Here is a 56,744-nt window from a genome sequence, read left to right on the forward strand (position 1 = left end):
CCCTAACTGTTTGCGCCGACCAGCGCGGGGCGCATGGGGCGGCCCCGACATTTTTTTTATCATGTGTTTTGGTTTTATCAACAGGCCCCCCCCCCCCCGCCGCGCTGCCCGCGACACCTCTCCCCCGATCGACGGGGTCGTCTGTGAAACCATCCTTGCTGCGCTTGATGGCAGGCTGGCCGAAACCATTGCTGTATCCGATCTCCGCTTTGTTTTCGCGCCCCGCTCACTCGATTCAACCTCTTCAAAAACGGACCTATCCTTATGAAATCTCACGCAAAAGCGGTTGTTATCGGCGGCGGCGTCGTCGGCTGCTCGGTGCTCTATCATCTGGCCAAGGCCGGCTGGACCGACATCATGCTGATCGAGCGTTCGGAGCTCACCTCCGGCTCGTCCTGGCATGCGGCAGGGGGCTTCCATACGCTGAACGGCGATCCCAACGTCGCCAAGCTGCAGGCCTATACGGTGCAGCTCTACAAGGAGATCGAGGAGATTTCCGGCCAGTCCTGCTCGCTGCACCTGACCGGCGGCGTCATGATGGCCGACACGCGCGAGCGCATGGACTTCTTGCGGCTCGCCCACGCCAAGGGCCGCTATCTCGGCATGGACACCGAACTGATCACGCCGTCCGAGGCCAAGGCGATGTTCCCGCTGATGGACGAGACGAATTTCGTCGGCGCGATGTGGGATCCAGTCGAGGGCCATCTCGACCCCTCCGGCACCACCCACGCCTATGCCAAGGCCGCCAGGAAACTCGGCGCCGAGATCGTGCTGCGCAACCGCGTCGTCGAACTGACGCAGGAGGTCGACGGCACTTGGAACGTCGTCACCGAGCAAGGCACGGTCAAAGCCGAGCATGTGGTCAACTGCGGCGGCCTGTGGGCGCGCGAGATCGGCCGCATGGTCGGTGTCGAACTGCCGGTGCTGGCGATGGAGCACATGTATCTTCTGACCGAGCCGATGCCGGAGGTCGAGGAATTCAACAAGTCGACTGGCCGCGAGATGATCGGCGTGATGGATTTCAAGGGCGAGATCTACACCCGCCAAGAGCGCAACGGCATCCTGCTCGGCACCTATGAAAAGGCCTGCAAGCCGTGGTCGCCGGTCAACACGCCGTGGGATTTCGGCCACGAGCTGCTGCAGCCCGACATCGACCGCATCGCGCCGTCGCTCGAGATCGGCTTCAAGCATTTTCCCGGCATCGAAAAGGCCGGCATCAAGCAGATCATCAACGGCCCCTTCACCTTCGCGCTGGACGGCAATCCGCTGGTCGGCCCGGTGCAGGGCCTGACCAATTTCTGGTGCGCCTGTGCCGTCATGGCCGGCTTCAGCCAGGGCGGCGGCGTCGGCCTGGCGCTGTCGAACTGGATGGTCCATGGCGACCCCGGCTTCGACGTCTGGGGCATGGACGTTGCGCGCTTCGGCGAATGGGCAACGCTGCGCTATACCAACGCCAAGGTGCGCGAAAACTATTCGCGCCGCTTTTCCATCCGCTTTCCCAATGAGGAATTGCCGGCAGCCAGACCGGCGCAGACGACCCCGGTTTACGACACAATGCTCGCCAACAATGCGGTCATGGGCGATAGCTGGGGCCTCGAAACTCCGCTCTGGTTCGCGCCGAAAGGCTCCGAGCCGAAGGACATCGTGTCCTTCCACCGCTCCAATGATTTCGGCCCGATCGGCGAGGAGGTACGCGCTACCCGCGAGAAGGTCGGCGTCACCGAGATCGCCAACTTCGCCAAATATGAAGTCTCCGGACCAGGGGCCGAAGACTTTCTCAATCGGCTGATGACCAACCGCATGCCGAAGACCGGCCGCATCGTGCTGACTCCGATGCTGAACGAGTTCGGCAGGCTGATCGGCGACTTCACCATCGCTAAGGCCGGAGACGACCGCTTCATGATCTGGGGCTCGTCAGCTGCGCAGAAATACCATATGCGCTGGTTCGAAAAGCACCTGCCGAAGGACGGCCCAAGGGGGTCGCAGGTCCGCATCCACCGCTTCGACCAGACGCTGGTCGGCCTCTCCATCGCCGGGCCGAAATCCCGCGACCTGCTGCAGAAACTGGTCGATGTCGATATCTCGACCAAGGCCTTCCGCTTCATGGATTTCCGCGAAATGGCGGTCGGCGGCGCGCCCTGCATGGTCAACCGCATCACCTACACCGGCGACCTCGGCTATGAGATCTGGATGGCGCCGGCCTACCAGCGCCTTGTCTACAAGGCGATCAAGGAGGCCGGCGAAGAATTCGGCCTTGTCGATTTCGGCATGCGCGCTCTGCTGTCGATGCGGCTTGAAAAGAACTTTCCGACCTGGTTCCGCGAGCTTCGTCCGATCTACGGACCGTTCGAGGGCTCGATGGACCGCTTCATCAAGCTCGAGAAGAACGACTTCATCGGCCGGGAGGCAGCGGCCAAGGAACAGGCGGCAGGGCCGAAGCTGCGCCGCGTCTCTTTCATCGTCGATGCAGCGGACGCCGACGTGATGGGCGACGAGCCGATCTGGGCCAAGGTCGGCGGCAAGGATTACGGCACGGTGGAAAGGCCGCATGGCTACGGCGCGCCGCGCTTCGACGCTGGCGGCAAGGAAGTGCGCGGCTCGAAGGCCGCGGAAGGCGCGTCCGCCGTGCGCGGCATCGTCGATGGCGACTGGCGCGTGGTCGGCTGGGTCACCTCCGGCGGCTATGCGCATTACGTCGAGAAGTCGATGGCGCAAGGCTATGTGCCGGCGGCCCTTGCCGAAAACGAGAGCGCCGGACTGTTCGAGATCGAAATCCTTGGCCACCGGCGGCCGGCGCGCATCAATGTTGAGCCGCCTTTCGACCCAAGTGGCGAGAAGATGCGGACGTAAGCCCACACAACGCGGTCGCATTGTGCGGAGCATACTCTTCATGCTAGCGCAGCCGGCAACACTATGCCGGCAAGGGCGATGAGATTTTCATTGAAGTACAATCTGAAATGGGCCAAGTGGCTTGCCGAGGGGCGGATCGGCCCCTTCCCGGCGGCGATCGTCATGGTCGCGGCTTACTTCGCCTTGCAGACCATCATACTGTCCCTGTTGAGCTCTTGGGCGGGAACCGGTGTCGGCATCGATGATGCGGAGCAGCTGATCTATGTTCCGTATCTCTGGGCCGGATATGGCGGCTCGCAACCACCCCTCTATACCTGGATCAATTGGCTGGCCGCGCATGTTTTCGGCACCAGTATCTTCACGCTGAAGCTCGTCAAATACTCCGTGCTGTTCCTCGCCGCCTGCAGCGTGTTCGCCGCCATGCGGCGGTTCGGCTACACCAAGGCGACAGCCGCGGCGGCCATGTTCGGCCTGTTTACGATCCCGCAGGTCGTCTGGGAATCGCAGCGCGCTTTGTCGCATTCCGTCGCCGTCGTCGGCTTCTGCTCGCTGCTCCTGCTCGCCATGGCCTATCTTCTCGAGCGGCGAAGCATGATCGCCTATGCGGCGTTTGGCCTGGCCACGGCGGCGGCAATTCTTGCCAAATACAACGATGTCTTCCTTGTGGTGGCCCTTGTTGCGGCAATGCTGTCGCTGCGCGAATTGCGCAGCGCGATCCTTGATCCGAAGTTCGCAATCAGCATAGCGGTCGCGATATTGGTGCTGGCGCCAACCACCTATTGGAGCCTCATGCATCCCGCCGATTTATTGTCGAGAGGCGAGAAGTTCGGAATAGACTCGCAACAAGGGCGCATGGCGGCGGCCTTTGTCGGCGCCGGCAAGTTTATCATGGGGACCTTCAATTTCGCGGTCTTGCCGGTGTTCGTTTCCGCGCTGGCTTTCGGGCTGGCCGGGTTCCGTTTCTCCGAGCGGCACCCGAAAGGTCCGGCTAGGGAAATTCTGTTGTGGCGTACCTTGGCGCTCGGTTTGGCCATGCTGGCAATACTTGTACTGGCCACCGGCGTGACGGTGGTCAAGGACCGCTGGCTGCTGCCGGTCCTGTTCATGTTGCCGCTGGCCATCGTCGCCACTATGGAACGGCTGGCGCCGCGCGGCAGGAATGCGCAGCTCCTGGTGATCGCTGCTGGAGCGATCATCGCCGTGCTGCTCGCGCCCGCTACCTGGTACGTCCAGATAAACGGGACCAGTGGCCTCTCGCGCATGATCCGCGTGGATTACCCGGCTCTCTATCGCCAACTGACTGCGGACGGACCGGTGAAAACCGCAATATCCGACGGTGCATGGGTCGGAAACCTGCGGCTGGTCGACGAAAAGCTGGTCGCGCTTGACCAGGAAGTGCCTAATTTCGAAACGCTGATGCAGGAGCCGGCCGTACTCGTCTGGCTTGACCGTGACGATCCGAGGCCGGTCATTTTGGACCAGCTCAAAGCGGCCGGCTATGAGCCGGACGGCCAACCGCGGCAAATCATGGTTCCGCTGTTGCGTGGCACCGGCAAATCTGCCCGGCCCGGCGCGTATGTAAGATTGAAGAGAATGGTGGTGGGAGGAGCCACGGCGCCCAAGGCTAGCGGAGGAGCCGAGGGTGGACAAGAACCCGACTGATCGGCCCCGTCATCGCAAGATCATGCCGTTCGAGCCGGACAGCTCGATCGATGCGCTGCGCAAAAAATCGCGCCTGAAGGCCGCCAAACTCAACCAGCATGTGCTGGGCTATGGAGCGCTGGCGGAAGCCGAGTGGCAAGCGGCGGGTATTGCCGCGCCCGACCTGCCCGCCATGCGCCGATACCGGCTAGACCGCATCCGCGCCGAGTTGAAGCGCCGCGACTATGCTGGAGCCCTACTCTACGATCCGGTCAACATCCGCTACGCTACCGATGCCACCAACATGCAGCTCTGGGTCGCGCACAATCCGACCAGGCATTGTTTCGTCGCCACCGATGGCCCGGTGGTGCTGTTCGACTATTTCTCATGCGAGCACCTTTCCGACCATTCCGGCGTCGTCGACGAGGTGCGGCCGGCTGTATCGTGGGCATATCTCTATAGCGGCGAGCTGACCGGTCAAAAAGTGCGCCGCTGGGCATCCGGCATTGCCGAGCTCGTATCGGAACATGGCGGCGGCAATCGCCGTATCGCCGTCGATCACATCAATCCCGAGGGCATCGAAGAGCTCGCCCGTCTCGGCATTTCGACCGGCAATGGCGAGGCGGTGATGGAAAATGCGCGGCTGATCAAATCGCCCGACGAGATCCTTGCCATGCGCCGGGCGATCGTCGCTTGCGAGGCGGCGATGGACGAGATGGAGCAGGCGCTGAGGCCCGGCATCGCTGAGAACGAATTGTGGGCCGAACTCCATCGCGGCAACATCGCGCGCGGCGGCGAATGGATCGAAACCCGGCTCCTGTCGTCGGGCCCACGCACCAATCCATGGTTCCAGGAATGTTCTTCGCGGACGATCGAGGCTGGCGATCTCGTCGCTTTCGACACCGACCTGATCGGTCCTTACGGCTTCTGCGCCGACCTTTCGCGCACCTGGCTTTGCGGTGACGCGCCGCCGTCGCAGGAGCAGCGCGGCCTGTTCCGCATCGCCGCCGACCAGATCGCCCATAACACAGAGCTGATGCGGCCGGGCGTATCGTTCCGCGACCTCGTCGAGCGCTCGTCAGTGCCGCCGGGAGACTGCTTCCCAGCCCGTTACGGGGTGCTCTATCACGGCGTCGGCCTTGCCGACGAATACCCGACATTGCCGCATGCCAGCGACTGGACCGACGACACACCCGACGGCGTGCTCGTGTCAGGCATGGTGCTGTGCGTCGAGAGCTATATCGGCCGGCTTGGCGGCTACGAAGGCGTCAAGATCGAGGAACAGATTCTGATCACCGAGACCGGCAACGAGAAGCTTTCGACCTACCCGCTCGATAATCGGCTGCTTGGCGGCTGAGCGAATCTACGTCAGCGCCGCGATCGCCTCGCGCATCGTGGCGACGATCGCTTCTGGCGTCGTCCTGGCGGTGATGAACGGCAAGCCTTTGCGCCGCCTTGTCCAGCCGACGACCGTCACCTTCTGCGCCGCAGGCTCGAAACGCTGCGCCAGCGCCCAGCTCTTGCAGTCGATCGCCGCGACGTCGGCCCTGCCCTCGGCAACAGCAACGATCGAAGCGCGGTGCCCACAGCTTTCGCTCAGCGCGGAAAAGATATCCAAACTCTCGCCGAATGCTTGCAGGTCGCGTGTTGGCGCGATGATGCCCGACATGGAATCGAGGCTGTTGAAGGTGAAATGCTTGCTGCGCAGCAGATCGAGCGGAATGACGGCGCCGCCGTCGTCCGGCGACCTTGCCGGCGGTGCCTCACCCGCCCTCATGACGATGGCGCTCGAATAGAGTTCGCCCTGTCCGCCCTCGAATGCGTCGTAGCGCGGCTGGCCGACGAGGTGGACACGCTGCGACAGGCCGAGTTCCATCGGTCCCCAGCAGGTTTGCGCAAAGAGCAGCGCCGGATGCAGCCAGAGCCGGTGAAAATCCAGCACGTCCGGCGGCAATGTCGCCGGATCGGGCGCGATGAGTTTTCCCTGATCATCGCGGATACCGCCAGGCACCGGCGGCAAATCGCCGTTGCGGCGGATGATCGTCTCCGGCGCATCGATGCCTTTTTGTCTGAAAACATCGCGCAGCCGCGCCCATTCTGCGTCGACCTCGTCCCGCGCTTCCGGCCAGTCATACATCGGCAAAGCCGCAATGAATTCGCTCATGCCGAGATTTGACCGTTATGCGGGGAAATTGACAAGTTCAGGAAAGCGTCGCTCCGCGGCGCCGCTTGCAATGCCGCAAAAATCATTCCTTCGGCGGCTCGGCAGGTACCGGTGCGCTGCCAAGCCCATTGAGGCTGCGCGCCCTGACGCGCGGCTTGAACGCGCGTCCCAGATCCGGCGTACGCCGCAGCACGGGATGGACGATCGGCTCCTTCGCCTTGAAGGCATAGGCCTTGAGCAGCGCGAAATAGTTCGGATAGGCGTAGCCATTGTTCATCCGCAGCCACTCGTCGCGGCGGTCGGCAAACAGCTTCGGCAGCCTGTACCAGGCCACCGTCGGGCTCTTGTGATGGACGAAATGCAAATTGTTGTTGAGGAACAGCAAGGATAGCGGCGAGCGCTCGACGATGATCGTGCGGCCTTCCGGATGTTCCGACCATTGGTGCTCGGCGTAGGTGCGGATCGAAATCAGCGACTGCCCAAGCCATACCGGCACCAGTATGTAGAGCCATAACGGCATGCCGAAGCCGAACTGCACGACAGGCAACACCACGGCGAGGCCGATCGCGTGCAGCAGCCACGCCTTGCGGATGGTCTTGTCGCCCGCGGCAACCTGCTTGGCATCGTCGATGAAGAAGCCGATGCAGGAAAGCCACGGGCCGAGCACCAAGCGCCCGAGCATCGTGTTGTTGATCTTCAGCAGGAACTTCATCGCCGACGGCAGCTCCTCGTGCTGCCAGAGCGCCTTGTAATAGCTTTCGGGATCGTCGAGCGGATCGGTCAGCCGTTCGTCTGCATGGTGGCGCAAATGAATGGTCTTGAACCGGCGAAACGGCCAGACAAGACCGATCGGCAAGAACGCGAAGGCTTCGTTGAGCCGCGCATTCCGGGTTGGGTGGCCGTGCAGCACTTCGTGCATCAGCGAGGATTGCAGCGCCGCAATCAGGGTCAGAAGGGCGAGCGCCAGCAGCGGGTAGGATGGCCAGAGCAGGAAACCGGTGGCGAGCCAGCCGCCGTAGCAGAAAAATGCAAGAAGCACGGTCGGCCATTCGATGGCCGCTGCACCGCGTCGCCTATTGCCCGTACTCGTCATGCTATCGACCACTGCCTTCCAGTCGCCGGAACCCGTTTGATTCCTGACAGCATTGTGTCAGGAGCGTTGCCTTACTGCAACGCGATAAAGCGCACAAACTGTTGCGATTGCGCATTTTCAGCCGCAGATGTTATCTATTGTGAACAAGCTTCCGGATTCATTTGCGCCCACAAGGCACTATTGACGGCTTCGGCGCAAATTTTTCCTCCTATCGAGTGGAGTGGCAATTTGGACAAGCGCGACCTGTCGACGATCTTTCGCGAACGCCTGAAAATGCTCTTGACAAGGTCCGATTTGAACCAGTCGGCCTTCGCCGCAGCGGTTGGCATCGACCGTTCGGCGCTGTCGCAGTTGCTCTCCGGCGCCTCGACCCGCCTTCCCCGAGCCGAAACGCTGCTCAACATCGCCGCCGAATTCAAAGTCTCGCTCGACTGGCTGCTCGGTCTCAGCCAGGACGAAGGCGTCACCGGCGAAATCCGCGAGAGCCTCGAGATCGAGGAGGCGCCGGACGGCTTCGACCGCACGCTGCTGGCTCGCTGGCATGCCGAGGCGGCCGGAACGAAAATCCGCTACGTGCCGGCCGGCATTCCCGATCTTCTGCGCACCGAGGCGCTTGTCGACTACGAAGCCGTCATCGCCAACAAGAGCCGCGAGGCACAGGCCGGCGAAACGCAGTACCGCATCGACTACAACCGACGGCCCGAAACCGACATGGAAGTCTGTATGCCGCGCCATACGCTGGAGATCTTCGCGCGCGGGCTGGGCGTGTGGGACCGTTTCCCGGAGGCCGACCGTCACCAGCAGCTCCTCCACATGGCGACGCTGCTCGACGACCTTTATCCCACCTTCCGCCTGTTTCTCTATGACGGGCGGATGCGCTATTCGATCCCCTACACCATCTTCGGACCCTATCGCGCCGCCATTTATGTCGGCGACATGTATCTGGTGCTGAACGCCACCCAGCCAATCCGCACCCTGACCAGCCATTTCGACAATCTGATCCGCGCCGCAGACGTCAACGCTCATGAGGCGGCCAGCTTCACACGAAAGCTCGCGGAGATGCGATTTTGACCGGTTGTTTCTCGCGCCGACATTGACGCCACATAAAGAATTCTTTATATCTTTATCTCAGTTATTCTCCGGGAAGGCGTATTTCATCATGACCAATCCGATCGACGCGCTGCTTGCCAAAAAGGGCGTCCTGCTCGCCGATGGCGCCACCGGCACCAATCTGTTCGCCATGGGACTTGAAGCCGGCGAGGCCCCCGAGCTCTTGAACGAGACCGCGCCCGACACCATCACCAGCCTGCATCAGAACTTTGTCGATGCCGGCGCCGACATCATCCTGACCAACTCTTTTGGCGGCACCCGCCATCGGCTCAAGCTGCACCATGCACAGGACCGGGTCTACGCGCTGAACAAGCGCGCCGCCGAGATCGCAAGCGCCGTTGCAAAAAAGGCCGGCCGCAAGGTGATCGTGGCCGGCTCCGTCGGTCCGACCGGCGAGCTGCTGGTGCCGCTCGGCGCCATGACCTACGACGAGGCGGTCGAGGCCTTTGCCGAACAGATCGAGGGCCTGAAGGCTGGCGGCGCCGAAGTCGCCTGGATCGAGACCATGTCGGCGCCGGACGAGATCCGCGCCGCCGCCGAAGCCGCCATCCGCGTCGGCCTGCCCTATACCTATACCGGCTCCTTCGACACCGCCGGCCGCACCATGATGGGGCTGCTGCCGAAGGACATCCACGGTGTCGTCGACGGCCTGTCGCAGACGCCGCTCGGTGTCGGCGCCAATTGCGGTGTCGGCGCCTCCGATATTCTTGCTTCGCTGCTCGACATGACCGAGGCGAAGCCGGAGGCAACGGTGATCGTCAAGGGCAATTGCGGCATTCCCGAATTTCGCGGCGCTGAGATCTACTATTCCGGCACGCCCGAGCTGATGGCCGACTATGTGCGCCTCGCCGTCGATGCCGGCGCCAAGATCGTCGGCGGCTGCTGCGGCACCTCGTTCCAGCACCTCGCCGCCATGCGCAAGGCGCTCGATACACACATGAAGTCGGATCGCCCGACCGTCGAGCAGATCGTCGAACGTATCGGCCCGATGCGCAACAAGCAGGCGACAGCAAACGTCGCCGAGACCAGCGAAGCCCGCCGCGAGCGCCGCCGCGGACGCGCCTGATGCTTTCGGCTGCGCAGCATTCCGCGCGAAGCGGTGCTGCCACAAAAAAAGGCCGGCAAGGTTTCCCTCGCCGGCCTGCCTCACCCGCCCGTAGGCCGGCTCCCCCTATCAGAACGATCCCATCTGAAAGAAACCGGCCGTCATTGCCACTACCGGTTACCGCCGATCGCCGAGGCAAGGCGCACGAGCGAGAGGAACTCGGACCGGTACCCAAACGGGTCGGCTCCTCTGGCGGCGGTGGCAATCTCCGTGATCTTGTCGTAACCGAACTTCGCGGTCGCATCCTCGTCGCGCAGCTTCTGGCCGAAGGCAGCGATGGCAACGGAGAAACGCTGGTCGGTGCTGGCCTGGTCGAACGACGCCACCTCGTTGGCTGACGTCACCGGAGTGGTGATCAGCTTCGAAGTGTCCTCGTTCGGCAGCTTGTAGCGGATCTTGAGGAAGGCATATTCGTCGGCATTGGCGACACCGCCATTGTTCACCGAGGCCTGACCATAGCGCAGCTGATCAATCTGTTCGCCGCCGCTGCCCTTAGGCGTGATCTCGTAGATCGCGGTGATCGAATGGCCTGAGCCGATCTCGCCGGCGTCGACGCGGTCGTTGTTGAAATCCTCGCGGTTCAAGGCACGGGTTTCATAGCCGATCAGCCGGTACTCCGAGACCTTGTTCGGGTTGAACTCGACCTGGATTTTCACGTCCTTGGCGATGGTGAACAGTGTCGAGGAGGCATCCTCCACGAGCACCTTCTCGGCCTCCGCCAAAGTGTCGATATAGGCGGCGGTGCCGTTGCCGTTCTGAGCGATGGTCTGCATCATCTGGTCATTCAGATTGCCGCGGCCGAAGCCGAACACCGACAGGAACACGCCTGTCTTGCGCTCCTTTTCGATCAGCCGCTTCAGATCGTCGTCGTCGGTCTGGCCGACATTGAAGTCGCCGTCCGTGGCGAGCATCACACGGTTGATGCCGTCCTTGACGAAGGATTTCTGCGCCAGCCTGTAGGCTTCCTTGATGCCCGCCTCGCCCGCCGTGGAGCCGCCAGACGTCAGATTATCGATGGCGGCGAGGATCTTGTTCTTCTCCGAAGCCTTGGTGGGCTCCAGCACGGTGCCGGCATCGCCAGCATAAGTGACGATCGAGACGGTATCGTCGGGTCTTAGCTTGTTGACCAGCAGCCGGAAGGCCGACTGCAGGAGCGGCAGCTTGTCCTGCTCGTTCATCGACCCGGACACATCGATCAGGAAGACCAGATTGGCCTTGGGCTGCTCAGCTGGCTTCACGTCGAACCCCTTGATGGCGACATGCATCAATTTAGTGTGCTCGTTCCACGGCGTCGGCATGACGCTGACGATCGAGTTGAATGGCGTCGACGCGGAGTCCGGGCCTTTCCAGTCGTAGGGGAAATAGTTGATCATCTCCTCGACGCGCACCGTATCGGCCTGCGGAATAAAACCTTCTTTCAGCGAGCGCCGCACGAAGGAATAGGAAGCGGTGTCGACATCGATAGAGAAGGTCGAGACCGGGTCTTCCATTGCGGCATGCACCGGATTGGTCTTGAAATTCTCGACGCGATCGCGGTTTTCCTCTTGCGGAAGCATCTGGTCGGCCGGCGCAGCGGCAGGCTGCTGTGCCATCAGCTTGGAATCGGCAACCGTGCCAGGCATGCGTCCGACCCGCGCGCCGCCATCGACGGCCGGAGCCGCGGTGCGGGTGCCGCCATTCAGCACAAACTCGCCACTCTGCGCCGGTTCGGGAGCATTGCGGGTGAGCGCCTCCTGCTGCGTCAGCCCACCGACTGCGGTCGATTCCGCTTTCGGCGGCGATGTCGGCGCCACAAGCGCCTCGCCGACGTCGCGATTTTCACTGTCAGCATCCGCCTTCTTCTGCTTGTCCGCTTCGGCCACGACCGGCGGTTTGACGGTCGCCGGCTTGTCAGCCAGCGTTTCGGTGATCTTATCGTCCCCGCCGAATTCGGGTCCACCGAATTTGGATTCCCCGAGCATATAGATGGTGGCATATCCGGCGATCGGCAGGGCAACGAGCCCGGCAATGGCCGGCGTGGCGAAGAGTTTCTTTTGCATGATTTCGCTCCAGAGCTTTCGTGCTCGCTCTGTGAGACGAAGCCCGCTCACCGATCCTTGGGCGGCAGGTGAAGTTTTTTCGTCCATGTCATAGGCGCGCATGGCGGCATGGAAGGCACGCGCCTTTGCGTCCGCGTCCGGCGCCGGTGCCGCGATATCGCGCAGCCTGTTCAGTTGGTTGTCGTCGACCATGGTCACACTTCCCCGGCTGAACGCATCAGCGTCTTCAACCGTTTCTTCGCCTCATGGATGTGCCAGGAAACCGTCGTCTCCGAGATCGCCATCGCCTCGGCGGCGGCCGCGTGGCTCAGCCCTTCGCCATAGACCAGCAGCACCGCGTCGCGCTGCTTGTCAGGAAGCTTGCGCACCGCTGCCCAGAGCGCCTCGGCCGGATCTTCCGGCTCGACCGAGGTTCCCCCCGAAATCAGCGCATAGGCGCCATACGCCTCGGTCTTGGCAGTGTCGCGGGCGGTCTTGCGCATCACGTCACGCGCCGCATTCAGCGTCATGGCGTAGAGCCATGTCGTGAAGGCGCCGCTGCCATGATAGTCGCGGATCGCCCGGCCAAGCCGGACGCAGACTTCCTGGGCGATATCCTCGGCGTCGGCCTTTTTCCCGCACCAGCGATAGGCGGCGCGATAGACGAAACCGTAGTGCCTTTCGAGCAACTTGCCGAAAGCACCCCGATCTCCGCCCTTCGCCCGCCCGATCAGTTCAGCGTCGGAGGCTTCGCTTTCGTCCAGCATCATCGCCATCATTGCCTGTTGGACGAAGGCTAATGGCTGTTCCTTGGGGCGATGGAAAGAATTTTTTGGCGCGCCGTCACGTCGTAACGGTTGGCGTGCCCTGACCGAGCGTCTCCGCGAACAGCGTCGTCAGCCGCTTCCAGTGGCGCTCGGCGCCGGCTGCATCGAAGGCGCTGTGGTCCGGCACGCACCAGCCATGCGCCATGCCGGCATAGTTCTCTATCACATGGTCGACCTCAGCCGCGCGCAGCGCTTCGGCCAGCCGCGCCGCTTGTGCGGGCGGAAAGCTGCGGTCGACACCCGCAGTGCCGATATAGACCTTTGCCTTCACCGAGGCGGCCTTCCGGTGCGGACTGTCGGCAGCGTCACCAGCCAGATTGCCGCCGTGGAAACTGGCCGCCACAACGATGCGGTCGGGATGGCTGGCCGCCGCGTTCAACGCCCGCGCTCCACCCATGCAGTAGCCGACAATGCCGACCGGCCCGGTCAGGCCTTGGGCAGCAAGCGCATCGAGGAAAGCGCCGCTGTCGCGGATTGTCATCTCCTGGGTCGTGCCGCCGACGAGAGCTGTGACCGCCGCCTTGCTCTTCTCTTCGCTGAACGCAGTCTTGGGATCGAAGGGGCCGTAGGGCGCATTGCGGTAAAAAAGATCCGGCACCAGCACCGCGTAGCCCTCGTCCGTGAGCCGCTCTGCCATTTGATCGAGCGCCGGTCGCGGGCCGAAAGCGTCCATGTAGAGGATGATCGCTGCCTTGGCCGGGGCTGCCGAGCGGAACAGCCCGGCTTTGGCCACGCCGTCACTTGTCTTGATCTGCATCGCTTGCTTGGCCATCATCCGCTCCGTTGACGTGTCGTGCGATAGATATCTGCGGTGACCGTCGCGGCAAGCCGTAATGAGGCGATCTCCTTCAAGATTTCGTGCGGCATTCGGCGACGCTAAATACGCGCGAATGCTGCCATGTGAAAGGCCTGAACCTTGGCCGGATAGCGATAATCGGCGCCGTAAGGACAGGCGTTGCGATCAAGGCAGCCGCCGGTCCGGCAAGGCGCGCCATGGTCTCCGCGCACATGCGCCAGACAAGTTTCATGCGCAAAACCATCCGCAGAATAAGCCTCGACCGGACAGGATTTCAGGCAAGGCTTTTCGGCACATGTGTCGCAAAGGTGAATCGCGTCGCGAGGTTCTCGAAGCGCCATCTCGTTTTCGAACAGCAGCGCGCCGCGATAGGCATGCCAGAGCCCGTATAGCGGATGCACGAGGATGCCGAGCGGCGACGGCTTCAGCCCCTCCGCCCGCATCGCCCATTGCTGGAACGGCAGATAAGGCCTATCGGACGGCGACACCGCGCGTGCCCCGAATTTTTCGGCCACCGCGCCGATCGCTTCGCGCGACCATGTGTCGAGCGGATTGGCGAAGGATTGTGATCGTTTCTCCAGCCAGCGCAGGAAGTGCGGCCAAGGTGCGGCACCCGCCTGCCCCACCAGCAGGACGGATCTGGCAGCAGCGCCGGAGAGACCGGAAGGTGTTTCCTCACCGCCCGCAAAATTGAAGCCGCCGCGCAGGATGAGGCCGTGGGCGGAAAGCGCAGCCGCGATGGTTTCGATCATGCTGCCCTCGAGGATCATCCCTTCTTGTCCGGGTCGGAGAAGGCGCTCCGCCAGACTTCTTTGTGGATGATGTCGGCGACTTTAGCCCCGCCTGATTCGGGCTCCTTTCAGGTGAAGGCGTCGGCCATCGACGCCTTCTTCCTGGCGATGAAGTCCTTCAGCCCGTCGTCGATGCCCGGGTCGAGATACGGCGCCTCGTAGCTCTCCAACCAGCGGCGGGCGAGCTCGTTGGCCCGCTGCGGCGCGGTTTTTTCGCCTTCGGCCAGCCACTGCTCGTAGGAATTGTTATCGGCGATGTTGGAACGGTAGAACGCGGTCTGGAAATTGGCCTGGGTGTGATCGCAGCCGAGATAATGGCTGCCCGGGCCGACCTGGCGGATGGCATCCATCGCCTGGCCATTTTCCGACAGGTCGACACCTTCGGAGAACTTCTGCGTCATGCCGAGCTGGTCGATGTCCATCACGAACTTTTCGTAGCAGGAGGCCAGACCGCCCTCGAGCCAGCCGGCCGAATGCAGCACGAAATTGGTGCCGGCGAGGATCGTCGAGTTCAGCGTGTTGGCGCTCTCATAGGCCGCCTGCGCATCGGGGATTTTTGAAGCACAAAGCGAGCCGCCCGTGCGGAACGGCAGGCCGAGCCGGCGGGCAAGCTGGGCGGCGCCATAGGAAACCAGCGACGGCTCCGGCGTGCCGAAGGTCGGCGCGCCAGACTGCATTGAGATCGACGAGGCGAAGGTGCCGAACAGCACCGGCGCGCCCGGCCGGATCAGCTGCGTGAACGACGCGCCGGCCAGCACTTCGGCCAAAACCTGCGTCAGCGTACCGGCGACCGTCACCGGGCTCATCGCACCGGCAAGGATGAACGGCGTGACGATGCAGGCTTGGTTGTGGCGCGAATAGACTTTCAGCGCTCCCAGCATGGTTTCGTCGAACACCATCGGCGAGTTGGCATTGATCAGGCTGGTCAGCACCGTGTTGTTCTCGACGAAATCGTCGCCGAACACGATCTTGGCCATTGCCACCGTATCTTCGGCGCGCTCGGGCGCAGTCACCGAACCCATGAACGGCTTGTCGGAATATTTGATATGGCTGTAGACCATGTCGAGATGGCGCTTATTGACCGGTACGTCGACCGGCTCGCAAACCGTGCCGCCCGAATGGTGGATCGACGGCGCCATATAGGCGAGTTTTACGAAATTCCGGAAATCCTCGATCGTCGCATAGCGCCTGACCCCGTCGAGATCGCGCACGAAGGGCGGTCCATAGACCGGCGCGAACACGGTCGCGTTGCCGCCGATCTGCACCGAGCGCTCGCCGTTGCGGGCGTGCTGGGTATAGACGGACGGAGCGGTCTTCAACAGCGAGCGGCAGAGGCCCTTGGGGAAATGCACGCGCTCGCCCTTGACGTCGGCGCCCGCCTCTTTCCAAAGCTGCAGTGCCTCGGCGTCGTCGCGGAAGATGATGCCAATCTCTTCCAGCACCGTGTCGGTGTTCTTTTCGATCAGCGCCAGCCCTTCCTCGTCCAACACTTCATAGACGTTGATCTTGCGCTTGATATAGGTGAGCTGTGTGCCGGGGCCGCCGCCCGAACGTGCAGCTCGTCGGGCTGCGGCGCCACCGCTGGCAGCGCGCCCGCGCCGTGCGTTTGACGCTTCCTGATCGACCGGCGCGTTCTCACTCATAATCGTTCTTCCCTGGCTTTCGTTCTGGCCTGATTTGCTTTGGCCGGGCTCTTGTTCCGGCCTGAAATCCGTTTGCGGCCGCATATTGCGGTCTCTGGCCGGATCGTAGCCATGCACCCTATTCGAAACGGCCCGCCAGCGCCAACGCCTGTCGCAAAATCGACAAGAATTCTAAGAGATTTACGGTCGCTTTCCTTTTGCGGGAAGTCGCAAATCAGCTATGGACAACCGGCCCGCGCGGGTTAGGTATTGACGCGATATTTTTAAGCTGCCGCGATAGTTGTAGCCGGCAAGGAGCCTGAGAAAAAATGGCCGACGACGAGATCATCCTTTCGGAACTCTCCGACGACGAGTTGGTGCAGCAGATGCACGACGACCTTTACGACGGGTTGAAGGAAGAAATCGAGGAAGGCACCAACATCCTTCTCGAGCGCGGCTGGGCGCCTTACAAGGTTCTGACCGAGGCTCTGGTCGAAGGCATGCGCATCGTCGGCGAGGATTTTCGCGACGGCATCCTGTTCGTTCCGGAAGTGCTGCTATCGGCCAACGCGATGAAGGCCGGCATGTTCATCCTGCGTCCGCTGCTTGTCGCCACCGGCGCGCCGAAGCAGGGCAAGATGGTGATCGGCACCGTCAAGGGCGACATCCACGACATCGGCAAGAACCTCGTCGGCATGATGATGGAAGGCGCCGGCTTCGATGTCATCGACCTCGGCATCAACAATGCGGTCGAAAAATACCTCGACGCCATCGAAAAGCACCAGCCCGACATCATCGGCATGTCGGCCCTGCTGACCACGACCATGCCTTACATGAAGGTCGTCATCGATACGATGAAGGAAAAAGGCATTCGCGACGATTATGTCGTGCTGGTCGGCGGCGCACCGCTTAACGAGGAATTCGGCAAGGCCGTCGGCGCCGACGCCTATTGCCGCGACGCCGCGGTGGCGGTCGAGACCGCCAAGGACTTCATGAAGCGCAAGCACAACGTCCGCGCTTCGGCCTGAGCCAACAAATTCGGCTCCGACGAGAAAAGCCGCGCCTTGCAGTGCGGCTTTTTTATTCCCAAATGTCTGAAACCGTGCAGATCAGGGTTTCTTGACGGTATCGTCAACGGCCTTCGCAGTGGATTTGAGATCCTTGCCGACGCCTCGAACCGTGTTGGCGCAAGCCGAAACAGCCAAGGCGCAGGCGAGAATAGCGATTGGCGCAACGCGGAACAATTTCATGATTGGTGTCTCCCTCAGCACATAAATTTGCTGGACAGCAACGAAGATCGATTAGACTGGTTCCATGAGTACCGCGCGAAAACAACAATCCGATCAAGGCGACAAGCTGCTCGTCATCGCCTGCGGGATGATTGCGCGCGAAGTTCTGGCGGTCAAGGAGCAGCTCGGGCTCGACCATCTCGACCTGACCTGCCTGCCGGCGGAGTTCCATTTCTATCCGGACCGCATCCCGCCGGCCATGGACAAGGCTATCGAGAAGGCCAAGACCGACGGCTACAAACACATCTTCGTCGGCTATGCCGATTGCGGCACTGGTGGCCTGCTTGACCGCATCTGCGAGAAGCACGGCGTCGAGCGCATGGCCGGACCGCATTGCTTTGCCTTCTATCAGGGCATGGATGCCTATGCGAAGGTCGCCGATGACGACATGATGTCGTTCTATATGACCGACTTCCTATGCCGGCAATTCGATGCTTTCTTCATGAAGCCGCTCGGCCTCGACAAGCACCCGGAGCTGATCAAGGACTATTTCGGCAATTACGAGAAGCTGATCTATATCGCCCAGACCGACGATCCGGAGCTCGACAAGGTCGCCGAAAAGGCCGCGAAAATGCTCGGCCTCGCCTATGAGCGCCGCTCGACCGGCTATGGCGACCTGACGAAGGAGTTGGCCAGCGCTGCAGTCCTGGCTTGACGATACTTCTAGGTAACGCCCTCTTCAGCTTCTAGCCCGGCGAGCACATCGGCAAAGCTCGTCTTGCAGACGAAATCCAGCCGGTCCCTCGCACGCGAAGCATCGTAGATCCGGTCGATCGACGAAAACATCGTCCAGCCTTTCTTCGCGTAGAGCGCCGGATAATCCGGGAAATAGCGCGCCACGACCGACGGTGCGTCGGCGATCAATGCCGGGCAATCGTCGGGTTGGAACGGTGTTGGCGCCGAAATGATGAAGATGTCGAAGCCCAATTGCGGTGCTTTCTCCAAGGCGGCGATATGGGCATCGGCAGCATCCTCCACCGTGAGCCGGCGAAACAGCAGTTCATTTGCCTTGGTGTTGACGTCCGACTGTTCGATCACATGCGCCATGTCATCGGTTTCGGGGAAGAAACGGGCGGTGCGCAGCACAATCACCGGAAGGCCGAACTCGAGCTGGTAGAGGCGACAAAGATGTTCCGCCGCGAGCTTGGTGATGCCGTAGATGTTGCGTGGCTCGGGCGACGTGTCTTCCGTCAGCCATGCCGCCTTGCGCGCGCCGCCGGTAAAGCCGGCGCGTATAGCCTGGGAAATCATCAGCGACGTCGTCGACGTAAACACGAAGCGCTGAACGCCGAATGCAGCGGCCGCGTCGAGCAGGTTGAGCGTGCCGCGCACATTCGCCTCGACGAATTCCTCGTTGCGATGGCGTTCGATATCGGGCTTGTGCAGCGCGCCGCTATGGATGATGGCCTCGATGCGATTCTCCTCGACGGCCCGCATGACCAGATCGCGATCGGCGACTGAGCCGACGATTCGCGTTTCCGAGGATGAGACGGGATCGAGGCCGGTGACATCATGGCCGAGGGCCCGCAGGCGCGGCGCCAAGGCGCTGCCCAGCCAACCCGATGATCCCGTCAGCAAGATCCGCATTCATTCCGCCTCGTTTCTGCTGTTGATGCTGTCAAGCATGGATGACAGAGCGCTGCGAGACATTAAGGTATGCGCCAGACAAGAAAACAGGCTGCTCCAGCCATTAAACGGGAAACGCCACCAATGATCGCTCGCCTCATGTTTGCCGCAGCAGCTGTCCTCTGCTTGACCCTGCCCGCGTTCGCCGACGGCGAAGTGCAGAAGCTGATCACGACTGCCGACAAGGCGCGGCTCGACAAATATGGCGAGACGCGCAAGGCAGCGCTTGACGAGGCGAAGGCCGGCGACCCCGCCGAGGTCAAGCAACTCGATGCATTGCTGGCAAAGCCCCTGGTTTCCTTCTCCGACAAGGACCTGACTGGCAATTGGCAATGCCGCACCATCAAGGCCGGCGGGCTCAACCCGCTGGTCATCTATGGCTGGTTCAAATGCAAGGTGAGCGACGACGGTTCCGGCTGGAGATTGGAAAAGATCACCGGTTCGAAGCGCACCAAGGGCCGCTTCTTCGATGATGGCGAGAAACGCGCGATCTATCTTGGTTCCTTCTACGTCAACGACGATCCGGCAAAGCCCTACGGCAGCGGCCCGGAAAGCGATCAGGTCGGCTATGCCTTCCGCAACAGCGCCAGCGAATGGCGCATCGAGTTCCCGGCGCCCCACTACGAATCGAAGCTCGACATCCTCGAATTCAAGCGCTGAGCCCCCGATCACCAAGGATTAACCCGGCCAGCCTAGCATTCGCGCGCAAAGAACAGGTCTTTGCGGGGGGCGCGAAGCATGGCACGGTCGAAAACAAACCAGCGGCCGATCGTCGTCGTCACCGAAGGCGGTCCGCATATCTGGGCGATCGTCAACGCCATCGCCGACCAACTCGGGCCTGTCAGCGTCATCCTCGAAGCCCCTGAATCCAAAAAGCAATTGCTGCTCGGGCGGGCGCGGCGGCAAGGCTGGACCTCGGCCATCGGTCAACTCGGCACGATGATGCCGACCCGGCTCGGCAAGCGCTTCTTCGCCGGCCACGCAGCACGGCTCGCGCCGAGCAGAAGCTGCAAACCGAACCCAAGCCTGGGCAAAAGATCATCCATGTCCCGTCGGCCAACGCGCCGGAGTGCCTGCAGGCGATCGACGAAATCCAGCCGGGTGTCGTACTGCTCGCCGGCTGCCGCTTGCTGTCGCGGCAGACGCTGGCGAAAATCCGTTGCCCGGTCCTCAACTACCATGCCGGCATCGCCCCGAAATATCGTGGCATGAACGGCGGCTACTGGGCGCTGGCTTCAGATGATGCGGAAAACTTCGGCACCACCGTGCATCTGGTTGACGCCGGTGTCGACACCGGCGGCGTGCTACGGCAGGCGCGCGGCAAACCGCAGCCGGGCGATACCATTTCAAGCTACGCGTTGCGGCAGGCGGCGTTCTCGCGCGACATCTGCGTCGAGGTGGTCAGGGATGTGCTGGCCGGCAAGCTCGGTACGGTCGATCCCGGCCTGCCTTCGAAACAATGGTATCATCCAACGATCTGGTTCTATCTCTGGACCGGGATAAGAAACGGCGTCTGGTGACACGCGCGCCGATTTACCGGACACCCACCCGCCGCTAACATTGCATCATGAGCGACATCGACCACCGCACCATCATTGCCGGCCTTTCGGTCGAGGAACGTCGCGACCTCACCGCCAGGCTTGACGGGCCAGGCATTGTCCGGCTGGCCGTCCATGGCGGGCTGGTTATCGTGCTGGGCGCGCTGATCGCCGCCCGCATTCCGTTCTGGCCGCTTCTCGTCTTGCCGCAGGGCATCTTGATCGTCTTCTTCTTCACGCTGCTGCACGAGACCATCCATGAAACGGCGTTCAGGACGGCGTCGCTCAATCGCGCTATCGCCACCGTGACCGGCTTCCTGATCCTGCTGCCGCCGGCATGGTTCCGCTATTTCCATTTCGCCCATCACCGTCACACGCACGACCCGGACAACGATCCCGAACTGATGGCCCCGAAGCCGGAAACCATCGGCCAATATCTGCGCTATCTGTCCGGCGGCCCCTATTGGATAGGCATGGCCCGCGTAGTCGCAACCAATGCGGCGGGCCGCAACCGCGACGGCTTCGTACCGGAAAAGGGCCGCAGTAAGGTGGTTGCGGAAGCACGGCTGTTCCTGATCGGCTATGCGGTGTTGCTGACCGCATCACTCGCCGTACAGTCGGCACTGCTGTTGTGGATCTGGATCGTGCCGGTGCTGGTCGGGCAGCCGTTTTTGCGGGCCTACCTGCTGGCCGAGCACGCGTTGTGCCCGCATGTCGCCAACATGCTCGAGAACACCCGCACCACCTTCACCACAAGGCTGGTGCGCTTCGTGGCTTGGAACATGCCGTACCATTCCGAGCACCATTCCTATCCGGCCGTTCCCTTCCACCGCCTGCCGCGCTTCCACCAGATTGTCGCGGAGCATTTGCGCACGACGGAACGGGGTTACGTGCGCTTTCACCGGAAACTTGTCGGCAGCTTCGATGGTCGCGCCGGCTGACCTGCGCTGAAACAGACATCGCTTTCATCGGCGGTCGTCGATTGCGTCGCTTTTGAAGGCGCCCGCGTCGTCCCATAACAAGCAGCCGAACAGCGCTTTCGGCAATGCTCGAAACCACTGCATCGGCCTAAAGATCGGAATCGATCTTCGGAGGGCACGATACAGCGGAGTTAAGTGGTAGAGCGTCGTTTGTGCGTTCGATTGGACGCGCGGGGCTCTACAGGAGCAGGAATTCATGGCCGATCTGATCGTCGTCTACTGGCGCGACATCCCCGCCCAAGTCATCGTCAAGAAGGGCCGGCAGAACGCCAAGCGCGAACTGCCGCTGCGCTTCACCGAGGCGATCGACATGTGCGCCATGCGCACCGGCGCCGGCGGCACCGACGACTATCTTGCCGAATGGCGCAAGGCAGAGCCCATCCCAGTCAGTGACGATCTTGAAGCCGAGGCCGAGAAGGCTCTTCAGGAGATCGATACCACATACGACCGCGAGCGGCTGGTCGCTCTGGTCAAGGCGGGCGGCAAAGAAAATGTCTGATCTCCAGCCAACGCCGGTGACGACGGCTCAAACCGGCCTGACCCAAGCGACCATCGTCAAGAAGGCGGCGCCGAAATCCGACTACAAGCCGGCCGACGTGTCGCCGCAGCGGCGCGTGCAGCGCTCGTTTGCGGTGCGGCTTTGGTCGGTGCGGCATTCGCGGCTGCTTGAATGGTTCTACGCCAAATTCGCCGACATGTTCCTGGCTCTCCACCCGCTATGGAAGGGCATCGGCTACAGCCGTGTCGAAGGGCCGGTGAAATTCGTCGAAAAGCGCGTCAAGGGTTTCATGTTCGACTGCCGCATGTGCGGCCAGTGCGTCCTTTCCTCGACCGGCATGTCGTGTCCGATGAATTGCCCCAAGCAATTGCGCAACGGCCCTTGCGGCGGTGTCCGCGCCAACGGCAATTGCGAGGTCGAGCCTGATATGCCTTGCGTCTGGGTCAAGGCCTGGGAAGGCTCGCAAAACATGGTGCATGGCGACAAGATTTTTGACGTGCAGAAGCCGGTGGACCAGTCCTTGCGCGAAACCTCCGCCTGGCTGCGGGTCACCGCGCAGGCCGCAGCCGCCCGCAATGCGGCCCAGAATACTACGAACACCGGAGCGTCGGCATGATCGGCCGCCAGCCAGACGAGAATCCGGCCGGCATCCATCTGCCGCTCGATCCCCTGCCCGGCCACACCTCGCGCGGCCGGCTGGAGCGGGTCCTGCGGCGCGGCGAGTTCGCCGTGACGACCGAGCTCAACCCGCCCGATAGCGCCGATCCCGAGGACGTCTACAACCGCGCCAGGATCTTCAACGGCTGGGTCGACGCCATCAATGCCGTCGATGCTTCCGGCGCCAACTGCCACATGTCGTCGGTCGGCATCTGCGCGCTGCTGACCCGCATGGGCTATGCCCCGATCATGCAGATCGCCTGCCGCGACCGGAACCGCATCGCTATCCAGGGCGATGTGCTGGGCGGCGCGGCGATGGGTGTTGCCAACATGCTCTGCTTGACCGGCGACGGCGTGCAGGCCGGCGATCAGCCCGGTGCCAAGCCGGTGTTCGATCTCGACTGCATGTCGCTGCTCGAAACCTGCCGCATCATGCGCGACAATGGCAAGTTCCTGTCCGGCCGCAAATTGACGACGCCGCCGCAGCTTTTCCTTGGCGCGGCGATCAATCCGTTCGCGCCGCCGATCGATTTCCGTCCCCATCGGCTGGGTAAGAAGATCGCCGCCGGAGCGCAATTCGTGCAGAGCCAGTACTGTTTCGACGTGCCGATGTTCCGCACCTACATGCAGAAGGTCCGCGATCTCGGCTACACCGAGAAATGCTTCATCCTGTGCGGCGTTGGGCCGCTCGCCTCGGCCAAGACGGCCAAATGGATCCGCTCCAACGTGCCGGGCATCCACATTCCCGACTCGATCATCAAGCGCCTGGAAGGCGCCCAGGATCAGAAGAAGGAAGGCAAGCAGCTCTGCATCGACATAATCAATGAGGTGAAGGAAATTCCCGGTGTGTCCGGCGTCCATGTGATGGCCTATCGCCAGGAAGAATATGTCGCCGAGATCGTCGACGAATCCGGCGTGCTGAAGGGCCGCCAGCCGTGGAAGCGCGAAATCCGCCGCGACGACCAGCTCGTTGCCGACCGGCTCGACCACATACTGCATGACGACCTCACCGAAACCCAGGTCGACATGGTCAAGACCGCGCATTGACGGCGCGAATTGTCAGCATTCGCTTGATCAGAAACAGATAACGATATAAAGAAATCTTTATATCACGACGGAGAGATTTCATGACCCGGACCATCGTCGCCTCGGCGACACGAGAAATCATCATCGGCTTCGATCAGCCCTTCTGCGTGATCGGCGAGCGCATCAACCCGACCGGCCGCAAAAAACTGGCGGCCGAAATGATCGCGGGCAATTTTGAGACCGTCATCCGGGATGCGCTGGAGCAGGCCGCCTGCGGCGCAACCATGCTCGACGTCAATGCCGGCGTCACCTCGGTCAACCCGAACGAGACCGAACCCGGCCTGCTGGTGCAGACGCTGGAGATCGTGCAGGGCCTGGTCGACCTGCCGCTGTCGATCGACTCCTCGGTGACCGCGGCGATCGAAGCGGCGCTCAAGGTTGCCAAGGGCCGGCCGCTGGTCAATTCCGTCACCGGCGAGGAGGAAAAGCTCGAGGCCATCCTGCCGCTGGTCAAGAAATACAACGTTCCGGTGGTCGCCATTTCCAACGACGAGACCGGTATTTCGATGGACCCCGACGTGCGCTTCGCCGTCGCCAAGAAGATCGTTCAGCGCTGCGCCGACTTCGGCATTCCGGCGCATGACGTGGTCGTCGACCCGCTGGTCATGCCGATCGGCGCGCTGGGCGATGCCGGCCGCCAGGTGTTTGCACTGCTGCGCCGGCTGCGTGAAGAGCTCAAGGTCAACACCACTTGCGGCCTCTCCAACATCTCCTTCGGCCTGCCGCACCGCCACGGCATCAACGCCGCCTTCATTCCGATGGTGATCGGCGCCGGCATGACTTCGGCGATCATGAACCCGGTGCGGCCGCAGGAAATGGAAGCCGTGCGCGGCGCCAACGTGCTGAACGGCACCGATGAGAACTGCACCAACTGGATCAGGACCTACAAGGACTACAAGCCTGCCGAAGGCGGCCAGGCCGTTGCCGCCCGGACGCAGGTCAACGCGCCGGGCGACGGCAACGGCAATGGCGGACGCCGCCGCGGCGGCCGCGAAGCGCGGATGGCCCGGGGTTGAGCCATGGCTTGGCCGACACGATATGGGGCCTAGAAGTGGGGAGAACCGAACCGTAGCGGCATCGCTGCCGTGGCCCAAGACCCGAACGGCGTAGAAATTAAAGTCTGGAACGCATGAACTCTCCCGTCAACATCACCGATCCGCTCGTGCTGTTCATGCCGTCCGGCAAGCGCGGGCGGTTTCCGGTGGGCACACCGGTGCTGGATGCCGCGCGCCAACTCGGCGTCTATGTCGAGAGCGTGTGCGGCGGACGCGCCACCTGCGGGCGCTGTCAGATCGAGGTGCAGGAAGGCAATTTCGCCAAGCACAAGATCGTCTCTTCCAACGACCACATCTCGCCCAAGGGCGCCAAGGAAGAGCGCTACGAACGCGTGCGCGGCCTTCCCGAACGGCGCCGCCTGTCCTGCTCGGCGCAGATCCTCGGCGACCTCGTTGTCGACGTCCCGCAGGACACCGTCATCAACGCCCAGACCATCCGCAAGGATGCCGACACCAGGGTCATCGCCCGCGATTCGGCAATCCACATGTGCTATGTCGAGATCGAAGAGCCCGACATGCACAAGCCGCTCGGCGATCTCGATCGCCTGAAGATCGCGCTGATGAAGGACTGGGGCCTCAAGAGCCTCGATTTCGATTTCCATCTGTTACCGCAGGTGCAAGGCATCTTGCGCAAGGGCAACTGGACAGCGACCGCCGCCATCTACAAGGACGCCGACAGCGAGACCGCACGGGTCATCGCTTTGTGGCCCGGCCTCAAGAACGAGGCGTACGGGCTTGCCTGCGATATCGGCTCGACCACCATCGCCATGCATCTGGTGTCGCTGCTGTCGGGCCGTGTCGCCGCCTCGTCGGGCACGTCGAACCCGCAGATCCGCTTCGGCGAGGATCTGATGAGCCGCGTCTCCTACGTGATGATGAACCCGGACGGCCGCGAAGGCATGACAGTCGCGGTGCGCGAGGCGATCTCGGGTCTCGTCGACAAGGTCTGCGCGGAGGGCAACGTCCAGCGCAATGACATTCTGGATTCCGTCTTCGTCGGCAATCCGATCATGCACCATCTGTTCCTCGGCATCGACCCGACCGAACTCGGCGGCGCACCTTTCGCGCTGGCGGTCTCGGGTGCCGTGCACATCAAGGCATCGGACATCGGCCTGAAGCTCAACCAGGGCGCCAGGCTTTATATGCTGCCTTGCATTGCCGGCCATGTCGGCGCCGACGCGGCCGCCGTGACGCTGTCGGAAGGCCCGCACCGCCAGGACGAGATGATGCTGATCGTCGATGTCGGCACCAATGCCGAGATCGTGCTCGGCAATCGCACGCGGGTCGTGGCGGCCTCGTCGCCTACCGGCCCGGCCTTCGAGGGTGCCGAAATCTCCGGCGGCCAGCGCGCCGCTCCGGGTGCCATCGAGCGCGTCCGCATCGACCCTGAGACGCTGGAGCCGAAATATCGCGTCATCGGATCGGAACTATGGTCCGACGAGCCAGGCTTTCTCGACAGCGTCCAGGCGACTGGCGTCACCGGCATTTGCGGCTCCGGCATCATCGAAGTGGTCGCCGAGATGTATCTCGCCGGCATCATCTCCGAGGACGGTGTCGTCGATGGATCGCTGAGCGCCCACTCTTCTCGCGTCGTCGCCAACGGCCGCACCTTCTCCTATGTGCTGAAGGAAGGCGAGCCCAAGATCACCATCACCCAGACCGACGTGCGCGCCATCCAGCTTGCCAAGGCCGCCCTTTATGCCGGCACCAAGCTTTTGATGGAAAAGCAGCACACCGATCATGTCGACCGCATCCACTTCGCCGGCGCCTTCGGCTCCTTCATCGATCCGAAATATGCCATGGTGCTGGGCCTGATCCCCGATTGCGATCTCGACAAGGTCTCGGCCGTCGGCAATGCCGCCGGTGCCGGCGCCCGCATGGCGCTGTTGAACCGCGGATACCGCCGCGAGATCGAGGAAACCGTCAGCAAGATCGAAAAGATCGAGACGGCGCTGGAGCCGAAATTCCAGGAGCACTTCGTCTACGCCATGGCGCTGCCGAATAAGATCGACCCGTTCCCGAAGCTGTCGGCGGCGGTGAAACTGCCGCCGCGCAAGACGGTGAGCGAAGACGGTATTGCCGGCGACGCCGCCCCGCGGCGGCGTTCGCGCGAAGGCCACGCCGCGCGGCGCGGCCGAGGGTAGTGCGAACACCCTCAACCATTCCGGAATAGGTGCCGTCGGCGAAGTCGATCTCACCCTTGCCGACCCGGGCTGGGGAGATTGGATGTCGCTCGGCTTCCACCAACACCAGTGCCGAAGGCTGCCAGATGCCAGGCAGCGCCCATGCATTTTCATTTGTATGCAAATGTTTCCAGATCAACCAGATCTGGAAACGAAAATGCGTTTTCGTGAAATCCGCCAGATACATACGCGGCGCATTTAACCGCATCGACGGCAGGTAGAGAACATCTCTTGTCCCGCCGCAACACTCAAGGGAGAGCACGATGTCGATGTTCGAAACCCTCGGCCGCTATGGTGCGGCCTTCATGAAAACACGCGAAGCGCGCAAGTCGCTGCGCATCCTGAACAGCCTGCCGCCTGAGATCCAGAAGGACATTGGCTGGCCGGTGTCGCCGCGGTCGAGCGAAAAGAAGCTTTCGGTTGGCTGGGGCATGCGGCGCGGATGAAATTCGCCGACAAATGCAAGCTGCTTGGCATTCGCCGGGGCCGCATTGCTGCCGCGGCGCTGAGCAGTGCAGCGGTGCACCTGAGACGCCAAAAGAACTTGTCTCTTTCAACATAAGCCGGGATCACACCAGCGTGTTGAGACTGCGCAAATCTTGACATTTTGGACGAAGACACAATCTTCGAAGGTAGTAGGGGTTCTCTTAGTCGGCTCAGCCGAGTCCGTGTATCCGCATGCCCAGTTTCAAAAGCCACGTGGTGTCTTTCGTCCTCAGGTACAGCCGCAAGAAGGCGTTTTCCAGTCCGGAAAACCTGCAGCGCTGGATTGCCTATGCGCGCAAGACGGAAAACCACCAGCCGCCCGCATCGCTGCGGTCGCGCTTGGAAATCACGACCCGCGCCGTCGACGGCTTTCCCGTCTACGAGATCGCGCCCAAGGCAGGTGAACGAAGGCGGATACTCTACCTGCATGGCGGCGCCTACGTCTTTGAAATAACGCCCTATCATTGGCGGCTGATCGCCGACATGGCCGACCGTCTCGGGTTCGGTATCACCGTGCCGATCTATCCCATTGCTCCTGAACACGATTTCCACGCCATGTTCGGTATGGTCGGTGCCGTCTACCGCCAGATGTTCGGCGAAACCAGGGCGAATGACATCATCTTCATGGGTGATTCCGCCGGCGGCAACATGGCCGTCGTGCTGACCATGATGGCTGCGCAAGACGGCCTGCCCTTGCCATCACGCCACGTGCTGATTTCGCCCGGCCTCGACGTGTCGCTCGCCAACCCCGAAATGTTCGAGGCTGAACGCAACGATCCTTGGCTGGGCATTGCCGGCGGGCGCGAGGCGATCCGGCTTTACAGCGCCGGCATGGATCCCACCGACTGGCGCATCAGCCCGCTTTACGGCGACCTGTCGGTGTTGCCCAAAACGCTGCTCCTGACCGGCTCGCGCGATCTGCTGACACCCGACAATCTGATCTTCGCGGAAAAAGCACGTGCGGCTGGCGTCGAAATGGAGGTCGTTCACGAGCAAGGCATGTTCCATGTCTGGCCGTTGATCGACATGCCCGAGGCACGGCGCGCGCGAGACAGCATCGTGGCGTTCTTGACCAGCGACACCGATGGATATCAAATCAAGGCTGGCGAGTTGTCTTTGCAAAGGACAGCGCGCGACCTGCCCGCTCGCGACATGGTCGCGCCGCTCCGGTCGTAGTTCAGCTCAGAACTTCCCAGTTTCCCTGAACACCTCGAACGTCGCGCGGATGTGGTCGGCGACCGCCTTCACCGGTGCGCTGGCATCCGGCGTCACCACCATGGCGAGGTTATAGGTGCCGATGTCAGGCATGCCGTCCTTCGGGCACAGCTCGACCATATCGTTGCCGAGGAACGACTTTGGCAGCGGCGCCACCGCAAGATCCGCCATAATCGCGGCGCGCTGGCCGGCCGTGTGCGCGCTCATATAGGCGATACGGTAGTTGCGGCCCTCACGGCCGAGCGCTTCGAGTGCCCCGGCCCGCCAGGCGCAACCCTCTTCCCACAATGAAACCGGCAGCGGCTCGCGCAGATGCGCACAGCCACCCTTGGCACCGGCCCAGACGATCGGCTCGGTCAGCAGCACTTCGGCGCCGAGCGCGCTTGTCTTGTAGGAGTTGGTGAGCAGCGTGATGTCGAGTGCCCGGTCGTCCATGCGCCGGCGCAGGTTGCTGCTCTGGTCGATGGTCACGTCGACCGCGATCGATGGGTGCGACTGTGCAAACCGCTTCAGCACATGCGGCAGCACACGTTCGCCGTAATCGTCCGGCGAGCCGAGCCGCACCACCCCGACAATGTCTGGAATGATGAACTTCGACACCACCTCGCGATTGATCGACAGCAGCCGGCGCGCATAGCCGAGCAGCATCTCGCCATCGGTGGTCAGCGTCACCGAACGCGCGTCGCGCGCGAACACCGAGCGGCCGAGAATGTCCTCCAACTTCTTGATCTGCATGGAGACGGCCGATGGCGTGCGGAAGACCGCGTTGGCCGCAGTGGTGAAGCTGCCGGTCTCGGCGATTGCAACGAAAGTGCGCAGAACATCCAGATCGAGCAGCGGCAGTGGATGATTGAGTGGGGCGTTCATCGGAACCGACCTTCAATTTTTCTGATGCAAACCATCATTCCATTTCGTTTGATTGAACATCAGATTGGCTGGATAGTCAACTCCATCGAAGGCAGGCTGCATCGAAGTTGGTCCCGAAACAACCATGACACGGACCTGCAATCGACACGAAATGAAGCTGAAACAAACCCGGTGTACCGCCTGACGCTGCAAGCGCCGGGACAATCCCGGCCCAACGCGAAGGAGAATGAGATGTCTATCCTGTCATCCATCGGTCGGATCGCGACCGAATTCAGCGAGGCCCGCGCGCGCTACCAGACGGAACGCGCCATCCGCGCGCTGCCGATCGAACTGCAGAAGGATATCGGCTGGCCCGAAGCTGCCGATGCCAAGACCGGCAGTCGCCATGGTGTGGGATCGTGGGCTGGAGCAAAGTAAACCGTGTGTATCAACAGCTGAAGGCCTGCCGCGCAGATCAGCCCGGCAGGCCTTTTTTTGTATTCAAATGATTTCCCGAGCCATGTCGCCGCAGCATGACGCATATGAGCAAGTTGCATAGAAGGCCGCGCCGGCAATCAACACGTTGTAAATAAACGTAAATCCTGGTCAGAATGCTCAAATATGTCGCATTCCGTGTCGCTTTTCATATCAAGTGCTTCGCTTTTGCGATTTAGTTTCCCCTCACGTAAGCCTATATCATCATCAACAAACGAGCTGCCCCACTCCATCAAGCGAAGGCGACCCGTCTGAGCAACCGAATGGAGATGATCATGAAGCTTTTTGCCCGCCTCTTTGCCCGCCGCGAAATGAACCTGACGACCGCGCTCGAGCGCCAGCGCCTCGCCAACACCATGCCCGGCCAGACCGGCGCCATGGCCGCCGCGCGCCTCGGCTTCGTCGCCTGAGACAGCAATCTTGACGGAAGCAGCCTAACGCTGCTTCGAAGTCGATCCAGTGCCGCTTCGGTTTTGCCGAGGCGGCGTTTTCGTGTGCGACGACCGTATCCGCCACGTCTGGTCAATCCGGCGGCATGTCGTGTCCTTCGCCGCATAGCGATTGCCCATTTGCGACCCATGTCGCAAATAAAGTCTTTCCGCTGCCGTCTAGCCAATTGACAGGAAACGTTTTTCCTGATGTCGCTATGCTGATCGCGACATCCTGTTCGCGCCATTGCAGCGTAAGGATCTACCCGTGAACGTCGTAAAACATCCGATTCGGCGATCGTTTGTATTCTTCCTGGTCCCCGATTTCACCATGATCGCCTTCGCGACAGCGCTCGATCCGTTGCGTTCGGCCAACCGCATGCTCGGCTATGAGGCCTATCGCTGGCGGCTCGCCAGCATAGACGGCAAGCCGGTGCGCGCCTCGAACGGCGTCGAATGCGCCGTCAACACCTCGCTGGAGGAAGAGCGCAAGAAAATGTCCGGACCGGACCGGCCGAGCATGGCCATCGTCTGCAGCGGCATCAATGTCGAGCGCTACCAGAACAAATCGGCCTTTGCCTGGCTGCGCGAGGAGTACAATCGCGGCGTTGCCGTTGGCGGCCTGTGCACCGGCGCGCATATCCTGGCCGCCGCCGGCCTGCTGTCCAACAAGCGCTGCGCCATCCATTGGGAGAACCTGCCGGGGTTTTCCGAGGCGTTCCCCAAGGCCAACGTCTTCGCCGACCTCTTCGAGATCGACCAGAACATCTACACCTGCGCCGGCGGCACTGCCGCGCTCGACATGATGCTGAAGCTGATCGGCGACGATTTCGACGAGAGCCTCGTCAACCGTGTGTGCGAGCAGGTGCTGACCGATCGCGTGCGCAGCCCGACCGACCGCCAGCGCCTGCCGCTGCGGGCGCGCCTTGGCGTGCAGAATTCCAAGGTGCTGACCATCATCGAACTGATGGAGGCCAATCTCTCCGAACCGCTGTCGCTGATCGAGATCGCCGACCATGTCGACCTGTCGCGCCGCCAGATCGAGCGCCTGTTCCGCACCGAGATGGGGCGCTCGCCTGCCCGCTATTATCTGGAGATCCGGCTTGACCGCGCCCGGCACCTGTTGATCCAGTCGTCTTTGCCGGTAGTCGAGGTGGCGGTCGCCTGCGGCTTTGTTTCCGCCTCACATTTCTCCAAATGCTATCGCGAGCTCTACGCCCGCTCACCTCAACAAGAACGCGTCGACCGCAAGCAGCTTCTGGCGGCTTGATCCAGCACAGTCAGCAGGGAGGAGCGCATTGAGTCATTGCGCTTCGGCCGTGCGCATTGCCTCGACGCGGATGTCTTCCGTCAGCCGCGCCTTCAGCGCCGAAAATTCCGGGCTGGTCTTCAGCGTGTAATGGCGCGGATGCGGCAGGTCGACGGCAACGTCCGACTTGATGCGGCCGGGCCGCGCCGTCATCACCACCACGCGTGACGCCATGAAGATCGCCTCCTCGATGTCGTGGGTGACGAACAGCACCGTTTTTTGCCGGCGCTCCCAGATGCCGAGAAGCAGCTCCTGCATCAGCCCGCGGGTCTGGTTGTCGAGTGCGCCGAATGGCTCGTCGAGCAGCAGGATCTCCGGATCGTTGGCCAGTGCCCGGGCAATCGCCGTGCGTTGCTGCATGCCGCCGGAAAGCTGCTTCGGCCAATGGTTCTCAAACCCTTTCAACCCGACGAGATCGACATAGGACGCGACGATGTCGCTGCGCTCGCGTTCGGCCATTCCGCGTTCGCGCAGGCCGAAGGCGATATTCTCGGCGACCGTCAGCCACGGGAACAGCGTATAGGACTGGAAAACCATGCCGCGATCGGGACCCGGCCGGTCCACTACCCTGCCGTCGAGCAACACGCGACCCTGGCTTGGAGCTTCGAGGCCGGCGACGATCCTGAGCAGCGTCGACTTTCCACAGCCGGACGGCCCGAGGATGGTGATGAAGTCGTTGGCGGCGATCGCCAGATCGATCGGCATCAGCGCCTGGACCGGCTGCCCGCCGCCGACACCGGCGAATGTGCGCGAGACGCCTTCGATGAGAAGCTTGCTCACGCCAAGCTCCACGGAAACAGCCAGCGGTTGAGCGCCTTGAAGGCGAAGTCCGACAAAAGACCGATCAGGCCGATGACGATTATGCCGAAGATGATCTGCCCCGTCGCCAGCCGCGACTGGCTGTTGATGATCATGTAACCGATGCCCGACGACGAGCCGATCAGCTCGGCGACGATGACATAGGTCCACGCCCAGCCGAGCACCAGCCGCAGCGTCTCGGCAATCTCCGGCGCGTTGGCCGGCATGATCACCCGCCGCACGATGCCGTTGTCGGACGAGCCAAGCGTATAGGCCGCCTCGACCAGGTCGCGCCGTGTGCCGCCGACCTTGACCGCGATGATCAGGATAATCTGGAATACCGAGCCGACGAAGATCACCAGCAGTTTCTCGAGTTCGCCGACGCCCGCCCACAGGATGAGCAGCGGAATGAAGGCCGATGCCGGCAGATAGCGGGCGAAGGAGACGAACGGCTCCAGGAACGCCTCCACCGGCTTCCAGGCGCCCATCACGATGCCGAGCGGCACGGCAACGATGGCCGCCATCAGGAACCCGCCGAAGACGCGCCAGATGGTGATGAGGATGTCCAGCCAGAAGCGGTCCTCGACCAGCAGCCGCCAGCCGTCTCTCACCATCGACAGCGGATCGGCAAGGAAGATGCGATTGACGTGACCGCCAAGCGTGATCCAGGCCCAGAACGCCACGAACAGCACGAAGAACGAGATGCCGAGCACGGTTCGGAGACCCGGCGAGACCGGATGCAAGGGGCGCGGCATCGTCAACCGTCCTTTGATCTAAATGAAAAGCGGCGGCGCGGGGGCGCCGCCGCCGGGCGATAGTTCCTGCTGGTCAGTCCGCGACGGCGCTGGTGTCGACCAGCGTCGAGACGTCAGGCGCTTCCTTGATCAAGCCCATCTGCAGCAGCAGGTCGCCGGCAGTCTTGGAAAAATCCTGGAATTCCTTTGTGAAGAACTGCTTGTTTTCGGCCTTGTCGGCCCATTTCAGGTATTTGGCCGATTCCTCGAACTCCTTTGCCGACTGCTTCACGTCGGCGCCCATGGTCTCATAGGATTTCGCTGGATCGCTCTTGATCAGGTCGAGCGCCTCGAAGTAGCTGTCGGCAAGCGCCTTGGCCGCATCCGGATTGGCCTTGAGGAATTCCGGCGTGCAGCCGACCGTGTCGAGCACCATCGGATAGTCGAGAGTGGTCACCAGGATATGGCCCTGATCGGATTTTTCGCGCACTGCCGAAATGAACGGCTCATAGGTGACCGCCGCATCGTTCTGGCCGGCGAGAAACGCCTGTGCCGCCGCATCCGGCTCCAGGTTGACGACCGTCACGTCCTTGGTCGACAGGCCGTTCTTGTTGAGCACCCAGGCCAGCATGAAATAGGGCGACGTACCCGGCGCCGATGACGCGACCGACTTGCCCTTGAGGTCGGCGACCGTCTTGATGTCGTTGCGGGCGACGATGCCGTCGGCGCCGTAGGATTTGTCCAACTGGAATATCTGCTTCGTCGTCACGCCATTGGCGTTCCAGACCAGCCAGGTCTCGACCGTGGTGGCGGCGCATTGCAGGTCGCCGCTGGCGATGGCAAGCGGCCGGCTGGCTTGCGGCACCTTCTTCAAGGTGACGTCGAGGCCGTGCTTTTCGAAGATACCGGCCTGCTTGGCGAGTGTCAGCGGCGCAAAGCCGGTCCATCCACTGATGCCGATGCTGACAGATGTGGCGGCCGTGGCCGGCGCGGATAATCCAACGGCAAGCGTCAAGCTAGCGGCAAGAATTCCGATCCTGTTCATGTCGGTTCCCCTTTTTATCTGTTCGGATGGGGAATTGTGTCACAGACGCCCACAGGCTTGTCAATGAAGCAGATGCTGCACTGCGGTATGTCACCGCCGGCAGCAAACTTCGCCATTAGCGGCTGTTGTACATCCAGCTGCGGTCGCGCCACATTTTTTCGCCGACCAGGCAGTCGGTGACGGGTCTGTCCTGTGCCAGCACCACTGGCGGATGCGCCGCCTCTTCCGCCGCTCGCTGCGGCGAGGCCGGACCGGCAAGCTCCAGCACCAGCTTGCGGCGGATGGTCTCCGGAAACTGCGTCCAGTCATTGACTGGGATCATGAAGGAGCCTGGCCCGCCGATGACGCAGTCGCTGTAGTAACGGTCGAGATTGTTGACATCGTAAGCGCTGCTGAACCCGCCCCTGGTCATCAGCGGCAGGCCGTTGACGGTGATGCCCTGCTTGATCACGGCGTCGCGGGTGATGTCGACGGGCGCACCTTGGTTGTTGGGGCCGTCACCCGAAATGTCGATCACCCGCTTGACGCCCTCGAAGCCACTTTCGGCAAAGAGATCGCTGGCGAATTCCAGGGCGCCGGAGATCGAGGTGCGCCTGGCACTGGCCGGCGGATGAGCGGAAAGCTGCGCTGCCAGTCTCTCGGCGTCGGCACGGTTGGCGATGACCGTCCACGGCACCACGACCTGCTGCCAGGTCGCGCCTGCCCATTCGACATAGGTGACGGCGATCTTGCCGTGGGCGCCGTCGCCAATTGCCTGCAGCACATCGTGGTGCGTCAGCGCCGCCGCATAGCCGTGACGCTGTATTTCGAGCTCGTCCGGCGACATGGACAGGGATACGTCGACTGCCAGCACCAGTTCGACGTCGACCGGCTCGGCGGCGCGGGAGATTGCCGCCGGCCATAGCACCGACGCCAGCACGGCGGCACCCGAGACGAGATGTCTTGCATCGGCAAAAGCAGACATGCCGCCACGGTAGTCGAGAATCGCCGATCGACAAAGAGAAAAGCCCGGCTGAGAGCCGGGCTCATCCGGTCACGTCTTTGCGACCGTCCCGATGCTCAGCTGCGCGGATTTAGATTCGCCGGGTCGTAGAGCGGCCTGTAGCCGACAGCGGCCACTTCGACCGGGTATTTCTCGCCGAAATATTCGGCATTCAGCTTGCGGCCCTCCTGGCAATACGCCCAGGGCAGGTAGGCGAGCGCGATATTCTTGCCGATGGTCGGGCCATAGGCCACCGAGGTCGTGAAGGATCTGCGGCCGAGCTCGTCGACGAGCGTTTCACCGGTTTCCGGGTCCATCACCGGCATCGTGCCGACCGGATAGCGGGGAACGCCGTTCGAATCGGTATTGTCCATCATGACAAGCGTGCAGAGCATGGCCGGTTGATGCGCCCGGGCGCGATATTCCAGATGCTTTGCCTTGCCACAGAAATCGGCCTCCTTGACCTTCGGGCGAGCAAGGTCGGCTTCCAGCAGATTGTATTCGGTCAAGAGATCCGCGTTTTGCAGGCGCAGGCTCTTCTCCATACGGCGGCTGTTGGCATAGGTCTCGACGCCAAAGGCCATCACGCCGGTCGACCGCAGCGCGTCCCAGACGGCCAGGCCGTCTTCGTATCGCATATGCAGTTCCCAGCCCTGCTCGCCGACATAGGAGATGCGGAAAGCGGTCACGTCCTTGCCGGCGATCCTGACGGGCTTGATCGCGGCAAAGGGAAAATTCTCCGGCGTCAGCCCTTCGGGATTTTCCACGACTTTGCTTAATGTTGCCCGCGCGTTTGGACCCCAGATGCCGACAGTCACGTACTTCTCGGTCACGTCGGTGACGGTGACGTCGAAGCCTTTGTCTTCTGCCGTCCTGCGCATGTACTGGAAGTCGCGCGGTCCGGCATCGGCGCCGTCGATCACGCGGCAGCGGTCGGCCATGCGGATGACGGTCAGGTCGGCGCGCACCATGCCTTCCTCGTCGAGGAAATGGGTATAAATGCCCTTGCCGATATTGCCGTCGCCGCCGATCTTTGCCGCGCACAGCCATTCCATCAGCGCGACACGATCCGGGCCTTCCACGTCGTACATCGCGAAATGCGACAGGTTGACGATGCCGCAATCCTCGCTCATGGCGAGATGCTCGGCGTTGGAGACGCGCCAGAAATGGCGGTTGTCCCACTCGTTTTCACGCACTGGCACCCGGTTGCCGTATTTCTCGAGCAGGTGCTCGTTGGCGGCATAGCCATGGGCGCGCTCCCAGCCGCCGAGCTCCATGAAATAGCCGCCGAGTTCCTTCTCGCGCTCCCAGAAGGGCGAGCGGCGGACATTGCGGGCCTTGGAGAAGGGCTCGCGCGGGTGGACCGCCGGATTATAGACCTTCATCGCTGTTTCGGTGCAGCGGTCCCAGATGAACTGCTCTTTGGTCTGGTGCGGATAGAAGCGCGAATAGTCGATGGCGTGGTGGTCGATCGACGTCCGGCCGTCTGTCATCCAGTCGGCGATGAGCTTGCCCATTCCAGGACCGTCCTTGACCCAGATGGCAACGGCATACCAAAGGCCCCTGACCTTCTGGCTTTCGCCCATAGAGGGGCCGCCGTCCGCCGTCACCTGCAGCAGGCCGTTGAAGGAATGGCTCTCATTGTAGCCCAGCTCGCCCAGGATTGGCGTCAGCTCCATGGCGCGCTCGAGCGGCTCAAGTATCTGTTCCATGTCGAGGTCGCGCTGCGACGGCGAAAGCCGTGCCTCATTTTTCTCGAGAATATCGCGGGGATGGCAAAGGCGTGGATTGGTCTCTTCGTAATAGCCCCACTCGATCTGCCCGCCTTCGGCGGTCTTGGGATCGCCGGTATCGCGCATGTAAGCCGAGTTGCCCTGGTCGCGCAGCAGCGGCCAGCCGATCTCCTTGCCGGTGCCGGCGAGCTCGGTGTACGGCCCGAAGAAGGTGAGCGGATGGTCGATTGGCATGACCGGCAGGTCCTCGCCCGCCATTTCCGCAATCAGCCGTCCCCAGATGCCCGTGCAGACCACGACATAGTCGGCGTCGATAGTGCCGCGGTCTGTCACCACGCCCTTGATGCGGCCGTTCTCGATGACGAGGGACTTGGCCGACGTGTTGGCAAACGCCTTGAGCTTGCCGGAGGCTTCCGCCTGGTCGACCAGCTTGCCGGCGACGGTCTGCGAGCGTGGGATGACGAGGCCGGCGTCGGGATCCCACAGGCCGCCCTGCACCATCTGCTCTTCGATCAGCGGGAATTTTTCCTTGATCTCGGTGGGATCGATCAGACGGGCGCGTGTGCCGAAGGCCTTCGCCGAGGCGATCTTGCGCTTGATCTCGGCCATGCGGGCGTCATCGCCGACGCGGGCGACTTCAAGGCCGCCGATGCGCGCATAGTGGCCCATCTTCTCGTAGAAATCGATGGAGTAGAGCGTCGTCCAGCACGACAGGAAATCATGGCTGGTCGTGTAGCAGAAGTCGGAGGCGTGCGCCGTCGAGCCGATATCGGTCGGGATGCCTGATTTGTCGATGCCGACAATATCGTCCCATCCGCGCTCGATCAGGTGATGGGCGACCGATGCGCCGACGATACCGCCCAGCCCGACGATGACGACCTTCGCCTTTTCCGGAAACCCTGCCATTGCCCGCGACTCCAAGATGCTATTGCGGCAGACTATAGGGCGGCGCAACGGCGTGCTTGCAGCCTGTTTGCGACATCGCCAAAAAAGCCCGCGCCACCAGCCCGTCGAATGCAGTAGATCGTCGCCCTCGCCATGCTCGGTACGAAGGCGCTGCAACAGCCCCCGGTCTGTGCAGCTTCGAAGAAAAGTGCTTCCCCTTCATCGCCAAGTGGCGATTACCGGAAGCAAATAAAAGGCCGGGCATTTGCCCGGCCTTCGAAGATCATGGCGCCTACTTTACTTGATGCGGGCGACGCCGCCCGAGATCTCGATCGTTTCCGAACCGGTCAGCGCTTCGAGGTCGCCATTCGGCAAGGTGACGAAGCAGCCGCTCGGGCAGAATTCCACGGTTTCGCCGGCGGCCAGCGCCAGCTCGGTCTTGCCGCCGCCTTCCGTCACGATCAGCGTGCGGGTCTCGGCGTCCTTGTTGACCGCGCTGGCGGCATGGGCCGAACCGCCCAAAGCCAGAAAAGCGATGGCGGCGACGAGAGACTTCCACATTTTGCAGTATCGGTGTTGCCACCGCCTCTGTTGCATTTCGCAAGGCATTCTCGCCGTTTGCATGTGAGCTTATATGCAATGCAAGCTGAACGGCAACTGAATGCCGCATTCATGCCGCAATTGGTTTCCGAAGGCTTGAAGGCAAGCTCCAAACAGCTAGTCAGGATCGGGTTTCCGCACCTTGCGCCCCGATTTAGCGAGACGTTTCGCCTCAGCCGCAGCCAAGGCCTTCACTTGCTCCCGCTCGGCGAATTCGGCCTCGATCTTGTCGTCGTCGATCGGCCACGCCTCATGCTTCTTGGTCTCGACGACGGCGCGCGGCGTCGACGGAATTTCGATATGCTCGCTGTCGAATACATCGAAGATGGCGAAGCGGATGTCGTTCTGCACGACGTTGCCGTTCAAAACGTCAGCCAGGAAGACACGGATTTCAAATTCGAGCGCGGCCGGCCCGAAATTTGTGAACAGCACGAAGGGTTCGGGATTTTTCAGTACCAGCGGATGGCCGCGCGCGATCTCCAACAGGACGGCATGCACGTGCTTGACGTCGCTGCCATAGGCAACGCCGACCTTGATGTCGATGCGACCGAGCTTGTTGCGGTGCGTCCAGTTGCCGACCGCATTGTTGATCAGGTTTGAATTGGGCAGGATCACCGATTGCCGCTGGAACGTCTCGATCTCGGTGGCGCGCACGCTAATCTTCTTGACCGTGCCGCTGATGTCGCCGGCGACGATCCAGTCGCCGACCTTGAACGGCCGCTCGGCCAAAAGGATCAGGCCCGAGACGAAGTTGGAGACGACATTCTGCAAACCGAAGCCGATGCCGAGAGACAGCGCGCCGGCGACCAGCGCGAGATTGGAGAGGTCGATACCGGCCGCCGAGATGCCGACCAGTGCCGCGACCGCGACGCCGGCATAGCCGACCGCAAGCCGGATCGAATTGCGCACGCCGGTGTCGACCCGACCGCGCGCCATCACCGAACCGTCGAGCCAGCCCTGGAACCAGCGCGTCAGGAAATAGCCGATAACGAAGACGACGACGCCAGAAAGGATGCCGGTGACCGAGATCGTCACCGAGCCGATGGTGAGGCCCGTCGCCAGCTTGTAGGCCCAGGCCTGGATGTCACCGGGCTGGAAGCCCCACATCAACAGGATCAGCGGCAGGAACACCAGCACGATCATGATGTTGATGGCAGCGCTGACGACCAGCCCGAGCTGGTCGAGCGCGGTCTCTTCATAGCTTGAATTGGTCGATAGCCAGCGGCCGATCGAGCTATTGGCGAAGCCGCCTTCCTCGCCGATCGCCCGCGCCGACAGGAAGCCGATATAGGCAGTGACCAGGATCGTGCCGGTGACCACGACCTGGACCGACACGAAAATGGCAAGGCCGATATAGCCGAGCAGCGCCGACGCGATAGTGAATAGCCCTAGCGCGAAGGCGGTGTAGCGCAGCCATGCCGGCCACGGGCGCCAGCTCCCGTCGGCAGCCTTGAACGGCTTCAGCAGGCCCATCAGGATCAGGATGACGCCCACCATGATGGTGGCGATAAAGCTTCTGGCGATGGTCAGCGATAGCGGCGAGCCCATCTTGTCGTTGACGACCGACAGGAAATAGTTGATGCCGATGGCGACGGCCATGGCGGTCGTCAGCCGCGCCAGCCAGCGCGCCGGGCCGGTTTCGACCGGGATCAGACGCCAGTTCGGCAGTCGCGGCTCCAGCGCCGCATTGGTCAGCCGGTTGACGCAAAACACCACCGCGATGACGGCAACCAGCGCATTCAGGAAGATGCCGATGTCGCCGCGCAAGACGTTGTAGTAATTGAAGAAGAAGATAGTCGAGACAAGGAAGACGCCAACCGCCAGCGTCGGCAGCAATGTCGACCAGAACGCCACCGACAGACGGCTGAGATAGGAGGGATCCTCGACGGAAGGATCGGCTTCGAAGACGCGGCCGAACAGGCGCCGCCCACCGACAAAAAGCACAGCAGCCAGCGCAAGCGCCATCAAGGTCGCGGCAAGAATGGCCTGGAACTTGAACTTGAAGGCGAAGCTCAGCCAGGACGACACCGCCTTGTAGAAACTGGTAAATTCGTCATTGGCATCGGAAATGACCTCGGGGCTCAATGCATCGGACAGCACGTAGCGCTTGGTGAGCTGATTGCGGAACAGCTCGCTGCGCATATTGCCGATCTTCTCGATCAGTCCGCTGATGCGGATCGACAGGGTTTGCGCCGTGGCGATGACAGCATTGATCTCGGCCTTTTCCGAGGCCAGCGCCTGGCGTTCGCTGGTCACGATATCGGGCTCGGCCGGCTGGCCCGCGGCCGGCGGCGGGCCAAGCTGCTCGAGCCGGCTGTTGATCTCGCTCAGCCGCGGCCGGAAAGCGAGCGCGCTGTTCAGCGAGGCACGCGACATTTCTTCCAGCTGCAGGCGAATATCGACAAGGCTGGCGTCGTCGTCGCCGTCCTGCTGGATCTTCTTTTCGAGATTATCGGTCTTTGTCGTCAGGTCCTGGAGAATCTTCTGCTGATCGCTGACTAGTCCCGCGGGCGCCTGGCCAAGTCCTTGCGCCACCGCTCGCAACGAAAGCGGCGCCGTGGCGACAAGCGCCAGGACCAGAACGAAACGGAGCAGTCGGAAAAGCATGATTGTCTGGCGACTCACGGGCGGTAAGGCGTTCTAAAGGCCTGCTCTTGATAAAGACCGTCATATCTTGGGGCAAGCCGTCCCTGACGGCCCGTTTCGAAGTCGGCCTGTCGAAAAGCGATGGCGCAATCTTGGCTTTGCGTTGGCAGCCTGCTCTATAGTCTGCCGCAAAGCCTGAAATGGATGACAATAAGAATGGCGGAATATTCGGCCTTTTCGCTTCTCAAGAACGCGCTGACCGGAAACAAGGACTGGAAGCCGGCCTGGCGCAAGCCCGACCCGAAGGCGTCCTACGACGTGATCGTCATCGGCGGCGGCGGCCATGGCCTGTCGACCGCTTACTATCTCGCCAAGGAGCACGGCATCACCAATGTCGCGGTGCTGGAGAAGGGCTGGCTCGGTTCCGGCAATGTCGGCCGCAACACCACGGCGGTCCGTTCCAACTACCTCCTGCCGGCCAACACGCGCTTCTACGAACATTCGATGAAGCTATGGGAGAACCTGTCGCATGACCTCAACTACAACGTCATGTTCTCGCAGCGCGGCTGCCTGAACCTCGCCCACACACCTGCCCAGCTCGACGACTATGCCCGGCGCGGAAACGCCATGCGCCATCTCGGCGTCGACGCCGAACTGATGACCACGGCGGAGATCGCGCGCCTGGTGCCGGCACTGGACGTCTCGGCCACGGCGCGCTTCCCGATCGTCGGCGGCCTGATGCAGCGGCGCGCCGGTACCGCTCGCCACGATGCAGTCGCCTGGGGCTATGCGCGCGGCGCTGACCGCCGCGGCGTCGACATCATCGAAAACTGCGAGGTCACCGGCTTCCTGCGCGACGGCGACCGCATCACCGGCGTCACGACGACGCGCGGCGAAATCCGCGCCAGGAAGGTGGCGGTCGCGGTGGCCGGCAGCACCGGGCGGGTCATGCAGCTCGCCGGCATCGAGACAATGCCGATCGAGAGCCATGTACTGCAGGCCTTCGTTACGGAATCGCTAAAACCGTTCATCAACACGATCCTGACCTTCGGCATGGGCCATTTCTACATGTCGCAGTCGGACAAGGGCGGCCTTGTCTATGGCGGCGACCTCGACGGCTACAACAGCTACGCCCAGCGCGGCAGCCTGCCGATCGTTGACGAGGTGATGAGCGAGATGCTGGCGCTGTTCCCGGGGCTCGCCCGCGTCCGCATGCTGCGCTCGTGGGGCGGCGTCTGCGACATGTCGATGGACGGCTCACCAATCATCACCACCGGCCCGTTGCCGGGCATGTATCTCAATTGCGGCTGGTGCTATGGCGGCTTCAAGGCGACGCCGGCTTCCGGTTGGTGCTTTGCCTGGACCATCGCCAAGGACGAGCCGCACGATCTCAACGCGGCTTTCACGCTCGACCGCTTCTACCGGGGCCTGGTGATCGACGACAAGGGCCAGGGCGCCACGCCCCGGCTGCATTAGGTTAGAGATCCATGCTCATCACCTGCCCCTATTGCGGCCCGCGCGACGTCATCGAGTTCACCTATCAGGGTGACGGCAACCGCCAGCGCCCACAGCCCGCCTCGCAAAACCTCGACGCCTGGAACGCCTACGTCTACGACCGGCTGAACCCGGCCGGCGACCACAATGAGATCTGGCAGCATTCCGGCGGCTGCCGCGCCCATCTCAGGCTAGTGCGCAACACGCTGACGCACGAGATTTCCAGCACCGCCTTCGCGCGCGGCGACCACAGCTCGGTGGCGCGGCACAGGGCTGAGGACAAGTCATGAGTCCGCGCCGCACCGAGGCCGGCGGCCGCATCGACCGGCTGCGGACCATCCGTTTCACTTTCGACGGCGCGCCCTATACCGGCAATGCCGGCGACACACTGGCTTCGGCGCTGCTGGCCAACGGCGTCACCCTGTTCGGGCGTTCGTTCAAATATCACCGCCCACGCGGCGTGCTGACATCAGGCGTCGAGGAGCCGAACGCGCTGGTGACCGTGTTGAGGGGCGAGGTTCGCGAGCCGAACATCCCCGCCACCATGGTCGAAATCTATGACGGACTGACGGCGGTCAGCCAGAACCGCTTCCCCTCGCTTGCCTGGGACGTCAACGCCATCAACCAGCTCGGCGGCAAGCTGCTGTCGGCCGGCTTTTACTACAAGACCTTCATGGGACCAGTGATCGGTCCACTGAAAGGCACGCGCTTCTGGATGTTTTGCGAGCATTTCATCCGCCGTGCCGCCGGCTTGGGCAAGGCGGGCATCGCTGCCGATACGGCGCGCTACGAACGCATGAACGCATTTTGCGATGTGCTGGTGGTCGGCTCCGGCCCGGCCGGGCTGATGGCCGCCAGGGCGGCCGCCGATCAGGGCGCTCGCGTCATCCTTGCCGAGCTCGAGCCGCATTTCGGCGGCTCCGCCAACTGGTCGGGCGAGACGATCGACGGCATGCCAGGGGCGGACTGGGCGGCGCGGGCCGCGGGCCAGCTCGAAGGCCGTGACAATGTCCGCCTGCTGCCCCGTACCACGGTGTGGGGCTATTACGACGGCAACACGCTGGCCGCGCTCGAACGCGTCACCGACCACAAGGAAACGCCCGGCAAGGGCGAGCCACGCCATCGCTACTGGGCGATCCGCGCCAAATCGGTGGTGCTGGCCACCGGCTCCCTGGAGCGTCCGCTGGTATTTCCGGGTAATGATCGGCCAGGCGTGATGCTGGCGCATGCGGCAGAGCGCTATGCCAATGAATATGGCGTGCTGCCGGGCGACAGGATCGCGCTGTTCACCAACAATGACAGCGCCTATCGCGCGGCACTTGCGCAGAAGAAAGCCGGTGCCGTGGTGGTCGCCATCGTCGACGTGCGCCCGGAGCTTTCGAGCGAGATGCGCAAGCTCGCCGGCGAGGCCGAGGCCGAGATCTTTTCCGGCCACGCGGTGATCGCCACCGAGGGCGGCAAGGCGCTTTCCGGCTTCAAGGTGCAGCGCTTCGACATGGCCAATGGCGCGCTTTCCGGCGACGCGCGCAGTATCCACGCCGACTGCCTGCTGATGTCTGGCGGCTGGTCACCGACCATCCATCTGGCCAGCCAGGCCGGCGCCAAGGCGGAATGGAACGCCGCGAGACAAGCCTTCCTGCCGCCAAAGCCAACACGGCAATGGATCGGCGCCGGCGCCCTCACCGGAAGTTTCTCCACCGCCGAGGCGATCGCCGAAGGCCGCGCCGCCGGCCTTTCCGCTGCGGGCGCAACCGCCACGCCGGCGGCCTTGCCTGCCGTCGAGGCAGCACCTGGCGATCCCGATCCGGCGCCAGTGTTCGAGATCAAGGCCAAGGGCAAGAGCTTCGTCGACTTCCAGCATGACGTGACGGCGGAGGACGTGCGGCTTGCTCATCGCGAAGGCTTCGTCTCGGTCGAGCATCTGAAGCGCTATACCACGCTCGGCATGGCGACCGACCAGGGCAAGAGCTCCAACATACCCGGCCTCGCTATCATGGCCGAGGCGCTGGGCAAGCCGATCCCGGAGGTCGGCACGACCCGCTTTCGCCCGCCCTTTTCGGCGGTATCGATCGGTTCGCTTGCCGCCGAACGCTTCGGCGATCTGAGGCCCGAGCGGCTGACGCCGATGCATGACTGGCACGTCGCCAACGGCGCCACCATGTATTCGGCCGGCCTCTGGTATCGGCCGATGATCTACGGCCATCCTGGCGAGACGATCGAGCAGGCCTATGTGCGCGAGGCCAGAGCGACGCGCGAGAGCGCCGGCATCGTCGATGTCTCGACGCTTGGCAAGATCGCCGTGCAAGGCCCGGACGCGGCGGAATTCCTCGACCGCGTCTACACCAACATGTTTTCGACGCTGGCCGTCGGCAAGGCCCGCTACGGGCTGATGCTGCGCGAGGACGGCCTCGCTTTCGACGACGGCACCACGTGGCGTCTCGGCGAGCAGGATTTCCTGATGACAACCACCACCGCCAATGCCGGCAAGGTGATGCAGCATCTGGAGTATTTCCTCGACGTGATCTGGCCGGAGCTGAAGGTCCACGTCACCTCGGTGACCGATCAATGGGCCGGTGCCGCCATCGGCGGGCCGAAGGCAAGGCAGATATTGGCCGCTTGCGTCACCGGCACCGCCGTCGACAATGCTGCCCTGCCCTTCATGGGCATCGTGCACGGCGAGATTGCTGGCGTGCCGGTGATGATCTGCCGACTATCATTCTCCGGCGAGATGGCCTTCGAGGTCTATTGCGGCGCCGGTTACGGCTCGCATGTCTGGGAGGCGCTGATCGAGGCCGGCAAGCCGTTCGGACTGGTGACCTACGGCCTGGAGGCGCTGGGCACCATGCGCATCGAGAAAGGCCACGTCACCGGCGCCGAGATCGACGGCCGCACCACGGCGCGCGACCTGCATCTCGACTGGATGCTGTCGAAGAAGAAGCCGTTCATCGGTTCGGCGATGATGGACCGCGAGGGGCTGATCGCGCCCGACCGCCTGGAACTCGTCGGCCTTGTTTCGCTCGATAACCAGCCGCTCAACGGCGGCGCGCACATCGTCGAGGAGCTTGACGAAGCCAATCCGCACGGCTCGCTTGGCCACATCACCGCCTGCTGCTATTCGCCGGCTCTCGGCAAATATATCGCACTTGCCCTGGTCAAGGGCGGCAAGGCGCGGCACGGTTCGCGCGCCTATGTCTCCGACCCGTTGCGCAACCGGTTCGGGCCGGTCGAGATCGTCTCCAACCACTTCTTCGATCCGGACGGGAGCCGCATGCATGGTTGAGCGCCAATCACCGCTTGAGCCGATGCTGCATCCAGGCTCGCATGGCAATTTCGAGCACGGTGTCGAAATCATCCTCTCCGAAACCAGGCCGGGTTCGATCCTGCAGCTCGCAGCTTGGCCCGGCGAGGAGAAGACGTTGATGGCCGGCATCCATGCGGTCACCGGCCTGACTTTGCCCGACGGCGCCGGCGGCGGTGTCACGGACGGCGTTAGGTCGGTGTTCGGCTTTGCGCCGGGAAAGTTCACAATGGTCGATGAAGCCGAGGGATTGGCATCGGCCTTTGCCAATGTCATCACTCCGGCCATCGGTACGGTGACCGACCTTTCGCATGGCCGCACCGCAATCCGCATCGCCGGGCCGAAGGCCGAGTGGGTTTTAGCAAAATTCTTCGCCATCGACTTCGCGCTGCCGGCCTTCCCGATCGGCGCCGGCCGCTCGACCGTGCATCACGACGTCTTCGCCCAGATCCAGCGCACCGACACCGATCAGTTCGACATCTATGTGTTTCGCTCGTTTGCCCGCTCGTTCTGGAAGGCGCTCTGCCACGCCAGCGAAGAAGTCGGCTACGAAGTACAGTAGACCCGAGAAGGCGCGTCGTCACTTTATCTGGCGAACGTCACCCACTCTTCCGGCGGCGCGCGGTCGGTGCGGAAGGCATTTTCGGGCTTGGACGTGTCTTCATGGCCGAGCGCCATGCCGCAGACGACGATCTCCTCGTCGGGGATGTTGAGCACCGGCCTGATCTGCCGGTGATAGGGCGCGAAAGCAGCCTGCGGACAGGTGTGCAGGCCCCTGCCCCGCGCCGCGATCATGATGTTCTGCAGGAACATGCCGTAGTCGATCCACGACCCCTTGTTCAGCCGCCGGTCGATGGTGAAGATCATGCCGACCGGCGCATCGAAGAAGACGAAGTTGCGGTCGTGCTGCGCGCGCATCCTGTCGACCTCGCGCCGGCCGATGCCGAGCACGCCGTAGAGACCGAAGCCGTTGGCCCGCCGCCGCGTCAGATAGGGTTCGAAGAACTGGTCGGGATAGTAGCGATATTCGTCCCACTCCGCCTTTTCGGCGCGGATGCCCGAGCTGAGGATGGCGTCGGTGATGCGCTGCTTGATTTCGCCCTTGGTCACATAGACCCGCCAGGGTTGCATGTTGGTGCCTGAAGGCGCGCGCGCAGCAATGGCAAGAATATCGCGGATGGTGTCGTCGTCGACCATATCGGGCAGGAAAGCGCGTACCGACCGGCGCGAGGTGATCGCGTCATCGACGATCGCCGTCGCAATCCGGGAGTTGTTTTCCAGCATAGGCCGTCCCTTTGCGCAGGATCTCGAAAACCGGCATTCCGGAAAGGATCATGCGCCGACTAGAAGTGATGGAGCATCCTTGCGCGTCTTTTTTTGAACGCCCGATACCCTATCCGCCTCGACCGGACCCCCCCACTCACCGCTCGTGCGCCGAGCCTTTGCCCGAACCGTCAAAATGGCGCAAGTAAATCTTCTGGGTTCATGAAATTCCTCTTGATTTTTTCATGAACCTGCCGTCACATGAAATTTGTCTGGAATTTTTCATCAAGAGAATAAATTTGCCCTCGACCGCCGCCAGATCGGAACAGGACAACGGCGAACGGCTGCTGGCCGGAGACATTCGCGAGTTGCGTAAGGCGCGCGGCCTGACGCTTGCCGAAATCGGGCTGAAGCTCGGCCGTTCGGTCGGCTGGGTCAGCCAGGTCGAGCGCGGCCTGTCGATCCCGTCGCTCGGCGATCTCAGGGCCTTTGCTGAATTGTTCGGCGTGCCGGTCAGCCTGTTCTTCAGCCATGACGTGCCCGTCGAGACCGAACGCGGCGTGGTCGTGCGCGCCGGCAGCCGGCGCGTGCTTGGCACAAGCGATTCCGGCCTGGTGGAGGAGCTGCTGTCGCCCGATCTCGGCGGTAGCTTCGAGATGCTGCGTTCGGTCTTCGCGCCGGGTGCCGAGCTGAACACCGAGGCGCGCCGGCCGACCGAGGAAGCCGGCTACGTCGCTTCCGGCAGCTTCGATATCGAAATTGCTGGCGTCTGGCACCGGCTCGGCGAAGGCGACTCCTTCCGCTTCGACGGCAAGCCGTTCCGCTGGCGCAATCCTGGAGCGGAACCGGCTGTGGTCATCTGGGTGGTTTCGCCGCCTGTCTATTGATCTGGGAGAAGAATATGGCCGGTTTGCCGACCACGGCACGCGTGGTGATCATCGGAGGCGGTGCCGTCGGCGCCTCCTCGCTCTACCATCTCGCCAAAGCGGGCTGGACCGACTGCGTGCTTCTGGAGAAGAACGAGCTGACCTCCGGCTCGACCTGGCATGCCGCCGGCAACGTGCCGACCTTCTCCTCATCATGGTCGCTGATGAACATGCAGCGCTATTCGACCGAGCTCTATCGCCGGCTGGCCGACGAGGTCGGCTATCCCATGAACTACCACGTCACCGGCTCGCTCAGGCTGGCCCATAGCACCGAGCGCATGCAGGAATTCCAGCGCGCCAAGGGCATGGGCCGCTACCAGGGCATGGACATCGACGTGGTCGGCCCAGACGAGATCAAGCGCCGTTACCCCTTCATCGAGACGCATGAGCTGAAAGGCGCGCTGTACGATCCGAGCGACGGCGACATCGATCCGGCGCAGCTGACCCAGGCGCTGGCCAAGGGCGCGCGTGACATGGGCGCGAAAATCATCCGCTTCTGTCCGGTCACCGGCGTGCGCCGCGAGAACGACGAGTGGGTGGTCGAGACGCCGCAAGGCGAGATCCGCTGCGAGATCGTCGTCAACGCCGCCGGCTACCGCGCCGCCGAAGTCGGCAGGATGTTCGGCCGCGAGGTGCCGATGATGGTGATGAGCCATCAATATATCCTGTTTGAGGAAATCCCCGAACTGGCCGCGTGGTCGAAGGGACAGGGCAAGAAGCTGCCGCTGCTGCGCGACGTCGACACGTCCTACTATCTCCGCCAGGAAAAGAACGGCATGAATCTCGGCCCCTATGAGCGCAATTGCCGCGCCCATTGGGTCGGCCACAACGACCCGATGCCCGACGATTTCTCGTTCCAGCTGTTTCCCGACGATCTCGACCGGCTGGAGCACTATCTGGCCGATGCCGTCGCCCGCGTGCCGATCCTCGCCACCGCCGGCCTGTCCAAAGTCATCAACGGGCCGATCCCCTATGCGCCGGACGGCAACCCGCTGATCGGGCCGATGCCCGGCGTGCCGAACGCCTTCGAGGCCTGCGTCTTCACCTTCGGCATCGCCCAGAGCGGCGGCGCCGGCAAGGTGCTGGCCGAGTGGGTGACCGAGGGCCAGACCGATTGGGACATGTGGTCCTGCGATCCGCGCCGTTTCACCGCCTTCGCCTCGGCCCCGGACTATTGCGTTGCCAAGGGCATGGAGATTTACGGCAACGAATACGCCATCCAGTTCCCGCGCCATGCCTGGCCGGCTGGGCGCGACCGCAAGCTGTCGCCGCTCCACGGCCGCATCAAGGCGCTCGGCGCCTGCTTCGACGCCTATAATGGCTGGGAACGCGCCACCTGGTATGCACAGGCAGGCGACGATGTCTCTGAAGAATCCACGCTGACCTTCCGCCGCGACGGGCCGTGGCAGCATCGCGTGCGCGAAGAATGCCTCGCCGTCCGCGATGCCGCCGGCATTTTGGACCTGCCGGGTTTTTCCCGCTTCAATCTCGATGGTCCAGGTGCCGCCGAGTGGCTCAGCCGGCAGGCCACCGGCCTGGTGCCGAAACCCGGCCGCATCGGCCTCGTCTATTTTGCCGACGACAAGGGCCGCATCGTCACCGAAATGTCGGTCGTCCGTCACGACGAAGACCTGATGACGCTGATCACCGCCGCGGTGGCGCAATGGCATGATTTCGAATGGCTGAAATCGCGCATGCCAAAGGACGCGACGTTCAAGTTGACCGACCGGACAGAGGAGTATTCGACCCAGATCCTCGCCGGCCCCAACTCGCGAGACATCCTTGCCGAACTCTGCGCGGCCGACCTCACTCTGCCATGGCTGACCCATCAAGAGACATCGATCGCTGGCCGCTGGGCAAAGCTGGTGCGGGTGTCCTTCGCCGGCGAGCTCGGCTGGGAAATCCACAGCAAGATCAACGATACCGCCGCCATCTTCGACGCCGTCTGGGCGGCAGGGCAGAAGCACAGCCTGAAGCCGTTCGGCATGTACGCGCTGGATTCGCTGCGGCTCGAAAAAGGCTACCGTACCTGGAAGGGCGACCTGTCGACCGACTATTCGATCCTGCAGGGCGGGCTGGAGCGCTTCGTCAGATGGGACAAGCCCGACTTCCGCGGCAAGACGGCGCTGCAGAACGAGAAGCAGCAGGGCGTCGAGAAACGTTTCGTCACGCTGGTCATCGAAAATCCCGGCGATTGCGACGCGCCCTATATGTCGACGCTGTGGCATGACGGTCGGATCGTCGGCGAGACGACATCCGGCGGCTGGGGTCATCGCGTCGACCAGTCGATCGCGCTCGGCATGCTGCGCGCCGACCTCACCGAGCCGGGAACGGCTATAGAGGTCGAGATCTTCGGCGAGCGGTTCAAGGCGGTCGTGCAGAAGGATGAGCCGTTATGGGATCCAAAGAACGAGAGGCTCAGAGCATGAAGAAAGTCATCCTCACCGATGGCGGCATGGGCCAAGAGCTGGTCCGTCGCAGCAGCTCCGAGCCGACGCCGCTATGGTCGGCCAGGGTGTTGATCGACGAACCGGATCTGGTGCGGGACCTGCATGCGGAATTCATCCGCGCCGGCGCCCGCGTCATCACCATCAACACCTATTCCGCAACGCCCGAGCGGCTGGCGCGCGAGGGTGCCGAAGAGCTGTTCAAGCCGTTGCAGAAGCGCGGCGTCGAGCTTGCAAGGCAAGCCCGCGACCAGGCCGGCGACGCGGCCATCGCCGGCTGCCTGTCGCCCCTGTTCGGCAGCTATGCGCCAGCGCTGACCATCTCCTTCCAGGAGACGCTCGACATCTATCGCCGCATCGTTGCCGAGCAGGCGGACGGCGTCGATCTGTTTCTGTGCGAAACCATGGCGTCGGCCGAAGAGGCGCGCGCGGCCGTCACCGCGGCATCGGAAAGCGGCAAGCCGGTCTGGGTGTCGTGGACGCTCGCCGACCACGGCGCGCCACGCCTGCGCAGCGGCGAAACCATTGCGGCGGCGTCGGGCGCTCTCGACGGCCTGCCGGTTGCAGCTAGACTGATCAATTGCTGCCGGCCTGAAGCGGTCAGCGCTGCCCTGCCCGAACTGGTCGCGCTTGGCGGCCCGGTCGGCGCCTATGCCAACGGCTTCACCTCGGTCGAGGCGCTCAAGCATGGCGGCACCGTCCACGTGCTGCATGCGCGCCACGATCTTGATCCGGAGGCCTATGGCGATCAGGCGATGGGCTGGGTCGAGGCCGGCGCCGACATCGTCGGCGGCTGCTGCGAAGTCGGACCCGCCCACATCGCCGCCTTGCGCGACCAGCTCAAACAGGCCGGTTATGAAATTTCGGGAGTAGCGTAATGCCCAGGCCATCATCGCGCATTTCCGGCATCGTGCCTTCGGACAAGGATGGCTGGGAGGTTCATTCCGCTGCCTGGGCGCGCAAGCAGGCCGGCGAGGACATCATCATGCTGTCGGTCGGCGACCATGATTTCGATACGTCGAGCGAAACGATCGAAGCCTGCGTGACGGCGGTTCGCGCCAGCAACCACCACTACACCCCGCTTGCCGGCGTTCCGCGCCTGCGCAAGGCGATGGCGGCGGCCTCGACGCTCTGCACCGGGGTTGCGACCAGCCCCGACCAGGTCATCGCCACGCCGGGCGGGCAGGCAGCGCTCTACGCGGCGGTGCAGGCCGTTCTCGACCAGGGCGACCATGCCATCGTCGTCGCGCCCTATTACGCCACCTACCCCAACACCTTCAGCGCGGCGGGCGCCGAGTTCACCGTCGTCGAGACACCCGCCGAGGACAGCTTCCAGCCGCGCGCCGCCGACATTCGCGCGAGCCTTCGGCCGAACACCCGCGCCATCCTCATCAACACGCCGAACAACCCGACGGGTGCCGTCTATTCGCGAGAGCGCCTGGAAGAACTGGCGCAGATCTGCCGCGAGCATGACCTCTGGCTGCTGTCGGACGAGGTCTACTGGACGCTGGGCGGCGGCGAGCACATTTCGCCGCGCTCATTGCCTGGCATGGCCGAACGCACTCTGGTCATCAATTCGATGTCCAAGAGCCACGGCATGACCGGCTGGCGCATGGGCTGGCTGACCGGACCCGAACAGATGATCTCGCTGCTGACCGACCTCAATCTGGTGATGACCTACGGCCTGCCTGCCTTCATCAGCCTCGCCTGCGCCGAGGCGCTGGAAAACGGCTACGGCGTCAAGGAGATCGCCGAACGCTATGCCGCGCGGCGCACCGTCGTTCTCGATGCCATGCGCGGCATGAACAACGTCACCGTGCGCGGTTCAGAAGGCGGTATGTATGTCATGCTTGATATATCCGCCATCGAGCCGGACGACGAGAAATTCGCCTGGGCTTTCCTCGACCAGGAAAAGGTCGGCGTCATGCCCGGCTCGAGCTTCGGCGAGGCCGCCGCCGGCCATATCCGCGTCAGCCTCTGCCAGCCTGAGCCGGTGCTGATGGAAGCTGCCACGCGCTTGCGCCGCTTCGCTTCCAGCTATCGCCGCGAGGCCGCATGACCACCCTGCCCGCCAAAACCATCCCCACCAAGGCAAGGGCGGTCATCATCGGCGGCGGCGTCTCCGGCTGCTCGGTCGCCTATCATCTGGCCAAGCTCGGCTGGACCGACATCGTCCTGCTCGAGCGCAAACAGCTGACATCGGGCACGACATGGCACGCCGCCGGCCTGATCGGCCAGCTGCGCGGCTCGCAGAACATGACGCGACTGGCGAAATACTCGGCCGATCTCTACGTCAAGCTCGAGGCAGAGACCGATGTCGGCACCGGCATGCGCCAGGTCGGCTCGATCACCGTGGCGCTGACCGAGGAGCGCAAGCACGAGATCTATCGGCAGGCGTCTCTCGCCCGCGCCTTCGATGTCGACGTGCGCGAGATTTCGCCTGATGAAGTCAAGGAGATGTATCCGCATCTCAATGTATCCGATGTGGTCGGCGCCGTGCATCTGCCGCTCGACGGCCAGTGCGACCCGGCCAACATCGCCATGGCACTGGCCAAGGGGGCGCGCCAGCGGGGTGCGACGATCGTCGAGAATGTGAAGGTCACCAAGGTCCATACCAGGGCCGGCCGCGTCACCGGCGTGTCCTGGGCGCAAGGCGGCGAGCAAGGCGTGATCGAGGCCGACATCGTCGTCAACTGCGCCGGCATGTGGGCGCGCGAACTTGGCGCCCAGAACGGCGTCACCATCCCGCTGCATGCCTGCGAACATTTTTACCTCGTGACGGAACCGATCCCCGGGCTCTCCCGCCTGCCGGTGCTGCGCGTGCCGGATGAGTGCGCCTACTACAAGGAAGATGCCGGCAAGATGATGCTCGGCGCCTTCGAGCCGGTGGCCAAGCCCTGGGGCATGAACGGCATAAGCGAGGATTTCTGCTTCGACCAGTTGCCCGAGGCCATGGATCATTTCGAGCCGATCCTCGAAATGGGCGTCAACCGCATGCCGATGCTGGCAACCGCCGGCATCCACACCTTCTTCAACGGCCCCGAAAGCTTCACCCCGGACGACCGCTACTATCTCGGCGAGGCGCCGGAGCTTTCCGGCTACTGGATGGCGACCGGCTACAATTCGATCGGCATCGTCTCCTCCGGCGGCGCCGGCATGGCGCTGGCGCAATGGATCAATGACGGCGAAGCGCCGTTCGACCTCTGGGAGGTCGACATCCGCCGCGCCCAGCCGTTCCAGAAGAACCGCCGCTATCTCAAGGAGCGCGTCTCCGAAACGCTCGGCCTGCTCTATGCCGATCATTTTCCCTACCGGCAGATGGCAACGTCGCGAAACGTGCGGCGTTCGCCGCTGCACGAACACCTGAAGGCGCGCGGCGCCGTGTTCGGCGAGGTCGCCGGCTGGGAGCGCGCCAACTGGTTTGCGCGCGAGGGCCAGGAGCGCGAATACCGCTATTCGTGGAAACGGCAGAACTGGTTCGACAACCAGCACGAGGAACATCTAGCGGTCAGGAACGGCGTCGGCCTGTTCGACATGACCTCATTCGGCAAGATCCGCGTCGAAGGCCGCGACGCCTGCGCTTTCCTGCAAAGGCTCTGCGCCAACGACATGGACGTGGCGCCGGGCAAGATCGTCTACACCCAGATGCTCAACCAGCGCGGTGGCATCGAGAGCGATCTCACCGTCTCGCGGCTGTCCGAAACCGCCTTCTTCCTCGTCGTGCCCGGTGCCACGCTGCAGCGCGACCTGGCCTGGCTGAGAAAACACCTTGCCGACGAGTTCGTCGTCATCACCGATGTGACCGCTGCCGAAGCCGTGCTTTGCCTGATGGGACCGGATTCGAGACAGCTGATTCAAAAGGTCAGCCCCAACGATTTCTCAAACGAGAACAACCCGTTCGGAACGTTTCAGGAGATCGAAATAGGCATGGGCCTGGCCCGCGCCCACCGCGTTACCTATGTCGGCGAACTCGGCTGGGAGCTTTATGTCTCGACCGACCAGGCTGCCCATGTCTTCGAGGCGATAGAAGAGGCCGGCACCGATGTCGGCCTGAAGCTCTGCGGCCTGCACACGCTGGATTCCTGTCGCATCGAAAAAGCGTTTCGGCATTTTGGCCACGACATCACCGACGAGGACAATGTGCTGGAGGCCGGCCTCGGCTTCGCAGTGAAAACGGCCAAGGGCGACTTTCTCGGCCGCGATGCGGTGCTGAAGAAGAAAGAAACCGGCCTGTCACGCCGCCTGGTGCAGTTCCGCCTGAACGACCCCGAGCCCCTGCTCTTCCACAATGAGGCGATCCTGCGCGACGGCACGATCGTCGGCCCGATCACCTCGGGCAATTACGGCCATCATCTCGGCGGCGCGATCGGGCTTGGCTACGTGCCCTGCCAAGGCGAGAGCGAGGCGGATGTGCTGGCGTCGTCCTACGAAATCGAGATCGCCGGCGAGCGCTTCGCCGCCGAGGCCTCGCTCAAGCCGATGTACGATCCCAGGTCGGAACGGGTGCGGATGTAAGCTCTTCTTCCTTCTCCCCGTTTACGGGGAGAAGGTGGCCCGAAGGGCCGGATGAGGGGCGGCGCCAGGGTCCGGAAAGCTTGCGCTGCCCCTCATCTGCCTGCCGGCATCTTCTCCCCGTAAACGGGGAGAAGGACGCTGATCACGCGGCTCAGTCCCCCGCGTCAGAACGCGTCCATCTTGGCCGCGACCTTCGCGATGAACCTCGCCCGTTTCTCATCGGTCGACAGGTTCATTGAATAATGCGCGAGATAGGAGACCGACCCGCCAGGCTTGATGGTGGCGCGCAGCACCCGATTGACCAGCTTGCGCGGCGGGTCGCCCATCAGCATGGCGCGGAATCGGCTGCCGCCATAGGTGGTGACCGCCACCATCTTGCGAATATTGTGCAGCGACGGCTGCACCTTGCCGTCGACCAGCTTGAACGACACGCCAGGTAGGAAGACGCGATCGAAAAAGCCTTTCAGAATGGCCGGATAGCCGAAGTTCCACACCGGAAACGACAGCACCAGCGCCTCGGCCCGCAACAGGCGCTCGACATAAGGCGCCGCCGGATCGCCGGCACTGCGCGCGTCGTGATAGGACAGCCGTTCGGCCCGCGTCAGCCTGGGATCGAAACCCTCGGCATAGAGATCGCAATCGTCGACCACATGGCCGGCCGCCTTCAGCCGCTCGACGATCGTCCGGTGCAGATCGGCGTTGAAGCTGGTCTCCACAGGATGAGCATAGAGGACGAGGACGTTCAACCCGCCTTCTCCAGCCCCTTGAACAGGAACGACTTGCCCGAGCGATAATCGTAGTCCGGATTCTCCCAGGCGATCATCTTGCCGGGATTGAGCAGCCCTTGCGGGTCGGTCTCGCGCTTGAAGGCGAGCTGCACCTCGTCCGTCCGCTTCATGCCGCCCTCTTCCAGCGTGTAGCGGTGCGGGTTGAAAATCCAGCAGCCATTGTCCTCGTGGATCCGGATGATCTCGTCGAGGCGCTCCGCCGTGGTGAAACGGACCAGCGGCAGCCCGGCAATGCCGATGGCGCCGTCAAAGCGGATGAATTCGAGATGCGCCGGCACCTCGTCGCCGAAGCGGTCGACCATCGCTTTGACGTGGCCGAGGTGGTCCGGCGACGGGTAGCGGGTCTGCAGATAGGTGATCGTCGGATCGACCCGGATGGCGCGCAGCGTCGTGTGGTTCCAGGTCAGTTCATAGGCCGGCGGCAGCCCCTTGAGATCGGCCTCCTTGTCGGCACGAAAGACGATCTCGCCCTTGCTGCGCGCCGTGAAGGCGAGGAAGGCATCCATCGCAGGCGGCGCGATCATCAGGACGACAATGCTTTGGCCGCGCCGGAAAAACCTTTGGTGCCGTTTGAAATAATCGTAGGGGATCGGCGCGGCGATTGGCGTGATCAGTTTCGCCAGGATGCCGTCCTGGACGGCGAGATCATTGCCGAAGCCGGCTGCATCCATGAAATCGTCGAAGCCGACGATAACGTCGATCCAGTCATAGCTGGCGGTCAGCGGCATCTCGACTTCGGTGATGATGCCGTTGGTGCCGTAGGCGTGCATCACCTTCAGCACGTCCTCGCCGGTGAGCTCCATGACACGCGGCTCCGCCTCCATCGTCACGGTCCTCAGCCGTATGACGTTGCCGAGGTCGCGCAAGCCGCCCCAGCGGATCGAACCGACGCCGCCCGAGCCGCCGGCAACGAAGCCACCAATCGACGCGGTGTTGTAGGT

Annotated in this window: 49 protein-coding genes and 2 pseudogenes (1 of these 51 running past the window's edge); 30 read left to right on the plus strand and 21 right to left on the minus strand. The window is 62.9% G+C overall.

The features are described 5' to 3' along the window. The 4 genes and pseudogenes from NKJ08_RS18130 to NKJ08_RS18145 all read left to right on the plus strand — a co-directional run. A pseudogene (locus tag NKJ08_RS18130) lies at positions 1 to 268 on the plus strand (hypothetical protein); the annotation flags it as partial. Further along, on the plus strand, positions 265 to 2,850 hold the full coding sequence (locus NKJ08_RS18135; protein ID WP_352778492.1) for a GcvT family protein: 2,586 nt from the start codon (positions 265 to 267) through the stop codon (positions 2,848 to 2,850). The pseudogene NKJ08_RS18130 and the gene NKJ08_RS18135, both read left to right, overlap by 4 nt. A gap of 78 nt (positions 2,851 to 2,928) precedes the next feature. Next, positions 2,929 to 4,512, plus strand: coding sequence for an ArnT family glycosyltransferase (locus tag NKJ08_RS18140; RefSeq protein ID WP_352782518.1), 1,584 nt, complete (start codon positions 2,929 to 2,931; stop codon positions 4,510 to 4,512). A gap of 22 nt (positions 4,513 to 4,534) precedes the next feature. Beyond that, the gene (locus NKJ08_RS18145) at positions 4,535 to 5,848 is read left to right on the plus strand and encodes a M24 family metallopeptidase (RefSeq protein ID WP_352782551.1); all 1,314 of its coding nucleotides are present in this window, start codon (positions 4,535 to 4,537) and stop codon (positions 5,846 to 5,848) included. A gap of 6 nt (positions 5,849 to 5,854) precedes the next feature. Here NKJ08_RS18145 and NKJ08_RS18150 read toward each other — a convergent pair whose 3' ends face one another. Together NKJ08_RS18150 and NKJ08_RS18155 are read right to left on the minus strand one after the other, a co-directional pair. Then, entirely contained in the window at positions 5,855 to 6,655 is an 801-nt protein-coding gene (locus NKJ08_RS18150) for a phosphate/phosphite/phosphonate ABC transporter substrate-binding protein (protein ID WP_352528193.1), read from the minus strand. A gap of 82 nt (positions 6,656 to 6,737) precedes the next feature. Continuing rightward, the gene (locus NKJ08_RS18155) at positions 6,738 to 7,748 is read right to left on the minus strand and encodes a fatty acid desaturase (RefSeq protein ID WP_352782520.1); all 1,011 of its coding nucleotides are present in this window, start codon (positions 7,746 to 7,748) and stop codon (positions 6,738 to 6,740) included. A 228-nt stretch (positions 7,749 to 7,976) separates the two neighbouring features. Between NKJ08_RS18155 and NKJ08_RS18160 the strand changes: the two genes are divergently transcribed. Together NKJ08_RS18160 and bmt are read left to right on the plus strand one after the other, a co-directional pair. Beyond that, a complete protein-coding gene (locus tag NKJ08_RS18160) occupies positions 7,977 to 8,819 on the plus strand; it encodes a helix-turn-helix domain-containing protein (RefSeq protein WP_352528189.1) in 843 nt (280 codons plus the stop codon). Positions 8,820 to 8,907: 88 nt separating this feature from the next. Then, a complete protein-coding gene (bmt, locus tag NKJ08_RS18165) occupies positions 8,908 to 9,924 on the plus strand; it encodes a betaine--homocysteine S-methyltransferase (RefSeq protein WP_352782522.1) in 1,017 nt (338 codons plus the stop codon). Positions 9,925 to 10,073: 149 nt separating this feature from the next. Here bmt and NKJ08_RS18170 read toward each other — a convergent pair whose 3' ends face one another. The 5 genes from NKJ08_RS18170 to NKJ08_RS18190 all read right to left on the minus strand — a co-directional run bounded on the left by NKJ08_RS18170 (position 10,074) and on the right by NKJ08_RS18190 (position 16,038). Beyond that, a complete protein-coding gene (locus tag NKJ08_RS18170) occupies positions 10,074 to 12,194 on the minus strand; it encodes a vWA domain-containing protein (protein WP_352778483.1) in 2,121 nt (706 codons plus the stop codon). Positions 12,195 to 12,196: 2 nt separating this feature from the next. Further along, entirely contained in the window at positions 12,197 to 12,757 is a 561-nt protein-coding gene (locus NKJ08_RS18175; protein WP_352528215.1) for an RNA polymerase sigma factor, read from the minus strand. A 67-nt stretch (positions 12,758 to 12,824) separates the two neighbouring features. Then, on the minus strand, positions 12,825 to 13,580 hold the full coding sequence (locus tag NKJ08_RS18180; RefSeq protein WP_352778481.1) for a dienelactone hydrolase family protein: 756 nt from the start codon (positions 13,578 to 13,580) through the stop codon (positions 12,825 to 12,827). Between the two features lie 104 nt (positions 13,581 to 13,684). After that, complete coding sequence (locus NKJ08_RS18185) at positions 13,685 to 14,356, minus strand: hypothetical protein (protein ID WP_352778479.1); 672 nt, start codon at positions 14,354 to 14,356, stop codon at positions 13,685 to 13,687. Positions 14,357 to 14,463: 107 nt separating this feature from the next. Beyond that, entirely contained in the window at positions 14,464 to 16,038 is a 1,575-nt protein-coding gene (locus NKJ08_RS18190; protein WP_352528181.1) for a trimethylamine methyltransferase family protein, read from the minus strand. Between the two features lie 308 nt (positions 16,039 to 16,346). Here NKJ08_RS18190 and NKJ08_RS18195 point away from each other — a divergent pair, with 308 nt between their 5' ends. Next, the gene (locus NKJ08_RS18195; RefSeq protein WP_023676506.1) at positions 16,347 to 17,045 is read left to right on the plus strand and encodes a cobalamin B12-binding domain-containing protein; all 699 of its coding nucleotides are present in this window, start codon (positions 16,347 to 16,349) and stop codon (positions 17,043 to 17,045) included. An 81-nt stretch (positions 17,046 to 17,126) separates the two neighbouring features. Here the strand turns inward: NKJ08_RS18195 and NKJ08_RS18200 are convergent, their stop codons facing one another. Beyond that, entirely contained in the window at positions 17,127 to 17,267 is a 141-nt protein-coding gene (locus tag NKJ08_RS18200) for an EncA/B family entericidin (RefSeq protein WP_292654758.1), read from the minus strand. A gap of 64 nt (positions 17,268 to 17,331) precedes the next feature. Between NKJ08_RS18200 and NKJ08_RS18205 the strand changes: the two genes are divergently transcribed. After that, entirely contained in the window at positions 17,332 to 17,961 is a 630-nt protein-coding gene (locus NKJ08_RS18205; protein WP_352528179.1) for a DUF1638 domain-containing protein, read from the plus strand. Between the two features lie 8 nt (positions 17,962 to 17,969). On the opposite strand, the gene NKJ08_RS18210 is transcribed toward NKJ08_RS18205, so the two are convergent. Beyond that, positions 17,970 to 18,893 carry an NAD-dependent epimerase/dehydratase family protein gene (locus tag NKJ08_RS18210; protein WP_352778476.1) on the minus strand — a complete coding sequence of 308 codons (924 nt, stop codon included), beginning with the start codon at positions 18,891 to 18,893 and terminating at the stop codon, positions 17,970 to 17,972. 123 nt (positions 18,894 to 19,016) lie between these two features. On the opposite strand from NKJ08_RS18210, the gene NKJ08_RS18215 reads away from it, so the two are divergent. Next, on the plus strand, positions 19,017 to 19,592 hold the full coding sequence (locus NKJ08_RS18215; protein WP_352782526.1) for a DUF4893 domain-containing protein: 576 nt from the start codon (positions 19,017 to 19,019) through the stop codon (positions 19,590 to 19,592). 32 nt (positions 19,593 to 19,624) lie between these two features. Here NKJ08_RS18215 and NKJ08_RS18220 read toward each other — a convergent pair whose 3' ends face one another. Further along, the gene (locus NKJ08_RS18220) at positions 19,625 to 19,783 is read right to left on the minus strand and encodes a hypothetical protein (RefSeq protein ID WP_352778596.1); all 159 of its coding nucleotides are present in this window, start codon (positions 19,781 to 19,783) and stop codon (positions 19,625 to 19,627) included. On the opposite strand from NKJ08_RS18220, the pseudogene NKJ08_RS18225 reads away from it, so the two are divergent. From NKJ08_RS18225 to NKJ08_RS18265, 9 genes and pseudogenes are all read left to right on the plus strand, one after another. Further along, positions 19,740 to 20,452 (plus strand): annotated as a pseudogene (locus NKJ08_RS18225) (formyl transferase). The gene NKJ08_RS18220 and the pseudogene NKJ08_RS18225 sit on opposite strands and share 44 nt — an antisense overlap. A 47-nt stretch (positions 20,453 to 20,499) precedes the next feature. After that, positions 20,500 to 21,411, plus strand: coding sequence for a fatty acid desaturase family protein (locus NKJ08_RS18230; RefSeq protein WP_352778471.1), 912 nt, complete (start codon positions 20,500 to 20,502; stop codon positions 21,409 to 21,411). A 235-nt stretch (positions 21,412 to 21,646) separates the two neighbouring features. Next, on the plus strand, positions 21,647 to 21,949 hold the full coding sequence (locus NKJ08_RS18235; protein WP_352528171.1) for a virulence factor: 303 nt from the start codon (positions 21,647 to 21,649) through the stop codon (positions 21,947 to 21,949). Continuing rightward, positions 21,942 to 22,565 carry a methylenetetrahydrofolate reductase C-terminal domain-containing protein gene (locus tag NKJ08_RS18240; RefSeq protein WP_352528169.1) on the plus strand — a complete coding sequence of 208 codons (624 nt, stop codon included), beginning with the start codon at positions 21,942 to 21,944 and terminating at the stop codon, positions 22,563 to 22,565. The genes NKJ08_RS18235 and NKJ08_RS18240 overlap by 8 nt, the downstream gene beginning before the upstream one ends. Continuing rightward, positions 22,562 to 23,653 carry a methylenetetrahydrofolate reductase gene (locus NKJ08_RS18245; RefSeq protein WP_352528167.1) on the plus strand — a complete coding sequence of 364 codons (1,092 nt, stop codon included), beginning with the start codon at positions 22,562 to 22,564 and terminating at the stop codon, positions 23,651 to 23,653. The genes NKJ08_RS18240 and NKJ08_RS18245 overlap by 4 nt, the downstream gene beginning before the upstream one ends. 80 nt (positions 23,654 to 23,733) lie before the next feature. Continuing rightward, on the plus strand, positions 23,734 to 24,708 hold the full coding sequence (locus NKJ08_RS18250) for a methyltetrahydrofolate cobalamin methyltransferase (RefSeq protein ID WP_023719929.1): 975 nt from the start codon (positions 23,734 to 23,736) through the stop codon (positions 24,706 to 24,708). A 113-nt stretch (positions 24,709 to 24,821) separates the two neighbouring features. Further along, positions 24,822 to 26,891, plus strand: a complete 2,070-nt coding sequence (locus tag NKJ08_RS18255) for an ASKHA domain-containing protein (RefSeq protein ID WP_352778466.1) — start codon at positions 24,822 to 24,824, stop codon at positions 26,889 to 26,891. Between the two features lie 302 nt (positions 26,892 to 27,193). Next, positions 27,194 to 27,376: a hypothetical protein gene (locus NKJ08_RS18260; RefSeq protein ID WP_352528163.1), complete on the plus strand. Its 183-nt coding sequence runs from the start codon at positions 27,194 to 27,196 to the stop codon at positions 27,374 to 27,376. A 232-nt stretch (positions 27,377 to 27,608) separates the two neighbouring features. After that, the gene (locus NKJ08_RS18265; RefSeq protein ID WP_352528161.1) at positions 27,609 to 28,592 is read left to right on the plus strand and encodes an alpha/beta hydrolase; all 984 of its coding nucleotides are present in this window, start codon (positions 27,609 to 27,611) and stop codon (positions 28,590 to 28,592) included. Between the two features lie 6 nt (positions 28,593 to 28,598). Here the strand turns inward: NKJ08_RS18265 and NKJ08_RS18270 are convergent, their stop codons facing one another. Beyond that, positions 28,599 to 29,498 (minus strand): LysR substrate-binding domain-containing protein, encoded by a 900-nt coding sequence (locus NKJ08_RS18270; protein WP_352778463.1) that lies wholly within the window; start codon positions 29,496 to 29,498, stop codon positions 28,599 to 28,601. A gap of 231 nt (positions 29,499 to 29,729) precedes the next feature. Here NKJ08_RS18270 and NKJ08_RS18275 point away from each other — a divergent pair, with 231 nt between their 5' ends. The 3 genes from NKJ08_RS18275 to NKJ08_RS18285 all read left to right on the plus strand — a co-directional run bounded on the left by NKJ08_RS18275 (position 29,730) and on the right by NKJ08_RS18285 (position 31,670). Next, the gene (locus NKJ08_RS18275; protein WP_352528155.1) at positions 29,730 to 29,915 is read left to right on the plus strand and encodes a hypothetical protein; all 186 of its coding nucleotides are present in this window, start codon (positions 29,730 to 29,732) and stop codon (positions 29,913 to 29,915) included. A gap of 332 nt (positions 29,916 to 30,247) precedes the next feature. Continuing rightward, a complete protein-coding gene (locus NKJ08_RS18280) occupies positions 30,248 to 30,382 on the plus strand; it encodes a hypothetical protein (RefSeq protein ID WP_013894968.1) in 135 nt (44 codons plus the stop codon). A 349-nt stretch (positions 30,383 to 30,731) separates the two neighbouring features. Further along, the gene (locus NKJ08_RS18285) at positions 30,732 to 31,670 is read left to right on the plus strand and encodes a GlxA family transcriptional regulator (protein ID WP_352528211.1); all 939 of its coding nucleotides are present in this window, start codon (positions 30,732 to 30,734) and stop codon (positions 31,668 to 31,670) included. Positions 31,671 to 31,703: 33 nt separating this feature from the next. Here NKJ08_RS18285 and NKJ08_RS18290 read toward each other — a convergent pair whose 3' ends face one another. The 7 genes from NKJ08_RS18290 to NKJ08_RS18320 all read right to left on the minus strand — a co-directional run bounded on the left by NKJ08_RS18290 (position 31,704) and on the right by NKJ08_RS18320 (position 41,093). After that, entirely contained in the window at positions 31,704 to 32,489 is a 786-nt protein-coding gene (locus NKJ08_RS18290; protein WP_352528153.1) for an ABC transporter ATP-binding protein, read from the minus strand. Beyond that, the gene (locus NKJ08_RS18295; protein WP_352528151.1) at positions 32,486 to 33,262 is read right to left on the minus strand and encodes an ABC transporter permease; all 777 of its coding nucleotides are present in this window, start codon (positions 33,260 to 33,262) and stop codon (positions 32,486 to 32,488) included. The genes NKJ08_RS18290 and NKJ08_RS18295 overlap by 4 nt, the downstream gene beginning before the upstream one ends. Positions 33,263 to 33,335: 73 nt before the next feature. Beyond that, positions 33,336 to 34,286: an ABC transporter substrate-binding protein gene (locus NKJ08_RS18300; protein ID WP_352528149.1), complete on the minus strand. Its 951-nt coding sequence runs from the start codon at positions 34,284 to 34,286 to the stop codon at positions 33,336 to 33,338. Positions 34,287 to 34,401: 115 nt separating this feature from the next. Beyond that, positions 34,402 to 35,250, minus strand: a complete 849-nt coding sequence (locus tag NKJ08_RS18305) for a DUF1194 domain-containing protein (protein WP_352528147.1) — start codon at positions 35,248 to 35,250, stop codon at positions 34,402 to 34,404. Between the two features lie 95 nt (positions 35,251 to 35,345). Then, positions 35,346 to 37,907, minus strand: a complete 2,562-nt coding sequence (locus NKJ08_RS18310) for a GcvT family protein (protein WP_352779783.1) — start codon at positions 37,905 to 37,907, stop codon at positions 35,346 to 35,348. Positions 37,908 to 38,183: 276 nt separating this feature from the next. After that, positions 38,184 to 38,447 carry a hypothetical protein gene (locus tag NKJ08_RS18315; protein ID WP_352528143.1) on the minus strand — a complete coding sequence of 88 codons (264 nt, stop codon included), beginning with the start codon at positions 38,445 to 38,447 and terminating at the stop codon, positions 38,184 to 38,186. Positions 38,448 to 38,603: 156 nt separating this feature from the next. Continuing rightward, on the minus strand, positions 38,604 to 41,093 hold the full coding sequence (locus NKJ08_RS18320; protein ID WP_352779781.1) for a mechanosensitive ion channel domain-containing protein: 2,490 nt from the start codon (positions 41,091 to 41,093) through the stop codon (positions 38,604 to 38,606). A 195-nt stretch (positions 41,094 to 41,288) separates the two neighbouring features. On the opposite strand from NKJ08_RS18320, the gene NKJ08_RS18325 reads away from it, so the two are divergent. The 4 genes from NKJ08_RS18325 to NKJ08_RS18340 are packed head-to-tail and all read left to right on the plus strand — an operon-like array spanning position 41,289 to position 46,426. Beyond that, positions 41,289 to 42,548 carry a sarcosine oxidase subunit beta gene (locus NKJ08_RS18325; RefSeq protein WP_352528139.1) on the plus strand — a complete coding sequence of 420 codons (1,260 nt, stop codon included), beginning with the start codon at positions 41,289 to 41,291 and terminating at the stop codon, positions 42,546 to 42,548. 11 nt (positions 42,549 to 42,559) lie between these two features. Next, entirely contained in the window at positions 42,560 to 42,856 is a 297-nt protein-coding gene (locus tag NKJ08_RS18330) for a sarcosine oxidase subunit delta (protein WP_352528137.1), read from the plus strand. Further along, a complete protein-coding gene (locus tag NKJ08_RS18335; protein ID WP_352782532.1) occupies positions 42,853 to 45,846 on the plus strand; it encodes a sarcosine oxidase subunit alpha in 2,994 nt (997 codons plus the stop codon). The genes NKJ08_RS18330 and NKJ08_RS18335 overlap by 4 nt, the downstream gene beginning before the upstream one ends. After that, positions 45,839 to 46,426 carry a sarcosine oxidase subunit gamma gene (locus tag NKJ08_RS18340; RefSeq protein ID WP_352528133.1) on the plus strand — a complete coding sequence of 196 codons (588 nt, stop codon included), beginning with the start codon at positions 45,839 to 45,841 and terminating at the stop codon, positions 46,424 to 46,426. Before NKJ08_RS18335 ends, NKJ08_RS18340 begins: the two co-directional genes overlap by 8 nt. 23 nt (positions 46,427 to 46,449) lie before the next feature. On the opposite strand, the gene NKJ08_RS18345 is transcribed toward NKJ08_RS18340, so the two are convergent. Further along, a complete protein-coding gene (locus tag NKJ08_RS18345) occupies positions 46,450 to 47,148 on the minus strand; it encodes a nitroreductase (RefSeq protein ID WP_352782534.1) in 699 nt (232 codons plus the stop codon). 278 nt (positions 47,149 to 47,426) lie between these two features. On the opposite strand from NKJ08_RS18345, the gene NKJ08_RS18350 reads away from it, so the two are divergent. Genes NKJ08_RS18350 through NKJ08_RS18370 form a run of 5 tightly spaced genes read left to right on the plus strand, consistent with a single transcriptional unit; the run spans position 47,427 to position 55,015 of the window. Next, a complete protein-coding gene (locus NKJ08_RS18350) occupies positions 47,427 to 48,014 on the plus strand; it encodes a helix-turn-helix domain-containing protein (RefSeq protein WP_352782536.1) in 588 nt (195 codons plus the stop codon). A 14-nt stretch (positions 48,015 to 48,028) separates the two neighbouring features. Then, the gene (locus NKJ08_RS18355; protein ID WP_352782538.1) at positions 48,029 to 50,482 is read left to right on the plus strand and encodes a GcvT family protein; all 2,454 of its coding nucleotides are present in this window, start codon (positions 48,029 to 48,031) and stop codon (positions 50,480 to 50,482) included. Further along, positions 50,479 to 51,378, plus strand: a complete 900-nt coding sequence (locus tag NKJ08_RS18360; protein ID WP_352528125.1) for a homocysteine S-methyltransferase family protein — start codon at positions 50,479 to 50,481, stop codon at positions 51,376 to 51,378. Before NKJ08_RS18355 ends, NKJ08_RS18360 begins: the two co-directional genes overlap by 4 nt. Next, positions 51,378 to 52,559, plus strand: coding sequence for a pyridoxal phosphate-dependent aminotransferase (locus tag NKJ08_RS18365; RefSeq protein WP_352782540.1), 1,182 nt, complete (start codon positions 51,378 to 51,380; stop codon positions 52,557 to 52,559). The genes NKJ08_RS18360 and NKJ08_RS18365 overlap by 1 nt, the downstream gene beginning before the upstream one ends. Then, entirely contained in the window at positions 52,556 to 55,015 is a 2,460-nt protein-coding gene (locus NKJ08_RS18370) for a GcvT family protein (protein WP_352528121.1), read from the plus strand. Before NKJ08_RS18365 ends, NKJ08_RS18370 begins: the two co-directional genes overlap by 4 nt. A gap of 164 nt (positions 55,016 to 55,179) precedes the next feature. Here NKJ08_RS18370 and NKJ08_RS18375 read toward each other — a convergent pair whose 3' ends face one another. Together NKJ08_RS18375 and NKJ08_RS18380 are read right to left on the minus strand one after the other, a co-directional pair. Continuing rightward, a complete protein-coding gene (locus NKJ08_RS18375) occupies positions 55,180 to 55,761 on the minus strand; it encodes an NAD(P)H-dependent oxidoreductase (RefSeq protein WP_352528119.1) in 582 nt (193 codons plus the stop codon). Continuing rightward, a protein-coding gene (locus tag NKJ08_RS18380; RefSeq protein ID WP_502895994.1) for an FAD-binding oxidoreductase crosses the window boundary here: on the minus strand, positions 55,758 to 56,744 show its 3' portion. Its footprint extends 414 nt past the window's final position; 987 of the gene's 1,401 nt are visible here — the last part of the coding sequence; its start codon lies beyond the right edge, outside the window; the stop codon is at positions 55,758 to 55,760. Before NKJ08_RS18380 ends, NKJ08_RS18375 begins: the two co-directional genes overlap by 4 nt.

The sequence above is a fragment of the Mesorhizobium sp. M0244 genome, assembly GCF_040321795.1.
GTDB lineage: Bacteria > Pseudomonadota > Alphaproteobacteria > Rhizobiales > Rhizobiaceae > Mesorhizobium.

What these genes read in the sequence shown, in the direction of transcription:
- NKJ08_RS18295 (WP_352528151.1), bottom strand. Translation starts at nt 33,262, where the DNA reads ATGCCGCGCCCCTTGCATCCGGTCTCGCCGGGTCTCCGAACCGTGCTC.
- NKJ08_RS18300 (WP_352528149.1), bottom strand. Translation starts at nt 34,286, where the DNA reads ATGAACAGGATCGGAATTCTTGCCGCTAGCTTGACGCTTGCCGTTGGA.
- NKJ08_RS18245 (WP_352528167.1), top strand. Translation starts at nt 22,562, where the DNA reads ATGATCGGCCGCCAGCCAGACGAGAATCCGGCCGGCATCCATCTGCCG.
- NKJ08_RS18235 (WP_352528171.1), top strand. Translation starts at nt 21,647, where the DNA reads ATGGCCGATCTGATCGTCGTCTACTGGCGCGACATCCCCGCCCAAGTC.
- NKJ08_RS18345 (WP_352782534.1), bottom strand. Translation starts at nt 47,148, where the DNA reads ATGCTGGAAAACAACTCCCGGATTGCGACGGCGATCGTCGATGACGCG.
- bmt (WP_352782522.1), top strand. Translation starts at nt 8,908, where the DNA reads ATGACCAATCCGATCGACGCGCTGCTTGCCAAAAAGGGCGTCCTGCTC.
- NKJ08_RS18240 (WP_352528169.1), top strand. Translation starts at nt 21,942, where the DNA reads ATGTCTGATCTCCAGCCAACGCCGGTGACGACGGCTCAAACCGGCCTG.
- NKJ08_RS18155 (WP_352782520.1), bottom strand. Translation starts at nt 7,748, where the DNA reads ATGACGAGTACGGGCAATAGGCGACGCGGTGCAGCGGCCATCGAATGG.
- NKJ08_RS18340 (WP_352528133.1), top strand. Translation starts at nt 45,839, where the DNA reads ATGGTTGAGCGCCAATCACCGCTTGAGCCGATGCTGCATCCAGGCTCG.
- NKJ08_RS18185 (WP_352778479.1), bottom strand. Translation starts at nt 14,356, where the DNA reads ATGATCGAAACCATCGCGGCTGCGCTTTCCGCCCACGGCCTCATCCTG.
- NKJ08_RS18335 (WP_352782532.1), top strand. Translation starts at nt 42,853, where the DNA reads ATGAGTCCGCGCCGCACCGAGGCCGGCGGCCGCATCGACCGGCTGCGG.
- NKJ08_RS18195 (WP_023676506.1), top strand. Translation starts at nt 16,347, where the DNA reads ATGGCCGACGACGAGATCATCCTTTCGGAACTCTCCGACGACGAGTTG.
- NKJ08_RS18360 (WP_352528125.1), top strand. Translation starts at nt 50,479, where the DNA reads ATGAAGAAAGTCATCCTCACCGATGGCGGCATGGGCCAAGAGCTGGTC.
- NKJ08_RS18325 (WP_352528139.1), top strand. Translation starts at nt 41,289, where the DNA reads ATGGCGGAATATTCGGCCTTTTCGCTTCTCAAGAACGCGCTGACCGGA.
- NKJ08_RS18285 (WP_352528211.1), top strand. Translation starts at nt 30,732, where the DNA reads ATGATCGCCTTCGCGACAGCGCTCGATCCGTTGCGTTCGGCCAACCGC.
- NKJ08_RS18320 (WP_352779781.1), bottom strand. Translation starts at nt 41,093, where the DNA reads ATGCTTTTCCGACTGCTCCGTTTCGTTCTGGTCCTGGCGCTTGTCGCC.
- NKJ08_RS18145 (WP_352782551.1), top strand. Translation starts at nt 4,535, where the DNA reads ATGCCGTTCGAGCCGGACAGCTCGATCGATGCGCTGCGCAAAAAATCG.
- NKJ08_RS18330 (WP_352528137.1), top strand. Translation starts at nt 42,560, where the DNA reads ATGCTCATCACCTGCCCCTATTGCGGCCCGCGCGACGTCATCGAGTTC.
- NKJ08_RS18365 (WP_352782540.1), top strand. Translation starts at nt 51,378, where the DNA reads ATGCCCAGGCCATCATCGCGCATTTCCGGCATCGTGCCTTCGGACAAG.
- NKJ08_RS18230 (WP_352778471.1), top strand. Translation starts at nt 20,500, where the DNA reads ATGAGCGACATCGACCACCGCACCATCATTGCCGGCCTTTCGGTCGAG.
- NKJ08_RS18280 (WP_013894968.1), top strand. Translation starts at nt 30,248, where the DNA reads ATGAAGCTTTTTGCCCGCCTCTTTGCCCGCCGCGAAATGAACCTGACG.
- NKJ08_RS18250 (WP_023719929.1), top strand. Translation starts at nt 23,734, where the DNA reads ATGACCCGGACCATCGTCGCCTCGGCGACACGAGAAATCATCATCGGC.
- NKJ08_RS18205 (WP_352528179.1), top strand. Translation starts at nt 17,332, where the DNA reads ATGAGTACCGCGCGAAAACAACAATCCGATCAAGGCGACAAGCTGCTC.
- NKJ08_RS18260 (WP_352528163.1), top strand. Translation starts at nt 27,194, where the DNA reads ATGTCGATGTTCGAAACCCTCGGCCGCTATGGTGCGGCCTTCATGAAA.
- NKJ08_RS18190 (WP_352528181.1), bottom strand. Translation starts at nt 16,038, where the DNA reads ATGAGTGAGAACGCGCCGGTCGATCAGGAAGCGTCAAACGCACGGCGC.
- NKJ08_RS18275 (WP_352528155.1), top strand. Translation starts at nt 29,730, where the DNA reads ATGTCTATCCTGTCATCCATCGGTCGGATCGCGACCGAATTCAGCGAG.
- NKJ08_RS18270 (WP_352778463.1), bottom strand. Translation starts at nt 29,498, where the DNA reads ATGAACGCCCCACTCAATCATCCACTGCCGCTGCTCGATCTGGATGTT.
- NKJ08_RS18135 (WP_352778492.1), top strand. Translation starts at nt 265, where the DNA reads ATGAAATCTCACGCAAAAGCGGTTGTTATCGGCGGCGGCGTCGTCGGC.
- NKJ08_RS18210 (WP_352778476.1), bottom strand. Translation starts at nt 18,893, where the DNA reads ATGCGGATCTTGCTGACGGGATCATCGGGTTGGCTGGGCAGCGCCTTG.
- NKJ08_RS18370 (WP_352528121.1), top strand. Translation starts at nt 52,556, where the DNA reads ATGACCACCCTGCCCGCCAAAACCATCCCCACCAAGGCAAGGGCGGTC.
- NKJ08_RS18265 (WP_352528161.1), top strand. Translation starts at nt 27,609, where the DNA reads ATGCCCAGTTTCAAAAGCCACGTGGTGTCTTTCGTCCTCAGGTACAGC.
- NKJ08_RS18180 (WP_352778481.1), bottom strand. Translation starts at nt 13,580, where the DNA reads ATGGCCAAGCAAGCGATGCAGATCAAGACAAGTGACGGCGTGGCCAAA.
- NKJ08_RS18215 (WP_352782526.1), top strand. Translation starts at nt 19,017, where the DNA reads ATGATCGCTCGCCTCATGTTTGCCGCAGCAGCTGTCCTCTGCTTGACC.
- NKJ08_RS18170 (WP_352778483.1), bottom strand. Translation starts at nt 12,194, where the DNA reads ATGGTCGACGACAACCAACTGAACAGGCTGCGCGATATCGCGGCACCG.
- NKJ08_RS18305 (WP_352528147.1), bottom strand. Translation starts at nt 35,250, where the DNA reads ATGTCTGCTTTTGCCGATGCAAGACATCTCGTCTCGGGTGCCGCCGTG.
- NKJ08_RS18220 (WP_352778596.1), bottom strand. Translation starts at nt 19,783, where the DNA reads ATGACGCTGACAGGCCCGAGTTGGTCGGCGATGGCGTTGACGATCGCC.
- NKJ08_RS18150 (WP_352528193.1), bottom strand. Translation starts at nt 6,655, where the DNA reads ATGAGCGAATTCATTGCGGCTTTGCCGATGTATGACTGGCCGGAAGCG.
- NKJ08_RS18355 (WP_352782538.1), top strand. Translation starts at nt 48,029, where the DNA reads ATGGCCGGTTTGCCGACCACGGCACGCGTGGTGATCATCGGAGGCGGT.
- NKJ08_RS18200 (WP_292654758.1), bottom strand. Translation starts at nt 17,267, where the DNA reads ATGAAATTGTTCCGCGTTGCGCCAATCGCTATTCTCGCCTGCGCCTTG.
- NKJ08_RS18140 (WP_352782518.1), top strand. Translation starts at nt 2,929, where the DNA reads ATGAGATTTTCATTGAAGTACAATCTGAAATGGGCCAAGTGGCTTGCC.
- NKJ08_RS18175 (WP_352528215.1), bottom strand. Translation starts at nt 12,757, where the DNA reads ATGGCGATGATGCTGGACGAAAGCGAAGCCTCCGACGCTGAACTGATC.
- NKJ08_RS18255 (WP_352778466.1), top strand. Translation starts at nt 24,822, where the DNA reads ATGAACTCTCCCGTCAACATCACCGATCCGCTCGTGCTGTTCATGCCG.
- NKJ08_RS18315 (WP_352528143.1), bottom strand. Translation starts at nt 38,447, where the DNA reads ATGTGGAAGTCTCTCGTCGCCGCCATCGCTTTTCTGGCTTTGGGCGGT.
- NKJ08_RS18310 (WP_352779783.1), bottom strand. Translation starts at nt 37,907, where the DNA reads ATGGCAGGGTTTCCGGAAAAGGCGAAGGTCGTCATCGTCGGGCTGGGC.